Annotated in this window: 45 protein-coding genes and 2 tRNA genes (1 of these 47 running past the window's edge); 29 read left to right on the forward strand and 18 right to left on the reverse strand. The window is 32.5% G+C overall.

All coding sequences use genetic code 11. The annotated features are described in order from the left end of the window. Positions 1-1,010: 1,010 nt before the first annotated feature. A tRNA-Phe gene (locus IM744_RS14100) sits at positions 1,011-1,086 on the reverse strand. Between the two features lie 190 nt (positions 1,087-1,276). On the opposite strand from IM744_RS14100, the gene IM744_RS14105 reads away from it, so the two are divergent. The 6 genes from IM744_RS14105 (at position 1,277) to IM744_RS14130 (ending at position 9,258) form a co-directional block, all read left to right on the forward strand. After that, on the forward strand, positions 1,277-2,005 hold the full coding sequence (locus IM744_RS14105) for a type III pantothenate kinase (protein ID WP_194509140.1): 729 nt from the start codon (positions 1,277-1,279) through the stop codon (positions 2,003-2,005). Next, positions 2,005-3,309, forward strand: coding sequence for an outer membrane protein transport protein (locus tag IM744_RS14110; RefSeq protein WP_194508805.1), 1,305 nt, complete (start codon positions 2,005-2,007; stop codon positions 3,307-3,309). Before IM744_RS14105 ends, IM744_RS14110 begins: the two co-directional genes overlap by 1 nt. A 16-nt stretch (positions 3,310-3,325) precedes the next feature. Then, positions 3,326-4,708 carry a tetratricopeptide repeat protein gene (locus IM744_RS14115; protein WP_194508806.1) on the forward strand — a complete coding sequence of 461 codons (1,383 nt, stop codon included), beginning with the start codon at positions 3,326-3,328 and terminating at the stop codon, positions 4,706-4,708. Beyond that, complete coding sequence (gene lptC, locus IM744_RS14120) at positions 4,709-5,278, forward strand: LPS export ABC transporter periplasmic protein LptC (RefSeq protein WP_194508807.1); 570 nt, start codon at positions 4,709-4,711, stop codon at positions 5,276-5,278. A gap of 289 nt (positions 5,279-5,567) precedes the next feature. Continuing rightward, positions 5,568-6,860 (forward strand): hemolysin family protein, encoded by a 1,293-nt coding sequence (locus IM744_RS14125; RefSeq protein ID WP_194508808.1) that lies wholly within the window; start codon positions 5,568-5,570, stop codon positions 6,858-6,860. Positions 6,861-7,098: 238 nt separating this feature from the next. Further along, positions 7,099-9,258: a peptidylprolyl isomerase gene (locus IM744_RS14130; RefSeq protein WP_194508809.1), complete on the forward strand. Its 2,160-nt coding sequence runs from the start codon at positions 7,099-7,101 to the stop codon at positions 9,256-9,258. Between the two features lie 89 nt (positions 9,259-9,347). Here IM744_RS14130 and IM744_RS14135 read toward each other — a convergent pair whose 3' ends face one another. Continuing rightward, on the reverse strand, positions 9,348-10,295 hold the full coding sequence (locus tag IM744_RS14135) for a GYDIA family GHMP kinase (RefSeq protein WP_194508810.1): 948 nt from the start codon (positions 10,293-10,295) through the stop codon (positions 9,348-9,350). After that, positions 10,296-11,612 (reverse strand): hydroxymethylglutaryl-CoA reductase, degradative, encoded by a 1,317-nt coding sequence (locus tag IM744_RS14140; RefSeq protein WP_194508811.1) that lies wholly within the window; start codon positions 11,610-11,612, stop codon positions 10,296-10,298. Positions 11,613-11,789: 177 nt separating this feature from the next. Here IM744_RS14140 and IM744_RS14145 point away from each other — a divergent pair, with 177 nt between their 5' ends. The 4 genes from IM744_RS14145 to IM744_RS14160 all read left to right on the forward strand — a co-directional run bounded on the left by IM744_RS14145 (position 11,790) and on the right by IM744_RS14160 (position 18,113). Next, on the forward strand, positions 11,790-14,015 hold the full coding sequence (locus tag IM744_RS14145) for a S9 family peptidase (protein ID WP_194508812.1): 2,226 nt from the start codon (positions 11,790-11,792) through the stop codon (positions 14,013-14,015). A 25-nt stretch (positions 14,016-14,040) separates the two neighbouring features. Further along, on the forward strand, positions 14,041-15,615 hold the full coding sequence (locus tag IM744_RS14150) for a peptide MFS transporter (RefSeq protein WP_194508813.1): 1,575 nt from the start codon (positions 14,041-14,043) through the stop codon (positions 15,613-15,615). Between the two features lie 70 nt (positions 15,616-15,685). Continuing rightward, positions 15,686-17,470 carry a peptide MFS transporter gene (locus tag IM744_RS14155; protein WP_194508814.1) on the forward strand — a complete coding sequence of 595 codons (1,785 nt, stop codon included), beginning with the start codon at positions 15,686-15,688 and terminating at the stop codon, positions 17,468-17,470. 88 nt (positions 17,471-17,558) lie between these two features. Beyond that, positions 17,559-18,113, forward strand: a complete 555-nt coding sequence (locus IM744_RS14160) for a thioredoxin family protein (protein ID WP_194508815.1) — start codon at positions 17,559-17,561, stop codon at positions 18,111-18,113. An 8-nt stretch (positions 18,114-18,121) separates the two neighbouring features. On the opposite strand, the gene IM744_RS14165 is transcribed toward IM744_RS14160, so the two are convergent. Then, positions 18,122-20,158, reverse strand: a complete 2,037-nt coding sequence (locus IM744_RS14165; RefSeq protein WP_194508816.1) for a ComEC/Rec2 family competence protein — start codon at positions 20,156-20,158, stop codon at positions 18,122-18,124. Between the two features lie 25 nt (positions 20,159-20,183). Further along, a complete protein-coding gene (locus tag IM744_RS14170; protein ID WP_194508817.1) occupies positions 20,184-20,705 on the reverse strand; it encodes a C40 family peptidase in 522 nt (173 codons plus the stop codon). A 199-nt stretch (positions 20,706-20,904) separates the two neighbouring features. Here IM744_RS14170 and IM744_RS14175 point away from each other — a divergent pair, with 199 nt between their 5' ends. After that, a complete protein-coding gene (locus IM744_RS14175) occupies positions 20,905-21,240 on the forward strand; it encodes a hypothetical protein (protein WP_194508818.1) in 336 nt (111 codons plus the stop codon). Here the strand turns inward: IM744_RS14175 and lpxB are convergent. From lpxB to surE, 3 genes are read right to left on the reverse strand one after another with little or no spacing between them, the layout of a single operon-like run. Next, positions 21,213-22,334: a lipid-A-disaccharide synthase gene (gene lpxB / locus IM744_RS14180; protein WP_194508819.1), complete on the reverse strand. Its 1,122-nt coding sequence runs from the start codon at positions 22,332-22,334 to the stop codon at positions 21,213-21,215. The genes IM744_RS14175 and lpxB overlap by 28 nt on opposite strands. A gap of 4 nt (positions 22,335-22,338) precedes the next feature. Continuing rightward, positions 22,339-22,623 carry a hypothetical protein gene (locus IM744_RS14185; protein WP_194508820.1) on the reverse strand — a complete coding sequence of 95 codons (285 nt, stop codon included), beginning with the start codon at positions 22,621-22,623 and terminating at the stop codon, positions 22,339-22,341. After that, positions 22,613-23,392, reverse strand: coding sequence for a 5'/3'-nucleotidase SurE (gene surE / locus IM744_RS14190; protein WP_194508821.1), 780 nt, complete (start codon positions 23,390-23,392; stop codon positions 22,613-22,615). Before surE ends, IM744_RS14185 begins: the two co-directional genes overlap by 11 nt. 227 nt (positions 23,393-23,619) lie before the next feature. Here surE and IM744_RS14195 point away from each other — a divergent pair, with 227 nt between their 5' ends. Beyond that, positions 23,620-25,806 carry a carboxy terminal-processing peptidase gene (locus tag IM744_RS14195; RefSeq protein ID WP_194509141.1) on the forward strand — a complete coding sequence of 729 codons (2,187 nt, stop codon included), beginning with the start codon at positions 23,620-23,622 and terminating at the stop codon, positions 25,804-25,806. Between the two features lies 1 nt (position 25,807). Further along, complete coding sequence (locus IM744_RS14200) at positions 25,808-26,902, forward strand: ABC transporter permease (RefSeq protein WP_194508822.1); 1,095 nt, start codon at positions 25,808-25,810, stop codon at positions 26,900-26,902. 184 nt (positions 26,903-27,086) lie between these two features. Here IM744_RS14200 and IM744_RS14205 read toward each other — a convergent pair whose 3' ends face one another. Genes IM744_RS14205 through IM744_RS14215 form a run of 3 tightly spaced genes read right to left on the reverse strand, consistent with a single transcriptional unit; the run spans position 27,087 to position 28,810 of the window. Then, positions 27,087-27,386: a hypothetical protein gene (locus IM744_RS14205; RefSeq protein ID WP_194508823.1), complete on the reverse strand. Its 300-nt coding sequence runs from the start codon at positions 27,384-27,386 to the stop codon at positions 27,087-27,089. A 20-nt stretch (positions 27,387-27,406) separates the two neighbouring features. After that, on the reverse strand, positions 27,407-28,015 hold the full coding sequence (gene yihA / locus IM744_RS14210; protein ID WP_194508824.1) for a ribosome biogenesis GTP-binding protein YihA/YsxC: 609 nt from the start codon (positions 28,013-28,015) through the stop codon (positions 27,407-27,409). A 30-nt stretch (positions 28,016-28,045) separates the two neighbouring features. Further along, on the reverse strand, positions 28,046-28,810 hold the full coding sequence (locus IM744_RS14215) for an alpha/beta fold hydrolase (RefSeq protein WP_194508825.1): 765 nt from the start codon (positions 28,808-28,810) through the stop codon (positions 28,046-28,048). Between the two features lie 297 nt (positions 28,811-29,107). Between IM744_RS14215 and mraZ the strand changes: the two genes are divergently transcribed. The 16 genes from mraZ to IM744_RS14295 all read left to right on the forward strand — a co-directional run bounded on the left by mraZ (position 29,108) and on the right by IM744_RS14295 (position 46,669). Next, a complete protein-coding gene (gene mraZ / locus IM744_RS14220) occupies positions 29,108-29,575 on the forward strand; it encodes a division/cell wall cluster transcriptional repressor MraZ (protein WP_194508826.1) in 468 nt (155 codons plus the stop codon). Next, the gene (gene rsmH / locus IM744_RS14225) at positions 29,562-30,458 is read left to right on the forward strand and encodes a 16S rRNA (cytosine(1402)-N(4))-methyltransferase RsmH (RefSeq protein ID WP_194508827.1); all 897 of its coding nucleotides are present in this window, start codon (positions 29,562-29,564) and stop codon (positions 30,456-30,458) included. Before mraZ ends, rsmH begins: the two co-directional genes overlap by 14 nt. After that, complete coding sequence (locus IM744_RS14230; RefSeq protein ID WP_194508828.1) at positions 30,455-30,772, forward strand: FtsL-like putative cell division protein; 318 nt, start codon at positions 30,455-30,457, stop codon at positions 30,770-30,772. Before rsmH ends, IM744_RS14230 begins: the two co-directional genes overlap by 4 nt. A 58-nt stretch (positions 30,773-30,830) precedes the next feature. After that, positions 30,831-32,780 carry a penicillin-binding protein gene (locus tag IM744_RS14235; RefSeq protein WP_194509142.1) on the forward strand — a complete coding sequence of 650 codons (1,950 nt, stop codon included), beginning with the start codon at positions 30,831-30,833 and terminating at the stop codon, positions 32,778-32,780. Beyond that, positions 32,777-34,240: a UDP-N-acetylmuramoyl-L-alanyl-D-glutamate--2,6-diaminopimelate ligase gene (locus IM744_RS14240; protein WP_194508829.1), complete on the forward strand. Its 1,464-nt coding sequence runs from the start codon at positions 32,777-32,779 to the stop codon at positions 34,238-34,240. The genes IM744_RS14235 and IM744_RS14240 overlap by 4 nt, the downstream gene beginning before the upstream one ends. A 7-nt stretch (positions 34,241-34,247) precedes the next feature. Further along, positions 34,248-35,489 carry a phospho-N-acetylmuramoyl-pentapeptide-transferase gene (mraY, locus tag IM744_RS14245; protein WP_194508830.1) on the forward strand — a complete coding sequence of 414 codons (1,242 nt, stop codon included), beginning with the start codon at positions 34,248-34,250 and terminating at the stop codon, positions 35,487-35,489. 77 nt (positions 35,490-35,566) lie between these two features. Further along, positions 35,567-36,904, forward strand: coding sequence for a UDP-N-acetylmuramoyl-L-alanine--D-glutamate ligase (gene murD, locus IM744_RS14250; protein ID WP_194508831.1), 1,338 nt, complete (start codon positions 35,567-35,569; stop codon positions 36,902-36,904). Between the two features lie 173 nt (positions 36,905-37,077). After that, the gene (locus IM744_RS14255) at positions 37,078-38,271 is read left to right on the forward strand and encodes an FtsW/RodA/SpoVE family cell cycle protein (protein WP_194508832.1); all 1,194 of its coding nucleotides are present in this window, start codon (positions 37,078-37,080) and stop codon (positions 38,269-38,271) included. Continuing rightward, positions 38,271-39,365, forward strand: coding sequence for an undecaprenyldiphospho-muramoylpentapeptide beta-N-acetylglucosaminyltransferase (gene murG / locus IM744_RS14260; protein ID WP_194508833.1), 1,095 nt, complete (start codon positions 38,271-38,273; stop codon positions 39,363-39,365). Before IM744_RS14255 ends, murG begins: the two co-directional genes overlap by 1 nt. Then, a complete protein-coding gene (murC, locus tag IM744_RS14265; RefSeq protein ID WP_194508834.1) occupies positions 39,366-40,718 on the forward strand; it encodes a UDP-N-acetylmuramate--L-alanine ligase in 1,353 nt (450 codons plus the stop codon). Continuing rightward, positions 40,708-41,427 carry a cell division protein FtsQ/DivIB gene (locus IM744_RS14270; protein WP_194508835.1) on the forward strand — a complete coding sequence of 240 codons (720 nt, stop codon included), beginning with the start codon at positions 40,708-40,710 and terminating at the stop codon, positions 41,425-41,427. Before murC ends, IM744_RS14270 begins: the two co-directional genes overlap by 11 nt. Positions 41,428-41,431: 4 nt before the next feature. Then, positions 41,432-42,766 (forward strand): cell division protein FtsA, encoded by a 1,335-nt coding sequence (gene ftsA / locus IM744_RS14275; protein WP_194508836.1) that lies wholly within the window; start codon positions 41,432-41,434, stop codon positions 42,764-42,766. A gap of 83 nt (positions 42,767-42,849) precedes the next feature. Continuing rightward, complete coding sequence (gene ftsZ / locus IM744_RS14280; RefSeq protein WP_194508837.1) at positions 42,850-44,790, forward strand: cell division protein FtsZ; 1,941 nt, start codon at positions 42,850-42,852, stop codon at positions 44,788-44,790. A gap of 149 nt (positions 44,791-44,939) precedes the next feature. Beyond that, a complete protein-coding gene (locus tag IM744_RS14285) occupies positions 44,940-45,386 on the forward strand; it encodes a GatB/YqeY domain-containing protein (RefSeq protein ID WP_194508838.1) in 447 nt (148 codons plus the stop codon). A 54-nt stretch (positions 45,387-45,440) separates the two neighbouring features. Next, positions 45,441-45,514: transfer RNA gene (locus IM744_RS14290), tRNA-Arg, on the forward strand. A gap of 267 nt (positions 45,515-45,781) precedes the next feature. Further along, entirely contained in the window at positions 45,782-46,669 is an 888-nt protein-coding gene (locus IM744_RS14295; protein ID WP_194508839.1) for a zinc-dependent peptidase, read from the forward strand. Between the two features lie 125 nt (positions 46,670-46,794). Here the strand turns inward: IM744_RS14295 and IM744_RS14300 are convergent, their stop codons facing one another. The 7 genes from IM744_RS14300 to IM744_RS14330 form a co-directional block, all read right to left on the reverse strand. Next, positions 46,795-47,379, reverse strand: a complete 585-nt coding sequence (locus tag IM744_RS14300; RefSeq protein WP_194508840.1) for a hypothetical protein — start codon at positions 47,377-47,379, stop codon at positions 46,795-46,797. Between the two features lie 56 nt (positions 47,380-47,435). Next, positions 47,436-48,461 carry a nucleotidyltransferase family protein gene (locus IM744_RS14305; RefSeq protein WP_194508841.1) on the reverse strand — a complete coding sequence of 342 codons (1,026 nt, stop codon included), beginning with the start codon at positions 48,459-48,461 and terminating at the stop codon, positions 47,436-47,438. A 41-nt stretch (positions 48,462-48,502) separates the two neighbouring features. After that, positions 48,503-49,630 (reverse strand): phosphoenolpyruvate carboxykinase (ATP), encoded by a 1,128-nt coding sequence (locus tag IM744_RS14310; protein ID WP_194508842.1) that lies wholly within the window; start codon positions 49,628-49,630, stop codon positions 48,503-48,505. A 13-nt stretch (positions 49,631-49,643) separates the two neighbouring features. Beyond that, positions 49,644-49,805, reverse strand: a complete 162-nt coding sequence (locus IM744_RS14315) for a hypothetical protein (RefSeq protein ID WP_194508843.1) — start codon at positions 49,803-49,805, stop codon at positions 49,644-49,646. Between the two features lie 76 nt (positions 49,806-49,881). Continuing rightward, a complete protein-coding gene (locus IM744_RS14320; protein ID WP_194508844.1) occupies positions 49,882-52,146 on the reverse strand; it encodes a T9SS type A sorting domain-containing protein in 2,265 nt (754 codons plus the stop codon). A gap of 221 nt (positions 52,147-52,367) precedes the next feature. Then, positions 52,368-54,635 (reverse strand): T9SS type A sorting domain-containing protein, encoded by a 2,268-nt coding sequence (locus tag IM744_RS14325; RefSeq protein ID WP_194508845.1) that lies wholly within the window; start codon positions 54,633-54,635, stop codon positions 52,368-52,370. 226 nt (positions 54,636-54,861) lie between these two features. Beyond that, positions 54,862-57,671: the 3' portion of a T9SS type A sorting domain-containing protein gene (locus tag IM744_RS14330; protein WP_194508846.1), read on the reverse strand. The gene runs 2,308 nt beyond the window's last position; 2,810 of the gene's 5,118 nt are visible here — the last part of the coding sequence; its start codon lies beyond the right edge, outside the window — the gene reads right to left on this strand; the stop codon is at positions 54,862-54,864.

The raw sequence follows: 57,671 nt of genomic DNA on the forward strand, positions 1-57,671 counted from the left end.
TTGGTCGGAAATCCCCTTAAAAAAGGCGGGTCTTTCACCAATACAAAAAAGAACTCCTTATTTTTTCCATACACCTTTAAAAAAACGAATCCTTCCGCTATAAGCAATGGCTGACAACAATTGGATATACGCTATAGTCTATATCCCACCTATAGCGTTAAATCTAATTTAGGATTTTTTTTTGTTAAAAAATAATCGCAGATTTATACTTTATATTCAATTGTACTAATTGATTAATATTGTTGTGATTATAAATATAGTTTATTTTTTGAATGAGTTTAACAGAACTCTCGAGTAATAAATATAATCAGTCATTTTGTTCTATCACCAAACCAAAAGATCATTTAGAAAATCCATATAACCTTTGAAAACTTGATTGTATTTTAGTTAATCACATGTGTGTAATTTTGAAATGATAACTCTATTTGATTCCTGTTCTAAGAATATTATTTATATTTGATATTAATGTATAATTAGAGTACACGATTGCGTACACGATTTCAATTGCAGGAGGGCATTTAAGGTGCCAAATTCGGATTTGTTTCAAACTCATAACCCGAAGGTCACTGGTTCGAGTCCAGTTACCGTTACTAAATTAATCCGTATCAATTATTTTGCTCGCTTAAAACCATTTTATTTATGTTTAATTTAAATTTTTATCTTACAGATGATCACGGAAACGAGCACATTTAGAACACAGTTTGTCAAACAAGAAAAATTTTTCAGCTTTTTCTACAAAATGACTTTGAGCAAGATTGGTTAAAAGATGATTTGAACGAAAATGGAATTAAAGAATTGATTAATCTTGATTTTTAGGAAGAAAAATTAATTACTTACCCTGTGAGTAAAGATTTATTTAGTCCAAAAGTTAATAGTGATGTTGAAAGTATAATTAATGAAATTAAATATCCTAAACTACCTAATCTAATTTAGATTGTCCCTAATGTTGTCCCTTGCTAAAACCAAAAAAGCCCTAAATCATTTATTTCTAAATGTTTAAGGCTTTTTAGTGGTGGTGCCTCCAGGAATCGAACCAGGGACACAAGGATTTTCAGTCCTTTGCTCTACCAACTGAGCTAAGGCACCAGTTGCATAAAAATGCGAGTGCAAATATAGCCTCATTTTTATTATTCACAAATATATATTCAAAAAATTAATTATTTTTTTTATATGAGCTTTAAATCAATGATTTGAACATAAATAATGTTATAATTTGGTTAATTACCATTCTAACTTGAGACTTCGTTTCGTAGTTTTAGCACTTTTAAGACATTCTATGAATTTAATTGTTGATGTAGGAAACACATTTGTCAAGTTCGCTGTTTTTAGTAGTGGTAAGCTAAAAGAGAGAATTGTTGGAGAAGTTAATGACTTTAATGTAATGTCAAAAGATGTGTTAGATGCATATCCTAAGATTAATAAAGCTATAGTTTCTTCCGTAGGAAAATTGAAAAAATCACATATCGATTCTTTAAGGGATGAGATTCCTGTTTTAGAATTATCTCACGAACTAAAATTGCCTTTTAAAAATCTGTATTCAACTCCTACTACGCTAGGAGTAGATCGTATAGCTTTAGTAAGTGCATCTGTAGAACAATTTCCAGATAACAACGTGCTTATCATTGATGCTGGTACTTGTATTACTTATGATTTTATTAATACAAATAATGAATATCTAGGAGGAGCTATTTCTCCAGGGATTAGATTACGCTATAGAACGCTTAATAATTTAACTGCTAATTTACCGTTATTAGATACACAATTGCCTAAGGATATTTTAGGAGATTCCACACAAAACTCAATCCACTCAGGTGTGGTGTTTGGAGTTTTAAAAGAAATTGATGGTGTGATTGATGAATATGTTAAAAAATATTTAGATTTAACAGTTATTTTAACAGGAGGAGATACCAAATTCTTGTCAAACCAATTAAAAAATAGCATATTTGCCAACTCAAATTTTCTTTTAGAAGGTTTGAATTTTATTTTAGAATATAATTCACAATAATGATAAAAAAACTTGTAATAGTTTTAGTCGCTCTTTTTGCAATACAATCGTATGGTCAAGAAGGTACAGCGTCTCCATATTCTTTCTACGGAATAGGAAGCTTGAAATTTAAAGGAACAGTTGAAAATAGAAGTATGGGTGGATTAAGCATCTATACAGATAGTATTCATGTCAATTTGAGAAATCCTGCAGCATATGCTGGTCCAAATCTTTCAATTTGGAATAGTGAAAATAGACCAATTAAGTTCTCTGTTGGTGCAAGTAACAATGCTTCAACATTGAAAGCTAATTCTGGTGAAGCAAAGGTGAGTGCTACAACTTTTGATTATTTGACACTTTCAGTACCATTGGGTAAATTTGGCTTTGGCTTTGGTTTGGTGCCTTATTCTTCGGTTGGATATAAATTAGAAGACACAAATGAGGATGTGATTACCAATAGATACAGTGGAGAAGGCGGTGTTAATAGATCGTTTTTAGGTTTAGGTTATAGAATAACAGATAAATTAAGTGTTGGTGTAGATATGAACTATAACTTCGGAAACATTCAAAACAGCGCAATCGAGTTTGTTTATGATGATGAAGGTAATTTGGTGCAATATCAATCTAGAGAAAGTAATCGTTCAGATTTAAGTGGTGTTAACTTTAATATTGGTTTAACATATAAAACCATGATAAGCGAGAAGTTAGAACTTCAAGCAGGGCTAACCTATTCTCCAAAAAGTGATTTGTCTTCTAAAAATGAAAGATCTTTTTCTACAATTGTTATAAGTGCTCAAACTGGTCAAGAATTTGTAATTAATGAAATTGATGGTAATTTGGAAGCAGATGGTCTAGATAAAACAGATTTAACGTTGCCATCTAGATTCTCATTTGGTGCTGGTATAGGTAAACCAAGAGCATGGTTTATTGGTGGAGAATATACGCGTCAAAATACTAGTGAGTTTTCTAATCCAATTGTTTCAATAGAAAATGCTAATTTTGTAAATGCTTCAAATGTATCGTTTGGTGGTTTTTATATACCAGATTATAATTCTTTTGGAAGTTATTGGAAACGAGTAACCTATAGAGCAGGTTTTCATTTTGAGAATACTGGCTTAGAAATTAATAATGAGACAATAAATGAGTTTGGCATGTCTTTTGGAGTAGGGTTACCGGTCGGGAATATGTTTTCAAATGCTAACCTTGGTGTTGAGTTCGGGAAAAAAGGAACAACAAACCAAAACCTCATTCAAGAAAACTTTTTTAGACTACAAATTAGTTTATCATTAAATGATAGATGGTTTGAAAAGAGAAAATATAACTAACTTAAATTACAAGAAGATGAAAACGAGGATTACAATAATTATAGCAGCACTTTTAATGGTGACTAACTTCGGTTTTGCTCAGCAAGATGAAGAGTGTATGCTTAACTTAACATTGATGAATGACTATGTTAAGAGTAAAAAATATGACGAGGCATATGAGCCTTGGATGAAAGTTAGAAACAAGTGTCCTAAGTTTAATATCGCTATATACAAATATGGAGAGAAAATTTTAGATCATAAAATTGATAAATCTACAGGAGCAGAGAAAATAGCTTTTATTGAAGATTATATGGTTTTACTAGATGCAGCAGGAGAGAACTTTGCTAGCAAGTATCCAAAAGGAGAAATTGAAGAAGAAAAAGCACTTTTAAAATACGAGAACCAAAAAGAACTTGGCCTTACAGATATGCAAATATTTGAAGCCTTTGATAATGTGTTTAAAAACCATAAAGCAGATTTTACAAGTACTAAAGGTTTATACGTTTATTTTACTAAAACAGTAGATTTATTTAAAGCTGAAAAGTTTGAACTTCAAAAGGTGTTTGATAAATATGATGATGTTAATGATCAATTAGAAGATTTGAACGATCAATACTCTAAATCATTAAATAAGTTAATTGAAAAAGAAACAGCTGGTCAAACTTTAGGTAAAACTGAGGCTAAGTATAAAAAATACTACGGACAAAAATTAGAAGCTAACGATAAAATTGCTGGAAGTTTAGATGCTTATATTGGAGAATTAGCAAACTGTGAAAACTTAATCCCACTTTATCAAAAGGATTTTGAAGAAAACAGAACTAATGGAGCTTGGTTAAAGAGAGCAGTTAGTAAAATGTATAATAAAGATTGTACAGATGATCCTTTATATATTGAGCTAGTAAAAGCATACGATCAAGCTGATCCATCTGCAGAAACAAAATACTTTGTATCAACAGTATTGAGAAAACAAGGTAAAAATACCGAAGCAGATAAATATGTTAGAGAGTCATACGATTTACAAGATGATCCAATCAAGAAAGCTAGAATGGCCAAAACGATTGCAAATGATTTTAAAAAGAGAGGAAGCTACGGTTCTGCAAGAACATATTACAGAGAAGCATTGAGTTTAAACCCTTCAGACGGTACACCTCATTTATACATTGCTTCAATGTATGCTAAAAGTGCAAACAGCTGTGGAGATAACCCATTTAATAAAAGAGCAGTGTTCTGGTATGCAGCTCAAGAAGCTAGAAGAGCTGGTCAAGTAGATCCTAGACTTAAAAGTAATGCAGCGCAAACAGCAGCATCTTATGAGGCAAATGCTCCTACTAAAGCAGAGATATTTTCTCAAAACATGGCAGGAAAAACAATCAACATAGGATGTTGGATTGGAGGTAGTGTAAAAGTACCTAGCCTATAAATGAAAATAAATTTTTCACATATAATTAAAAGCGTAGTCACAACAATCGTTGTGATTACGCTTTTTTCATGTGAAAGTAATTTAAAAGAAGTGCAACAAATTGGCATACTTCAAAATCAGCCAATAGGTGAAGCAAAAAATATTGATTTAAAATATACTGAAGCAGAAGATTCTATTGGTAAAGTCATTGCAAATCTAAAAAGCCCTAAAATGCTTGATTATTCTAATCGAGATTTTTCGTTTTCTGAATTCCCAGATGGTTTACGCTTATTATTATACGATGAAAACAATCAAAAAAATATAGTCCTTGCAGATTATGGAATCGTTTATAACGCAACAGGCTTAATCGATCTTCAAGGCAATGTGATTCTAATAACACCTCAAAAAGACAGTCTGTTTGCAGAGCAGCTGTATTATGATCAAAAGAACCAATGGTTATTTTCAAATTTACCAGTGCGCCTAAAATCTGTAACCTCAAATAATGGTCATGGTGATATTTTTGATTCAGACACTAAATTTAAAAACTACACAATACTAGAGGGTAGAGGAGATATGATCCTAAAAGATTAATACCAGTTATTGTTTTCTTACAGTAAATTCAAATGTTAAATAGTATGGGTTTACAAAACATCTTTATCTTTGTACTTTAATATTTAAACACAAACATGAAAATCCTTCATTTTTTTCAATACCTATACCTGTTTTTTGCAGTTTTATTTATTTATGATGGCTTTGTGAGTTGGGGAGAAGAGGGTAATAGATCAATAATATCTTTCGTTTTTGCAGCTTTGGCAATTTTTATGTTTTTCTTCAGAAATAAATTCAGAAATAAATTTGGTAACCGCAACGGTTCATAGATATGGATTTTAGCATTGTAATCATTATTGTAATGTTATTGCTTTCGGCTTTTTTCTCCGGAATGGAAATCGCTTACGTCTCATCCAATAAGATTCACATAGAAATTGAAAAAAAGCAAGGTGATTTTCTTGCTAGTATTTTAACAAGACTTACCGCAAGACCTTCTAAATTTATTGCAACAATGCTTATTGGTAACAATATAGCACTTGTTATTTATGGATTTGTTATGGGAGATGTTTTGATGGAGTGGTTTGGCAGTTTGTCATCTCAATATAATTATCAGTTGGTTAAGTATTTATTAGTCGATTTAAGCTTATTAACGCAAACGATAATTTCTACAATTATTATTTTATTTACTGCGGAATTTCTCCCCAAAGTATTCTTTCAAATCTATGCCAATTCATTTCTGAAAATCTTTGCTTTCCCAGCCTACATGTTTTATTTATTGTTCTGGTTTTTGTCTTCTTTTATTATATCTATTTCAGATATCATACTCAAACGCTTTTTTAAGACCGAAGGTGATGATGTTCAATTAGCAATGACTAAAGTAGAGCTAGGAAATTACATTAGTGAACAAATGGAATCTGTAGAAGAACATGATGAAGTAGATAGTGAAATACAGATTTTTCAGAAAGCGCTAGAGTTTTCCGAAGTAAAAGCAAGAGAAGTCATGATACCTCGTACAGAGATTATGGCTGTTGAGGTTAAAGATTCTATTGCCAATGTAAGTACTTTATTTATAGAGTCTGGTATGTCCAAGATTTTAGTATATAAAGACAGTATAGATGAAATTGTAGGTTATGTTCACTCCTTTGAATTGTTTAAAAAACCTAAAACGATCAAGTCTATCGTAAAATCCGTAGTATTTGTGCCAGCAACCATGTTGGTGAAAGATGTACTTAATATTTTGACAAAGAAAAGAAAGAGTATGGCTGTTGTTATTGACGAGTATGGAGGTACAGCAGGAATTATGACCATAGAAGATATTGTAGAGGAACTTGTTGGTGAAATTGAGGATGAGCATGATAGTGTTGCTTTAATAGAAGAGAAAATAGATGCTAATAATTATAAATTCTCTGCGCGTTTAGAAGTGGATTACATTAATGAAACCTATAAACTCAATCTTCCAGATGGAGAAAATTATGAAACTCTTGGCGGACTCATTGTTGATGAAACAGAAGAAATCCCACAAGTAAACGCTCAAATCAGTATTGGGAATTTTAAATTTACCATTTTAGAAGTGTCTTCAACCAAAATTGATTTGGTAACACTTCAACTTATACAAGAAGATTAAACGATTATTTTTGATGTTTTCTTCGGAAATGTAACAAGACTTCAAATTTAAGATCCTACATTGAACCTAATGGCTTTACGAGTTTATCAAATGAGCCATTTATCCCATAAATACAATCCTTTGACCTACAATTAAGGTGAGCTAATCAAATTCAGTAATAAAAACAGACATCTACTTTTATTATTTGATAGAAAATGGTATTTTCGCCCACTTATTATTCGATAAATTATACAATAAAATGGCAGTTTTAAATAAAATTAGACAACGTTCACTCTTTTTGATACTAATCATAGCATTAGCGTTATTTTCATTTGTGCTTGCAGATCTTTTTAGAAATAGTGATGCATTATTAGGTACAGCTCAAGATGTTGTTGCAACTGTAAATGGAAAAACCATTGATAGAACAGACTTTATGTCTAAGGTAGAAAACATGCAAAGACAACTAGGTCCTAATGCAACTTCTACGCAAGCAATGAACAGAGTTTATGATCAAGAAGTGCGTCGTGCAGTTATGAATACGCAGTTTGATGATTTAGGCTTAACTGTTGAGCATGATCAAATGAAAGATTTGGTGAAGCAAAATTTCGCATCTTATCCTGAGTTTCAAAATGAAGTAGGTCTTTTTGATGAGAATAAATTAACAGAGTTTGTTGCTAATCTTAAAGCGATTTATCCTGAGCGTTCTGTTCTTGGAAACTTTCAGTTAAATTATGATGATTGGGTAAATAGTGAAAAGTCTATTGCTATTGGTGCTCAAGAAAGAACATACTATAATATGGTTAAGGCTGGTGTTAATGCAACATTAAACGAAGCTGAGGTTGATTACTTGTTAGAGAATTCAACTAGAGACTTAAGATATGTGCAAATACCTTACACTACAATTAATGATAGTCTAGTTGAGGTTACTAAAAGTGATATCAACGCTTATATCAACAATAACAAAGAGAAATTTGAGGTAGAAGCATCTCGTGATATTGTATATGTAGAGTTTAAAGAAGAGCCAAGTTTAGACGATGAAAATAATTTAAAATCAGATCTTAACGATTTCATTACAGGGAAAGCTGTTTTTGAAAACGGTAAGAATGATACAATTAGAGCATTTAGAACTGTTAAAGCTGCAGATTTAGAAACCTATATTAACTACACAGCAGCTTCAGATTTGAATTACAATAATACATTTGTAAAAAAATCTGCATTACCTGCAGCAGTAGCAGATACATTGTACAATTTAAATGTAAATGATGTTTACGGTCCTTATAAAGATGGTGGTATGATGAAGTTGACTAAAATGGTCGCTAAAAAACAAGTACCAGATTCTGCAAAGGTTCGTCATATTTTAATTCCGCATCTTGGAGCTTCAAGTGCTGCTCCTGATGTGACAAAAACAGTTGAACAAGCTAAAGTAACTGCAGATAGCGTATTAGCTATTGTAAAAGCAAATCGTTCTAAATTTCCAGAATTGGTGACTGCATTGTCATCAGATCAAGGAAGTGTTGAAAAAGGTGGAGTTTATGATTTTCACCCAAGTACTCAAATGGTAAAACCATTTAGTGATTTTGAATTTGAAAATAAAGTAGGAGATATAGGTGTTGTGAAAACTCAGTTTGGTTTCCATATTATAGAAATATTAGATCAAAAAGGATCATCTAACGTTGTTAAAGTTGCTACAATTGCAAGAAAAATTGAACCATCAACTGAGACTATAGATGATGTCTTTACTGAAGCATCAAAATTTGAACTTGCTATCCAAGATAACGATTTTCAAAAAATTGCCGAAGAACGTAAATATACTGTTAAGCCTGTTAACGGGATTAAAATATTAGATGAGCAAATCCCAGGATTAGCAAGTCAAAGACCAATGGTACGTTGGGCTTTTGAAAACGGAACTAAAGTTGGTGATTTCAAACGTTTCACAATTCCTGGTGGTGGTTATGTTGTTGCACAAGTAACTAAGGTTGGTAAGAAAGGTTTAATGGATCCAGAAACAGCATCTGCATCTGTATTAAGTGATATTAGAAAAGAAAAGAAAGCGAAAATGATTCGTGCTAAAGTTTCAGGTACTACAGTAGACGAGGTTTCTAAAAACCAAAGCAGACCTGCAACAAATGCATCAGCTGTAAATATGAAAAACCCAACATTAACAGGAGCAGGTTTAGAACCTAAAGTTGTTGGTGTGGCATTTGGATTAAAAGATGGTGAAACATCTGGTTTAATTGATGGAGAAAAGGGTGTTTATATGGTAAGTGTTTCTAATATTCAAGAAGCAACAAAATTAGACAACTATCAATCTATCGCTAATCGTTTAAGCGTAACAAGATCAAGTGCAGCTCAAACTAAAGTATATAACGCTTTAAAAGAAACTGCAGATATTGAAGATAATAGAGCAATGTTCTACTAGTCTTTAACTATAAAATAATAAAAAAGCTTCGCAATTTGCGAAGCTTTTTTTGTTATATAAAAGAGGTAATATTGATTTTTTAGATCCTATCAGGATTTTAAAACCATTTCAGAATATGATAAAATAGTAGTAAAGCCTTTAGATTCAAAATAAGACGTGGGATTGTCTTTTGAAGCAACCATGACAAAATCTCCTCCCCAAGCACCAAGGCTTTTTATACTGCCATTAAAATCATTGAAAAGACGCGTTTTAATGGGCATTTCTTTAATTATTTCAGAAATGAGCTGTTCATGGTCATCCATTAACTTTTGAAATTCATCAAGAGAGTTGCAAGTAATCATTCTCGCAGTTATAATATTTATTCTTGCAATTGAAGAGGATAAATCTGAAGTGTTTTTTCTATACTGTTTAATCCCATCTCTACTGTTCTGCTTTTGATTAAGATGAACAAAGTAAATGTGATTTTTAAAACTAGGATTGAAATCAACAGATGTAATGAGTTGTTCTTTATCATTTCGATGAGAGCGTGAAATCTCATTTTTGTTTAATTGAAACGTCAAACTTCCTGTCGCTTTAGCGCAAGCAATATCATAGCCACTTCCTCCAAACGTTTGTTCTAATAAGCTGTAAGCATGAACCTTTGCCCAACTAGCAACATTAGAAATTAATGTGGATGAGGTGCCAAGTCCCCAATTTTTTGGAAACCCTAACTCAGTAGTAATATTGTAGCCACTTTCATTAGTCAGAAATTCTGGATTGAGTTGTTTTGCTACATTTAATATCTCTAACAATCGTTCAGAAATGTCGTTCTGAGGAGTTAGAGATGAAACAATCATTTTATTATCAAGATTAAACTCTGCTTCAAGCCAAATTTTACCATTTTCATCTAAACTTATCCATTTGAGTATTCCGTCTTCTCCTTTTTCGATATTAAGAGATTGTCCATAAATACTAGGAACTGCCAATGCAAGAGCTCCATCAAGAACGAGGTATTCTCCAGTTAATAATAATTTTCCGTGACTATAAAAGCTTTTCATTTATTGTCTCAGTTTTTCTATAGCTTCAACCACAGTACTATGCGTCACAGTATGTGTTTTAAAATAATTAACAAGGGTTGTTTTTTCTTCGGAAGTGGCTTCAAACTGATTCAAAATATTCATCAAGTGCATTTTCATATGTCCTTCTTGAATTCCAGTTGTCGTTAATGAACGAAGTGCAGCAAAGTTTTGAGCTAAGCCAGCTACAGCAACAATTTGCATGAGTTCTTTTGCAGAGGGTTCTCCAAGAAGTTCAAGAGCTAACTTTACTAAAGGATGTAGTTTTGTTAATCCGCCAACGGTTCCCAAAGCTAAAGGTATTTCCATCCAAAAGGTAAAAATGTCATCTTCAATTTTAGCATGAGTTAGGCTTGAGTATTGTCCGTTTCTAGACGCATAAGCATGAACACCAGCTTCTACAGCTCTAAAATCATTTCCTGTAGCAAGAACCACTGCATCAATACCATTCATGATGCCTTTGTTGTGAGTTACTGCTCTATAAGGTTCAATTTCTGCGATGTTGACTGCTTGCACAAACTTTCTAGCAAATTCTTGAGCCGAAACATTAGGGTTTTCGGTGAGTTCTTCTACTTTACAACTTACCTCTGCACGTACTAAACAATTTGGCACATAGTTAGAAAGAATAGACATAATGATTTGAATATTCTTCTCTTCCGAAGAAAATAATTCAAAGTTTTGAGCCTCTTCTTTAAGTGTTTCTGCAAATTGCTCTAAACAAGAATTAATGAAATTTGCTCCCATTGCATCCAATGTTTCAAAGGTGGCATGTAGTTGATAATAATTATCTATGTCTTGGGTTTTATTGTTAAGTTGTATATCTAAAATGCCACCACCACGTTTTTCCATGTTTTTGGTAAGTGGTTTAGCGTTTTCAATAAGTTTTGGTTTTATAACTTTGAAAAACTGTTCTAATTTTGTGCTTTCGCCTTGAAACATGAAATGTACTTGGCCAATTTTTTCCGTAGAAATCACTTTGGTTTTAAATCCACCACGATCAAACCAAAATTTTGCAGCTTTACTGGCTGCAGCAACTACAGAGCTTTCTTCTATAGCCATTGGTATGGCATAAACTTTCTTATTAATTAGAAAATTAGGCGCTACACCTAAAGGTAAATAGTAGTTAGTTATGGTGTTTTCTATAAACTCATCGTGGAGCTGTTGTAGTTTTTTATCGTCATTCCAATACTGTTTTAAAAGTGATTTTGCAGACAAGGCATCTTTAAAATAAGTGTCAGTAATCCACTCAATTTTTTCTGATTTTGATAATTTGGAAAAGCCAGTAATGGTTTTATTCATCTGCTAAATTTTATTATTTGATGACAAGAAATTGCTGTTAAACGGAAAGCGCAAAGATACTATTCTTGGTATTATTATTATTGCCTAGTCACAATATTGCGCATTTAACAGTTAATAGTTACTGTTTTTGCATTATTTTTAGTAAACTTGACATAGTTTTATCAAAAAAATACCTCTATGAATATATTCAAATCCTTTACGATTCTTGTTTTTTTTATAACAGCTTTAACATCAGCACAAAATAAGGAAATCACACTAGAAGAAATTTGGGACGGAACGTTTAGAACTGAACGAATGGATGCATTGCATTCTATGAAAAATGGGCAACAATATTCAGTTTTGAATTATGAAAAAGGAGGGACTCAAATAGATATTTACAACTACAAAACTCTAAATAAGGTTAATACACTTGTTAAATCAAGTAATCTTCGTGATATTGAATCGTTTTCAAACTATACTTTTAGTGATAATGAAACTAAAATTTTATTAGCGACCAATGTGGAGTCTATTTTTAGACGTTCAACATTGGGTAAATTTTATGTTTATGATACTGAAATGAATCTTACGACATTAGTTTCCGAAGAAAAAATACAAGAACCTACATTTTCACCAGATGGAAATAAAATTGCTTATGGTTTAAACAATAACCTTTTTGTTAAGGATTTAAACTCAGGTGAAACAGAGCAAATCACTTTTGATGGAGAAAAAAATAAAATCATCAATGGTATCACAGACTGGGTTTACGAAGAAGAATTTAGTTTTGTAAGAGCCTTTGAGTGGAATGCCACTGGAAACAAAATAGCATTCATCAGGTTTGATGAAACGAATGTTCCAGAATTTTCAATGGATGTTTATGGTCAGCAATTGTATCAAACTCAAACAGTTTTTAAATACCCTAAAGCAGGAGAAACAAACTCTGATGTGTCATTACATATCTACGATTTGGCAAAAAACAAAACACAAGAAGTAAAACTTGATAAAGCGTATAGCGATTTTTATATACCTAGAATTAAGTGGAGTAATGACGCAAATGTGTTGAGTGCTCAATACATGAATAGGCATCAAAATGAGCTTGATTTATGGATGATTAATGCGGAAACATCAAGTGCTAACCTAGTTTTAGCTGAAACAGATAATGCGTATGTAGATGTTACTTTTAATTTAACCTTCTTAAAAGATAATAGCTTTATTTGGACAAGCGAAAAAGATGGTTGGAACCACATTTACCACTATGATAAAAATGGAAAGCTTATAAACCAGGTTACCTCTGGAGATTGGGAAGTGACCGATTATTATGGTTACAACCCTAAAACAAAACGAATTTTCTACCAATCAACTGAAGATGGGTCAATCAACAGAAGCATATATTCTATTGATCTCAATGGGAAAAAGAAACAACGTTTGACAAAAAATACGGGAACAAATTCCGCGTCTTTTAGTGCAGACTTCACTTACTTCATTAATTCATTCTCTAGTGCTATCAATCCTCCAGAATATACTTTAAACAATTCTAAGACTGGAAACTTGGTAAAAAGTATCAAGGACAATGATAAACTTGCACAGAAATTATCACATTATAAAACATCTCAAAAAGAATTTAGTACCATTAATGTTAATGGAAACGATTTAAATATGTGGACGATAAAGCCTGCAGATTTTGATGAAAACAAAACCTACCCATTGTTTATGTATCAATATTCTGGTCCAGGATCACAACAAGTAGCTAATCGTTGGAATTCTGCCAATGATTATTGGTATCAACATTTAGCACAGCAAGGTTATATTGTAGTTTGTGTAGATGGAAGAGGAACAGGTTTTAAAGGTGCAGATTTTAAGAAAGTCACACAAAATGAATTAGGAAAATACGAAGTAGAAGATCAAATAGAAGCAGCAAAGCAATTAGGAAAATTATCATATATTGATGAAAATAATATTGGTATTTGGGGCTGGAGTTATGGTGGCTTTATGAGTAGTAATGCTTTGTTTAAAGGTAATGATACTTTTTCTATGGCAATAGCTGTTGCACCAGTGACAAGTTGGAGATTCTATGATTCTATTTATACAGAACGTTATATGACAACACCTCAAGAAAACGCATCAGGATATGATGAGAACTCACCAATTAATCATGTAGATAAATTGAAAGGTGATTTCTTATTAATTCATGGTACAGGTGATGATAATGTACATGTTCAAAATACAATGCGCATGGTAGAAGCATTAATTCAAGCAGATAAACAGTTTGAATGGATGATCTATCCAGATAAAAATCATGGTATTTATGGAGGAAACACAAGATTGCATCTCTACAAGAAAATGACAAACTTCATTCATGATAACTTAGGTGATAATAGAAATCTAGAAAAAGAATCAAAGGAAGAAGAAGTCAAAATCAAAGGATAAAATAACTAATTAACAAAATAATTTTATGTCAACAACAACACTTAAACCACATCAAAAAGAACTTTGGGGACATCCAATAGGTCTTTATGTATTATTTTTTACTGAAATGTGGGAACGCTTTTCTTACTACGGAATGCGTGCTTTATTGGTTATTTACATGATCGCAGAAGCTTCTCATAAAGATGGACCAGGTTTAGGTTGGACAAATCTTGAAGCATATCAATTATACGGTTGGTATGTTATGCTAGTTTATGTCATTTCAATACCAGGAGGTATACTTGCAGATAAGGTTTTAGGACAGAGAAAGACAGTGATGCTAGGAGCTATTATATTAGTTCTAGGGCATGGGACACTTGCTATAGAAGCAGATTGGGCTTTCTTTACAGGTTTAGCCTTGATTATTCTTGGAGTTGGGTGTTTAAAACCTAATATTTCAACAATGGTAGGAGGTCTTTATAAAAAAGGAGATATTAGACGTGACAAAGGGTTTAGTATATTTTATATAGGTATTAATTTAGGTTCACTTTTAGCAACATCTATTATTGGAGTTGTAGTTGCAAAATGGGGTTGGCATGCAGGATTTGGATTGGCAGGTATTGCTATGCTTTTTGGCTTAGTAGTTTACATTTACGGTCAAAAATATATCAGTCATGTAGGTAACAAACCTACAGTAGAAGAAAAAAGTAATGATGTTTCTATTGTTAAATTATTCTCTAATATATTTAAGTCTCCAATACAATTAGTGATATTTATTGTGCTAATAGCACTTTCGCTTTATGCAGGATTTACGTTTGAAGGCGTTGATCATTGGGGATATGGAGCATTGTTTATTTTCCTTTCTTTTGTGGTTGGTCTTTTAATGATGATTTATAAAAGTCTAGAAAGTAACATCATGAAAGATCGCTTTTTAGTGTTACTACTTTCCTTTTTACTTGTTATTGTTTTTTGGGGTGCATTTGAACAAGCAGGAGGATTAATGAGTGTCTATACAGAAACAAAGACTGATAGAATGTTGTTTGGTTATTTGATTCCTACACCAATGTTTCAAGGTTTAAATGCTGGATTTATCATATTGTTAGCTGTTTGGGTAGCAAATATTTGGGCTAAGAGAAAACTTAAAAATAAAGAAGCATCATCGTTATTTAAAATGGCAACAGGTACAATAATAATGGGACTTGGTTTTGTGTTTATGATTTTTGCTGTTAGAGAATATGATGCTAACGGAAGTTCTGGAATGCAATGGTTAGTTTTAGCATACTTATTTCATACTATTGGTGAACTATGTTCTTCTCCAGTATCATTGTCATTCGTAACCAAACTAGCACCTGTTAAATACGCATCCTTAATGATGGGATTATATTTTGCAGCTACTGGTCTTGGAGGAAAAGTAGCAGGTATTCTTGGTGAAAAATCTGAAAGTTTTGGAGAATACACCATTTTCACAGGGATTGTAATATTTACTGTAGCTTTTGGTTTATTAGTGATTTTACTTTTAAAACCATTGAAACGTCTAACTCATGGAGCAGAAGATAATGAGCGTGTGATGAACGATGCTGAAGCAGAAGGTTTTGAATTAGCAGACTCAGACATTAACAACTAACTTTTAATATATAAACCCTGGCAAAACTATTATTGCTAGGGTTTCTCTTTTCTAACTAAACATTCATCCTATGAATACAGACATCGAAAATCTATTTAAAGACAAAGTCATTGGTCATCCAGCAGGATTATTCGTGATATTTTTTACAGAAATGTGGGAACGCTTTTCTTTCTACGGAATGAAAATACTATTGGTACTGTTTTTAACAGCTCCATACCTAAGCGATAATCCTGGATGGGAATGGTCAAGGGAAAATGCTTTGGCATTAATTGGAACATATTCGTCTTTACTCTATCTTACTCCTATAGTTGGCGGTTGGTTAGCTGATAAGATAACAGGCTATAAATGGGCTGTTATTATTGGTTGTTTTGTAATGATGTTAGGTCATGCATTTATGGTCTTTGAGACGACATGGTCATTGTATGTTGGTCTTGCATTATTAATCATTGGTACTGGTTTCTTTAAACCTAATATGACGTCAATGATTTCTGAAATGTATAAAGGGAAGGAGTCTAAAAAAGATGGTGCTTACACGATTTATTATATGGGAGTAAATGCAGGTGCTTTCTTCGGAATGATGCTTTGCGGATATTTAGCTTCAAATTTAGGTTGGAGTTATGGTTTTGGACTCGCTGGAATATTTATGCTTGGAGGATTAATTCAGTTTTGGTTGGCTAAAGATTTATTTGGTCAAATAGGAGAAAAACCTTCTAAGATTCATGAAGTTGAATTGCCTCAAAATATTAATGAAGAAAGTCCAAAAGAACATAGTAGAGATGATGATAACGAGAAGTTAAACCCGTTTACAATGGTCGATAAGGTGCTGATCATATTATCTGCATTAGGAGGACTATTATATTTGTTTAATGATCCATTGTCAAAAATTGAAAACATTAACCTTCTACCATTTTCAATTGGAGATATGGAAGGTTCTAATGTTACTATTATTGCGTCATTATTTATGTTCTTGTTTTTAATCATAAGTAGAATATCTCGTTATTCTAAGATTGTTAGAGATCGAATCATAGCTGTAGCTATTTTTGGAATTTTTACTGTGTTCTTTTTTGCTGCATTTGAGCAATCTTTAGGATCTATGACACTATTTGCTAGAGATTATACAGATAGAATTTTGACTGGTTCTTCTGGGATGATATTCAAAGTAATTGATACAATATTAACAATAGTACCGTTAGCTATAATTACTTGGGTATTATTTATGTTATTTAAAAAGACGTATAAAAAAATAGCAGCTTCTAATATTGTATTAGGACTAACTTTCGTTTTTTTATGGATTGTAGTTTTCTATAAAGTATTTAATGAATTTAGCAAAGATACTACCGAAGTTGATCCAACGTGGTTTGGAATTCTTAATTCGTTTTTTATCATAACATTAGCGCCTTTGTTTTCTAAGTGGTGGGAGAGTAAATATAATCCTAGTGTAGCTATGAAATACGGTATTGGACTCATATTACTTGGTTTAGGTTTTGGAATACTTGTCTTTGGTACCTTAGCAATTCCTCAAGGAGCAACAACAGCTTCTGTAAGTATGGTGTTTTTAATTTTAGCTTATTTATTTCATACTATGGGAGAATTGTGTATCTCTCCAGTGGGCTTGTCTTACTTAAGTAAATTAGTTCCTGGGCGTATGATTGGATTCATGTTTGGTATTTGGTATTTAGCTATAGCAATAGGGAATAAAGCAGCTGGATCAATGGGAGGCATGATAGATAAAATCACAGCTGAATACTCTTTAAGTACTTTTTTCTTGATTTTTACATTAGTCCCAGCAGGAGTTGGAGTTTTATCAATGGTGTTGAATCCAGTACTCAAAAAACTAATGCATGGAGTACGTTAATCGAGTAAATTCGTTAAAATAACCTAAAATGCTCCACTTTTGGAGCATTTTTTGTAAGTTCGGAATAACTTTTGCAACAAATCAAATTATGAAGAAAGTATTTATATTATTTGCAATCGCCTTGATGTCTTCAAGTGCAGCAGTAGCTCAATCACTAGAAATTAATTGGGTGACTTTTGAAGAAGCTTTAGAACTTCAGAAGAAAAATCCTAAAAAAATTATGATGGATGTCTATACTAATTGGTGTGGTCCATGTAAAATGCTTGATAAAAACACATTTCATAATAAAGATGTTGTGGAGTATGTAAACAAGAACTTTTATGCTGTAAAGTTTAATGCTGAAGGTAATTCTGTTGTGAATTATCAAGGAGCAGAATTCAAAAACACAGGATATAAAGAAGAACTTAAAAACCGAAGAAATGGTGTGCATCAATTGTCTCGTCATTTAGGAATTAGAGCCTATCCAACTATTGTATATTTTGATGAAGAAGGAAATGTAATTCAGCCAATTAGTGGTTATATGAAACCACAACAATTAGAATTATATCTAAAGCTATTTCAATCAAATGCTTATAAGGATATTACTACTCAAGATCAATTTAATACTTACTACAAAGCATTTAAAGCAGAATTTCAAGAATAGTTGTATTCTCATTTAATTATAAAAGCTCCCTTTTTCCTAGTATGGTGAAAAGGGAGTTTTCTTTTTAGACAAGTGGCTTCCCAACGTTTTACATAAGATGTATAATTACTTCCATCTGCAATGATGTATTTTGGGTTGATAGAATCAATGAGTCGGTCTATATTTATTCTAGGTGAGTTACATAGTAGTACATAGTCAGGATTAAAACTCTTTACTTCATAAACACCTAAACTATCTACGACTAAAATGGTTTTGTTTTTGAAAGTATAAACAGATTTTAATGAATCTAAAGTGTTTGTAGTTATAAAATTTCCGACGTTAAAATTAGTGATGATCTTATCTCTAGACCACGAGATGCTATCAAAATTATGAGAGATATGAACTGATGAGTTTGTTTTTTGAGCTATTAAGGTTTTTCTGCTTTTATGAAAAATAACAAACTCATTATTTGAGTTTTGATAGTCTGTAAATAGCCATGCGCTTTGTAAGCATAATATTGAAATAAACACAAAAACAAGTCTTTTGTAATTGGGCTTTTTATACCAAAACGTTATTGTTAATATTAAAAGATAGCATGTAAAAACTTGAACTTCGTTGAATGAAATGTTCTTAAATAAGAAAGTTTCCTGATGAGAAACCCAAGCAACAACAGTATTCATTAAACTAATAATATAACCATATAAGTCTGCAAAAAAATGTGGAAGTGCGTTTAAAACTGCTAATAGAATCACTAAAATACCTAGACCAAGAATAACTCCTAAAAATGGAATAATCGCCAAATTAGAAATAAAAAACAGACTGGGGAATTGGTGAAAATAATACAAACTCAAAGGAATAACTCCAAATTGAGCAGCAACAGTAACCGTAAATATTTGCCAGAAGTAATCAGCAACTTTCCATTTTGGTTGCCATAATTTGTAGAGTAGTGGTTGTATGGAAACAATTGCTAAAACTGCGACATAACTTAATTGAAAACCTACATCAAATAGAAACATAGGTTTTACCAAAAGTAGCACAAACATGGAGATGGCAAGTGTGTTGAAAATATTGGTTGGGCGTTTCCAATGCATAGCGATAGCAACAATACTAAACATGGTAACAGCTCTAGTTACAGACGCAGATAGTCCTGCAATAATAGCAAATGACCACAACAAAATTACGATGAGAATGACCTTAATTATTTTTCCGTTTTTGATGCGTTCAATAGGACGTAAACCAATATTGAGTAATAATAATATGAGACCAACATGTAAACCAGAAACCGCTAGAATATGAATAGCGCCAGCATCTGTATAGCTGTCATAAATCTCTTTGGTCATGTCTTGTCGCTGACCTAGAATTAGAGCATTAATGATAGCCAATTCTTCAGGTTTGAAATTATAGTTTTCCAGTTTTTCGTTAATATGAGTTCTAATCGCAGAAGCATAACCAAAGATGGAAGATCGTTTAGATTTTATAGAAAGAACATGCGAGTTCTCAGTGAATAATTGATGATGTACGTATTGTTTTCGTAGATAATTACCATAGTCAAATTGATTAGGATTTGTAGGCTTTGTGAACACTCTAAATGATTCGGTCATCATTAAAACATCGTCAATTTCATGAAGGTTATCTGTGGAGTCTTTTTTTATATTTAATAAAGACTTTCCGTTAACATTTTTACCGTCTATTTTGAGAATATCGATGACATATTTATCATTGTAATTCCCCGGTTTTAATCGTTCTCTAATTTTAAAAGTAATAGGAAAAGCTTTTTGATTTTCTTCGGAAATGTGATGACTATAATGATTCTTGAAGTTGATTTGATCGTGAGTATTATAAATCAAAATACCCAAACTCGTCATCGTAAGCATAGTGATGAGTCCAAACCATATCGTTTTACGAAAACTATTTTTAGCAATAAAAAAAGCAATCGCTAAAAAGAAAATTAAAACTATAGAAGTGTATATTGAAATATAAAGCCGAACAGGAATATACTCAGCAATTAAAATGCCCACAATGAGACAACATGTGAGTTTAATAATAGTAAAGTTGAGTAACTTCATTTTCAGAAGTTACGATAATAATTGGTTATAACACTCTTCTTGCTTGAACATAAGCAAGATACCAGTATTTTTCGGCTAGATTTGATATCATTACACCTCTGCTGGTAGATGCATGGATGAATTCTACATGACCAGGTCTGCTAGAGGTTACAATGCCAACATGATTAACCCGACGGTTATTTTTGCTTGTGGCAAAAAACAATAGATCGCCTTCTTTGACTTTTTTGACGTCAATCCAATCGCCACGTTTTGATAAGTCTGCAGTTGTTCTAGGTAATAAAATATTTTCTTTTTTAAATGCTGTGACTATAAGACCAGAACAATCCATTCCTTTTTTTGTAGTGCCTCCATATTTATAACGTGTGCCTTCAAAAGTTTTTGCGTGCTTTATAATATTTACAACCGTTTTTGGAGTTGTAGCAGAAGGTGAGGAGTTATGTTTATTAGTCGTCTTTGTAGTTCTGGTTTTTTTTGTAACAACGCGTTTTGATGAGTTACAACTTGTAAAAAATGCACTTATAATAAGAATGAGGATAATTTTTTTCATGTAGGATTTGATGATTTTTGGCTAAAAATAGAGATTATAGATAGTTTAGTGTCTCAATAACGTTTGGGTTATTAACAATCTTATTTACATTTAGTTGTTTTTAGATTAAGATTTTTATGTTGAAACTCTTTTTTTACAGTTGCTTACAAGTAATTTGGAGTATATTTTTTGTAAATTTAATATCATAAACAAATACATTATGAATTTTTTTATTGCAAATATTTTAGGTCCATTTCCATGGGAAAGATTTCAATATATTTCTGTAAATGGTATTCTTGCAATGTTAGCTGTTATTGCATTCTTTTTGATTATCAACAAAATTTTCAATAGGCAACCTTTGAGATTCCCTAAAAATGATAATTTAGAATTAGAGCAATATACTTTTGGGTTTGAAGACACACATGTTAATGTGAAAAAGATATCTTTATCAAGAAGAATTGTGGTTTATTTAATAGCTGTATTGTTAATTATTACACCATTGAGCGAATTGATAGACGATTCAAGTTCTTATTCTATTTGGGAATTGATATTTTGATAAATCAACTTCGCAGTCTTCTCACTTGCACCTTTTCCGCCTAATTTTTTCTCCAAGTCATAATATTCAATAAAGAATTTAGTACGATTATCTTCATCTAATATTTTCGTTAGTTCTGTTTTAAGTCTTTTGGTATTTAAATCGCCTTGAATTAATTCTGTTACAACTTCACGATCCATAATAAGATTAACTAACGAGATATATTTCAAAGTAATAATGCGTTTTGCAATTTGATACGAAATAGCATTAGCTTTATAACAAACGACTTGAGGTACTTTAAAAAGTGCAGTTTCTAAAGTTGCTGTTCCAGAGGTTACTATCGCAGCATTTGATACACTCAATAAATCATACGTCTTATTTGAGATAAACGCAACATTATCTTGTTTGATAAACGGTTTATAAAACTCAAAATCTTGACTTGGTGCTCCTGCAATTACAAATTGATAATTAGGGAAATCATCAACAAGACTGAGCATAACGCCAAGCATTTTTGTGATTTCTTGTTTTCGGCTTCCTGGAAGTAGCGCAATTATTGGTTTTTCAGATAAATTGTGCTCATCTCTAAACTTAAATGGATTGACCTGAGTTCTATCTGCAATAGCATCAATTAATGGGTGACCAACAAAGTGAACATCATAATTGTATTTGGCATAAAATTCTTTTTCAAACGGAAGAATCACATACATAGCATCTACATACTGTTTGATTTTTTCTACACGACCTGCTCTAGAAGCCCAAACTTGTGGAGATATATAATAATGTGTTTTGAACTTGCGCTCTTTTGCCCATTTAGCGATACGTAGATTAAAACCGGAATTATCGATAAAAATGATGACGTCTGGCTGAAATTTTTCAATATCAGCTTTGCAAAATTTTATGAGTCCGAGAATTTTCCGAAGATTAAAAATAACTTCAGCAAAACCCATAAACTGTCGCTCTTTATAGTGTTTAACTAAAGTGCCACCAACAGCTTGCATGAGATCACCTCCCCAAAATCTAATATCTGCATTTACATCTTGTTGATATAATGCTTTCATAAGATTGGATGCATGAAGATCTCCAGAGGCTTCGCCAGCTATGATGTAATATTTCATTTGTTTAGATAAACCTAATAATTAAAGTTATTATAGCTACAATTACAGTCGCGATAAGGACGCCTTGTGCTCTAGTGTCTTGATTCTTTTTTAAAAATAAGAAAAAAGCTGCGAGGTTCAACATGGCTCCCATACTCACTAATTTAGTAAAAACTCCTCGATTAAGTGCAATTTGAAGCGAATCGTTTAAAGAGTTTCCTTTTCCGAAGAAAAGAAGAGTTAATAACAGTCCAACAGCACTTGTAATTAATCCTATAACGATACCTATAATTAGTTCTTTATTTTTCATTAAAATCCCATGTATTTAATTCTTGAATACTATGGTGTGCTGTTAAGTCAAACTGAGTTGGCACAACAGATACATAACCATTTGCTAAAGCCCATTCATCTGTATCTTCTCCATTGTCCAAATTTACAAATTTACCAGTGAGCCAATAGTAATCTTTACCATTTGGGTTTTGACGTTTGTCAAATTCTTCTTCCCAATTAGCTTTAGCTTGTCTGCAAATTTTTACGCCTTTTATATCTTTCTTATCTAGTTTAGGAAAGTTGACGTTTAAAACGGTTCCGCTATCTAATCCATGTTTTAAAACATTTTCTGCAATTGTTTTGACATAGGATTTGCAGTGCTCAAAATTAGCACTCCAATTATAATCACAAAGTGAAAACCCAATAGCAGGAATTCCTTCAAAACCTGCTTCTATTGCTGCACTCATGGTGCCTGAGTAAATCACGTTGATTGAAGAATTAGATCCATGATTTATACCAGATACACATAGATCTGGTCGTCTGTCTAAAATTTGTTTCACGCCAAGTTTAACGCAATCGGCAGGAGTTCCAGAACAACTGTATTCTTCCTGATTACCTTTATCAATTGTTACTTTTTCAATATGAAGTGTTGAATTTATCGTAATGGCATGTCCCATACCACTTTGCGGACTATCTGGTGCAACGACAACAACATCACCAATTAAATTCATAACTTCTATTAGAGCTCTAACTCCTGGAGCAGTAATTCCATCATCATTGGTTACTAAAATAAGTGGCTTTTTAGACATAAAAAAGGATTGTTTTACTAATTTATTACGTATTGCTAAAATACATAAAGACGCTTGAAATTCCTATAAATAAAGGTTTAACAAAAAATTATTAGCTTCTCATTTAATTGGCATGGTTTTTTCTTTTACTTTAGTAGAAATTATGTAAATAATCTACAAGTTCAATTAACCTGTAAAAAGTATAGAGGTTAATTTGATTTACATTAAATAAATTTATGATTAATATGATGAAAAGGAATTATAAACTGTCGCTATTAGTATTGCTATTAGCATTTGCCTCATGCAGTTTTACGACGAAGAAATTTCAAGACCCAAATAAAGATAAATTATTAATTCAATTGATAACTTACGTTTTAGAAGAAGGTCATTTTAGTCCGCAAGAAATCAACGACGGATTTTCAGAAGCTGTATTTACAGACTATCTAGAACAATTAGATCCTTTTAAACGTTATTTCTATGCTTCGGATATTAAAGAATTTAAAGCTTACGAAAATCAGTTAGATGATCAAATCAAAGCTTATGATCTCTCGTTTTTTAATTTAACGCACGAGCGTTTGTTGAAGCGCATTTCAGAATCTAAAGAACTTTATAAAGACGTATTGTCTAAGCCTTTTGATTTTTCAGTCGCTGAAGATTTTTCTACAGACTATGAGAAACTAGAGTATGTTGATTCAAAAAAAGCAATGAAAGAACGTTGGAGACAACAACTTAAGTTTTCTACTATTGCTAATTATGATGACTTATTGAGTGATCAAGAATTTGCTAGAACAAACGATATTACTACTAATGATTTGAGCGATGTTGAGTTTGAAAAACTTAAAAAAGCAAATACTGAAATCTTAAAAAAGTCTACAAAAGATTTAGAAACAGAAGCTAGAGAAGCAACGCAAAGATCTTTAGATGAACTTTATGATTTTATAGATGATAGACAGCGTAAAGATTGGTTTGCAGTTTATATTAATGCTATTGTGGAGGAGTTTGATCCACACACATATTATTTTGCACCAGAAGATAAAGATCGTTTTGATGTTGCCATGTCAGGTAATTTTGAAGGTATTGGAGCAAGACTTCAGAAAAAAATGGATGCAACTATCGTGAACGAAATCATAAGTGGTGGGCCAGCTTGGAGACAAAATGAACTTGAGGTAGGTGATCAAATTATGAAAGTGAAACAAGAAGATGAAGATGAAAGTGTCAATATTGTTGGGATGCGTTTAGATGATGCAATCAAGTTTATTAAGGGCCCAAAAGGAACCAATGTCACTTTGACACTTAAAAAAGTAGATGGAACTATAGAGGATATAACTATCAAAAGAGATATTGTTGAGCTAGAAGAGACTTACGCCAAATCATCTACAGTAATTAAAGATGACAAAAAATATGGCGTTATTAATCTCCCTAAATTTTATGTAGACTTTGAAGATTATAACAAACGTAATGCAGCTTCAGATATCAAACTAGAATTAGAGCGATTAAAAGCAGAAGGTGTAGAAGGGATTGTTCTGGATTTAAGAAACAATGGAGGTGGATCCTTGCAAACAGTTGTAGATATGGGAGGACTTTTTATCGAAGAGGGACCAATTGTACAAGTAAAAACAGCAGGAGAACCAAAAGAGGTTTTAAATGATAAAGATAAATCTATTGTATGGGATGGACCATTAGTTATTTTGGTTAATGAGTTATCTGCTTCGGCATCAGAGATTTTGGCTGCAGCAATGCAAGATTATAAAAGGGCTATCGTGATTGGTAGCAAGCAAACTTATGGTAAAGGAACAGTGCAAAACGTACTAGACTTAAACCGTATGGTAAGACAAAACAGTGAAGGAGATATGGGAGCTTTGAAGTTTACAACTCAAAAATTCTATAGAATTAATGGAGGATCAACACAGTTAGAAGGTGTTAAGAGTGATGTTGTTGTTCCAGACCGTTACAGCTATATTGATATTGGTGAAAAAGATCAGGAAAATCCATTAGCATGGGATAAAATCCAAGCAGCAGATTATAAAGTTTGGGGTAGTTATTATGATTATGACACAACCATCGCAAAAAGTAAAGAGCGTATGGCTAATAACGAGCAGCTAAAACTTATAGATGATAATGCACAATGGGTAAAGAGAATTAGAGATAGAGAGATGTACTCACTTAAATATGAGGATTACAAAAAGACATTAGAATTAAATCAAGAAGAGTCTAAGCGTTTTGAAAAATTGTCTGATTATAAGTCAAACTTAACATTTCAATCTTTGCCTTATGAGACGACATTGATGAGTCAAGATTCAGTTTTAAAGGAAAAACGAGTGCGTTGGCACACGAGTTTAAGCAAAGATGTTTACATCGAAGAAGCGCTTAATGTTTTAAATGACCTTAAGATGACCTACAAAATTAAAAAAGTGGCGACGTCTGTAAAAAATTAAAATGAGTAAAACTAGCGACTCATTATCACAATTAGCGCTCCGAAAGTTCAAGAAGAACTTTTGGGGCGTTTTGAGTTTTTGGTTAATTGTAATTATTGGCCTCATGTCATTATTTGCTTATGTGATAGCTCCAGATAATTCTCAAAATGCGAATCAAATGCATTTGTCAATCCATTCTCAACGTCCAGGTTTTGAAGTGCAAATGCTTAATATCCCTTCGGAAATTGAAAACAATCAATCCTTCGCTTCTAAATTATTATTTGGAACACGAAGTAGCGACACAGAGATTCCTGTTTCAGAATATACTGTAAAAAATAATACATTGTTTTATACTGAATATGCTTCAGATGGATTAATAGGAGCAGACAAATCAATTAATTTAAGTGTTTTTCCTAACAACGATTACAAATCATATATCAACCATAAAACTTTTCTCTTCGGAACAGATAAATATGGAAGAGATCTTCTAAGCAGAGTATTGATTGGATCTAGGATATCATTTTCTATAGGATTTATTGCAGTTTTTATTTCGCTCGTAATTGGTATTTTCTTCGGAAGTATTGCAGGATATTATGGAGGGAAGGTAGATGCATTCATCATGTGGATTATCAATGTGACATGGTCCATACCAACGCTTTTGTTGGTTATAGCAATTACTTTAGCTTTAGGAAAAGGCTTTTGGCAAGTTTTTATTGCTGTAGGACTAACAATGTGGGTTGAAGTTGCAAGAGTCGTTCGCGGACAGATTATCAGCGCTAAAGAAATGCAATATGTAACAGCAGCAAGAGCATTAGGTTTTAATGATTACAGAATCATCACAAAACACATTTTGCCAAATATTATGGCGCCAATTATTGTAATTTCAGCAGCCAATTTCGCAGCAGCGATTCTTATTGAAAGCGGATTAAGTTTTCTTGGCATTGGAGCTCAACCACCAATGGCAAGTTGGGGAGCAATGATAAAAGACCACTACAATTATATTATTCTAGGAAAACCTTATTTAGCTTTAATCCCAGGATTGTGCATCATGGTTTTAGTGATGGCTTTTATGTTAATAGGTAATGCATTGAGGGATGCTTTGGATGTGAAGTCTTAATGTTCTCTGTGATAAACGTTATTTTATTTGAGACTGTATTTTTTTCAATAATCCACTACCAAGAAAATCAGTAAAAATTTCTTTGCTTGTATCTCTATTATAAAGGTAATCATAGAAAGTGCCTTCACTCTTTTTCCCGTTTCCTAAATAATATTCAATAAATTGACTTGGCATATATTTAAAATCACCTATTTATCCAAGATAAGTAATAGTTTGAACCCGTTTTATTAAGAGGTCCACAAAATTCTCCACACCATTTTCCTTTATATAATCTGCAAATTGTTTCTCCAACATATGCAGTCAAAAGCGATTCAATAATTGTCTGTGTATATTCACTAAGATTTGAATTCTCTTCAAGAAATCTATCAACTTCTTTTTCCAAACTTTCTAAACTGAAATCAAATTTAAATCCATATCTACTTTGAATACTTGAAAAGTACTCAGCAATTTCAGTTGGATCTCTTTGATTTTTGATTTCGTTCATCTAATGTGTTGCAACATAGTTTAACGTAAACTCTCAATCTCAGTATTCGTATCACTTATAAACTGTAAAACCTCGTCTCGACCAATAGCTTTTGAGGATGAGGTAACTAAGTAATTTGGAACCTCTTCCCAAGTCTCAAGCATTTTTTTACAATAGTCCTCAACATTACGTTCAATAGCTTTAGGTTTGAGTTTATCTGCTTTAGTAAATATTATAGAAAACGGAATTTCACTAACACCCAAATACTCCATAAACTCCAAATCAATTTTTTGAGGCTCATGTCTAATATCTACAAGAATAAAAGCCGACACCAATTGACGACGCTTCTCAAAATAATTAGTGATAAATTTCTGAAATTTTCGTTTTGCTGTTTTAGAAACTTTAGCATATCCATAACCTGGTAAATCCACTAAAAACCACTCTTTATTAATTAAAAAATGATTGATAAGCTGTGTTTTTCCTGGTCTTCCAGAGGTTTTAGCTAAGTTCTTATGATTGGTGATCATGTTGATTAATGAGGACTTTCCAACATTACTTCTGCCTATAAAGGCATATTCTGGTATCTGATCTTTTGGACATTTGTCCACTTCAGAGTTACTTACTATAAATTCAGCTGTTTTAATTTTCATAATAGTTCTTTTGTTTAGTAGTTATTCGAACTATAATTTTTTGTCAACCAACCATTCATTAAGAATCTGATTGAACTCTTGAGGATGCTCCATCATGGCAGCATGACCACATTTGTCAATCCAAAATAATTCAGAATTTGGTAACAATTCATTAAATTCAGTCGCAACTTCTGGAGGTGTAACAGTATCGTTTTTTCCCCAAATAATACAAACAGGTAATGTCATTTTTGGCAAGTCTTTTGCCATATTATGACGAATTGCACTTTTTGCAATAGCAAGAGTTTTTATGAGTTTGTTTCTGTCGTTTACAGTTTCATAAACTTCATCAACTATTTCTTTGGTAGCTACCTCAGGATCATAAAATACATCTTGAGCTTTTTTCTTAATCACTTCATAGTCACCACGTTTTGTGTAACCTCCACCCATCGCACTTTCATATAAACCAGAACTTCCGGTAATGATAAGCGCTTTAACTTTTTTAGGATATAGTTTTGTGTGATAAAGACCAATATGTCCACCTAGCGAATTTCCGAGTAAAACAACTTCGTCTAAACCTTTAAACTCTATAAAATCATGTAAGTATTTAGCAAAGCTTTTAACGTTGGTTTTAAGCAATGACATAGTGTAAATTGGCAATTCTGGTATAATGACTTTATATCCTTTTTCGCTAAAATAAGTGGTAACTGCATCAAAGTTACTTAAGCCTCCCATTAACCCATGTAAAACGATTAACGGTTTGCCTTCTCCAACTTCAATATATCTATAATCTTTCTCTTTTTTTAAAAGGTGTGCCATTAACAATTCATCGTTTTACTTAAAAACAAATATAGGTATTTCAATTATAACTTTAACACATTATTTCGCTCGTCAATGTTCATAGTAATTTAAGATGTTAACAATTGAAAATAGCTTTTATCTTCAAATATTATAATGTTGATAATTAGTGTTTTATGGTTTTTTATTAGGAAAGACTAAAGATTGATTATTCTGCTAATCATAAATTTATCAACAAAAGTGGAGTAGAGTGGTAAATAGTGGTAAAATTTTCAATATCTTTGATTCTTAATCGTTATAGTAAGTAAATCAATCATTTTGAACCCTTTAATAGGAACATACGAGTGTAAAGTGGATGCTAAAGGAAGGCTCATGTTGCCTGCTGCCATAAAAAAGCAGTTGCTTCCTGTGTTGCAAAATGGTTTTGTACTTAAGCGTGCGGTTTTTCAGCCATGCTTAGAATTGTATCCTATGAGTGAATGGGAGGTTTTGATGCAAAAAATAAATAAACTCAATCGTTTCAAAAAGAAAAACAATGATTTTATTCGTCGTTTTACTGCAGGTTTAAAACAAGTTGAGGTGGATTCTGCTGGACGATTATTAATTCCTAAAGACCTTGTGGCTTTTTCGGGTATTACGAAAGAAATCGTTGTCTCATCTGCAATTAATATTATTGAAATTTGGGATAAAGATAACTACGAAAAAGCTATTGATGATGCAACTGGAGACTTTGCAGACTTAGCTGAAGAGGTAATGGGACAAGACGATGAAGATGGATTATCATAACCCGGTATTACTTAAAGAAACCGTTGAAGGTTTGAATATTAAACCTGACGGAATTTACGTCGACGTCACTTTTGGAGGTGGTGGTCACAGTAGTGAGATATTAAAACATTTAGGTCCAAACGGGAAACTATTTGCTTTTGATCAAGATAAAGATGCTCTTTTAAATACAATTGATGATGATCGTTTCACATTAATTAATGAAAATTTTAGATACACCAAACGCTTTCTCAGATTTCATGGTGCAAAGCAGGTTGATGGTATTCTAGCAGATTTTGGTGTGTCGTCACACCAATTTGATGTTGCAGAACGTGGTTTTTCAACACGATTCGAGGCAGAGTTGGATATGCGAATGAATCAAGACGATAAGTTGTCTGCTTTTCATGTCATCAATGATTATGACGAAGAGCAAATCAAGCAAGTGTTGTTTCAATATGGAGAATTAAGACAAGCGCCTGCAATGGCAAGTGTAATTATAGCATCACGCAAGGAAGAGGAAATCAAAACAAGTGAACAATTAAAATTAGCGCTTAAAAAATTTCTAAATCACCAAAAAGAAAATAAAGTGTTGGCTCAAATATATCAGGCTATACGTATTGAGGTGAATCAGGAAATTGAAGCATTAAAAGAATTTTTACAACAAACACCAGATGTGTTGGTAAAAGGAGGTCGATTAAGTATGATCTCTTACCATTCTTTAGAAGATAGGTTGGTAAAGCGATTTATTAGAAATGGTTTGTTTGAAGGTGAGCCAGAACGAGATGTGTTTGGGAATTTTGAAGTACCGTTAAAAAAAGTAGGTGGATTGATTATTCCAACTAGAGAAGAAATAAAACAAAATAACAGAGCGAGAAGTGCAAAGCTTCGTATTGCTGAGAAGTTATGAAAAAGAACATTTACAGCATATTAAGAGGTAAATTCTTAGTGAGTGATGACTCCTTTAAAAATTGGAGAATTATCATTTTCATTTCAATCTTAGCAATTATAATGATTGCAAGTTCACATAGTGCAGATCAAAAAGTCTATGAAATTGCAAGATTGAAAAATGAAGCAAAAGATTTGAGATCTCAATTTGTTGATGGACGAGGGACTTTGATGAGGCTTAAAAAAGCATCTCAAATTGAAATCGAAATGAAGAAAAAAGGATTACTGATTTCAGAAAATCCACCAGTAAAAATAAAAGTTAAAACACAGAATTGATAAAGTGGCAACAACCGAAACTAACATATTAAACAGATTATATTTCGTGGCTGGCAGTATGTTTGTCTTCGCGCTTGCTGTCATGTTTAAGTTGTGCACAATTCAATTTATTCAAGGTGATGCGTATAGAGCATTGGCAGAAGAACGTACAATTCAAGATATGGACATTCCTGCAAATAGAGGTAATGTTTATTCTGCAGATGGAAGTTTACTGGCAACCTCAATACCTAAATACGATATTAGAATTGATGCCATTCAGCCAAAGCAAGAATTGTTTAATACACTTGTGAAGCCTCTTGCAGATTCATTATCTAAATTCTCTGGTAAATCATCAAGCTATCATTTAAAGAGAATTAAAAAAGCAAGGCTGGATAAAAATAGATACTTTCTTTTGGCAAGAGATATTAGCTATTCGCAATACATCAGAATTCGAAATTTCCCAATGCTAAATCTTGGTGCTATTCGTGGTGGACTTATTGTGACTCAAGAAGAAAAGCGTGATCATCCAATGGGAGGAATTGCAGAGCGTACTATTGGTTATGAAAAAATTGATGACGACGGAAATGTAACCAGACCAGGAATTGATGGCTACTTCGGAAAAAAATATCTACGAGGCGAGAATGGTAAAAGACTCATGCAAAAAATAGGAAACGGTAAGTGGAAACCTATCGTTGATTATGATCAAATTGAACCAAAAGATGGATATGATATTTACACAACTATAGATGTTAATATTCAAGATATCGCGCATTATTCATTATTAGGGCAATTAGAAAAGTATGAAGCAGATCATGGTTGTGCAGTAGTCATGGATGTAGAAACTGGTGAGATTAAAGCCATTTCAAATCTAGGGAGAAATAAAAACGGAAAATATTACGAACGTCTTAACTATGCGGTAGGAGAAAGTCATGAGCCTGGATCTACATTTAAAGTTATGGCGCTTATGGCAGCTTTAGAAGATAAGGTTATTGATACATCTACGGTTATTGATACAAAAATGGGGAGCAAGCGTTTTTATGGTAGATCTGTTACTGATTCTCGTGGTTATGGTAAAATCTCTGCTGCAAGAGCATTAGAAGTGTCTTCTAATATTGGTTTAGCAACTATTATTGATGATAACTATTCTGATCAACCTAGGAAATTTATCAACCGTCTTAAAAGTTGGAAACTTAATGATACGTTAGGATTGTCAATTATAGGAGAAGGTATTCCTGATATTCCTGAGCCAGGAAAATCCAATTGGAGTCGTAATGCGTTACCGTCAATGGCTTATGGGTATAATTTAGAAATGACACCATTGCAGACACTTACATTCTATAATGCAATTGCGAATAATGGTGAAATGATAAGACCAAGATTTATTAAAGCTGTAAAAGAGTTTGATAGAGAAATTGAAGTATTTGATAAGGAAGTTATTATTCAAAAAATATGTTCAGATCAAACTCTTAGTGAAATAAGAGAAATATTAAAGAACGTTGTAGTTAGAGGTACAGGAAGTCGTATGTATTCTGAAAACTTTTCAATGGCAGGAAAAACAGGAACAGCAAGAACAGACTATTCAAATTCTGAAGAATGGAGAAAAGATAGAAAGTATGTGTCGTCATTTGCAGGTTATTTCCCAGCAGATAATCCTAAATACTCGTGCATCGTAGTGATACATAAACCAAGTACAAAGGTTGGTTTTTATGGAGCAGATGTTTCTGGTCCTGTGTTTAAAAGAATAGCTCAAAAAATATATACAGAGACACCTTTAGTTGATGAAATAGAAACATTGGAAGTCGTAGATGTGATAACCAATGAAGACTATGAGTCTTTTTATAAAACCGCACAAATCCATAAAACAATTATGCCAAATGTTATTGGGCTTCCAGCAATGGATGCTTTGGCATTATTAGAAAATATGGGACTTAAAGTAAAAATGCAAGGCGTTGGGACTGTCAAGTCACAATCTATTAATAAAGGAATCAAAGTAAAACGAAATCAAATTATTGTTTTAGGAACATCGTGATACAACTAAAAGATATATTATATAAGGTTACTATAAATGCAGTCGTAGGTAGTACGAGTGTAGATATTAATACCATGCATTTTGATTCTCGACAAGTGGTCAAAGGAGATGTCTTTATTGCTATTAGAGGAACAAAGGTTGATGGTCATCAGTTTATAAATGCAGTAATTAAGCAAGGAGCAATTGCGATAGTTTGCGAAACACTTCCTGATAATTTGGTTGATGGGATTACTTATATAGAAGTAGAAAGTACTAATAGAGCTTTAGCTTATATGGCTTCAAATTTCTACGGAAATCCTTCGGAAAACTTGCGCTTAGTTGGAGTTACTGGTACTAACGGAAAGACAACTATTGCAACACTTCTATATCAGTTGTTCAAAAATGCTGGCTACAAAGTTGGTTTATTGTCTACGGTTAAAATCATGGTTGATAATACTGAATATAAGGCAACGCATACAACACCAGATTCGTTGACTATTAATAAGTATTTGAAATTGATGAATGACGCAGGTGTTGAATTTTGCTTCATGGAAGTGAGCTCTCATGGTATTCATCAAAAAAGAACTGAAGGTTTGCATTTTGAAGGAGGGATTTTTACCAATCTATCCCATGATCATTTAGATTATCATGACACATTTGCTGAGTATAGAGATGTGAAAAAATCATTCTTTGATAATTTACCAAAAAGCGCATTTGCATTGGTGAATATTGATGATAAAAATGGTTTGGTGATGCTGCAAAATACAAAAGCCAAGACATATACATATGCTTTAAAAACTTATGCAGATTATAAAGCACAAGTTTTAGAAAATGAATTTAGCGGTTTACTCTTAAAACTGAATGATATTGAATTGTGGACCAAACTTATAGGTGATTTTAACGCTTATAATATTACTGCAATTTATGGAGTCGCAGAATTATTAGGACTTGAGAAAGTTGAAATACTACGATTGATTAGCGAATTAGAGAGTGTTAGCGGTCGCTTTGAGTATCTCATTTCCGAAGAAAAAATTACAGCAATTGTAGATTATGCACATACTCCAGATGCGCTAAAAAATGTATTAGAGACTATAAATAGTATTCGTGCAAATAATGAACAACTTATTACAGTTGTTGGCTGTGGTGGTGATAGAGATACATCAAAACGTCCAAAAATGGGACATATCGCTTCTGCTTTAAGTACTAAAGTGATTTTTACAAGTGATAATCCTAGAAGTGAAGTTCCTGAAACAATTATAGAAGATATTGAAAAAGGAGTTGAACCTCAAAATTTTAAAAAAACAATGTCAATTGTGGATAGAAAGCAAGCTATAAAAACAGCTTGTCAATTAGCGAATCCAAAAGATATTATTCTAATAGCAGGAAAAGGGCATGAGACCTATCAAGAGATTAAAGGAAAACGCTTTGATTTTGATGACTTCAAAACAGTGAAAGAATTTTTAAAACAATTACAGAAATAAGCAATCAATGTTATACTACTTATTTGAATATTTAGAACAGCAGTTTCAGTTTCCTGGAGCATCTCTTTTTGGTTTTTTAACCTTTAGAGCTGCTGTGGCTATTATTCTATCCTTGTTAATTTCTACAATTTTTGGTAAACGCATCATTCGTTTTCTTCAAAAGCAACAAGTAGGTGAAACTATTCGTGATCTTGGGCTAGAAGGTCAAGTTGAAAAAGCAGGAACACCAACAATGGGTGGGATTATTATCATTTTAGCAACATTGATTCCTGTATTATTATTAGCAAAACTTGAAAACATTTATATCATCCTTTTAATTATAACCACTATCTGGATGGGAACTATTGGATTTATTGATGATTATATTAAAAAATTTAAGAATAATAAAGAAGGATTAAAAGGTCGTTTTAAGGTTTTAGGTCAAGTTGGTTTAGGAATTATCGTAGGTGCAACCATGTACTTTCATCAGGATGTGACTATGAAAGAAAAGTTACCTCAAGAGCAACAAAATGTGCTTTTGGCTGAGAATCCAAATATTTCACCTTCAAAATTATTTGAGGAAGAAGCGAAATCAACTAAAACTACGATTCCATTCATGAAAAGTAATGAGTTTGATTATGCAGATTTAATTACTTGGATTAGTCCAGAATTATCAAAATATGCTTGGATCATTTTTATTTTAGCTTCTATATTTATCATTACAGCAGTTTCAAATGGTGCAAATCTCACCGATGGTATTGATGGCTTAGCAGCAGGAACATCTGCTATAATTGTACTTACATTAGGAATATTTGCATGGGTTTCTGGTAACATCATTTTCTCAGATTACTTAGATATCATGTATATCCCAAGAGTAGAAGAAATTACAATATACATAGCTGCATTTGTAGGAGCACTGATTGGATTTTTATGGTACAATGCGTATCCAGCTCAAGTTTTTATGGGCGATACGGGAAGCTTAACTATTGGAGGAATTATAGCGGTAATTGCTATAGCGGTTCGTAAAGAATGGCTTATTCCTGTATTGTGTGGTGTGTTTTTAGCTGAAAACTTATCGGTTATGATGCAAGTGAGTTATTTCAAATACACAAGAAAAAAATATGGTGAAGGTCGACGTATTTTTAAAATGTCTCCTTTACATCATCATTATCAGAAATCTGGATATCACGAAAGCAAAATAGTCACACGTTTTTGGATTGTAGGAATCCTGTTAGCGATTATTTCAATTGTGACATTGAAAATTAGGTAATGCTTGTCATTCCGCACTTGATGCGGAATCCAAATAAATAAAAATTAGATTCTGCGTCGTAGCGCAGAATGACAAAAATGAAAAAACAGAGGTTAGTCATATTAGGAGGAGGAGAAAGTGGAGTTGGAACTGCGCTTTTAGGAAAAGATAAAGGCTATGATGTTTTTGTTTCAGATAAAGGAATAATAAAAGAGAAGTACAAACAAGTTCTTATACATAATGAGATTGAATTTGAGGATGGCGAGCATTCCGAAGAAAAAATTCTGAATGCAGATCTAGTCATGAAGAGTCCGGGAATTCCTGAAAAAGTAGCCTTAATACAGCAAATTAGAGCAAAAGGAATCCCTGTAGTATCTGAAATTGAATTTGCAGCAAAATTCACCAATGCAACCCTTGTGGGAATTACAGGGAGTAATGGTAAAACAACAACTGCAACCCTCACGCATCACTTGTTAAAACAAGATTTGAATGTTGGGTTAGCAGGAAATATTGGAGATAGTTTCGCTAAACAAATTTTAGAACATGATTATGAAAACTATGTGTTAGAGATTAGTAGTTTTCAATTGGATGATATTATTGATTTTAAACCACATATAGCGGTTTTGACCAATATCACACCAGATCATTTAGATCGATATGAGTATCAGTTTGATAATTATATCGCCTCAAAATTTAGGATTGCAAAAAATCAAACTAAAGAGGATTATTTCATTTACGATGGTGATGATGAGGTTATTTTAGATTGGTTAAAAAAGCATCCTGTTCAATCCACATTATTGCCATTTTCATTGACTAAAACCATTGAGAATGGAGCGTATTTAGATAAAGAGAATATAATAATAACAATAGATAACAACCAGATAATTATGCCAACAAAAAACTTAGCATTAGAAGGGAAACACAATATTAAAAATGCAATGGCTGCATCAACTGTAGCACATTTATTAAAAATTAGAAAACAAACGATACGTGAAAGTTTAGAGAATTTTCAAGGTGTTGAGCATCGTTTGGAAAATGTACTTAAGATTAATAAGGTGCAATATATTAATGATTCAAAAGCAACTAACGTAAATGCAACATATTTTGCTTTAGAAAGCATGGATGCGCCAACGGTTTGGATTGTTGGAGGTGTTGATAAAGGAAATAATTATAATGAGTTGTTTCAGTTTGTAAACGAAAAGGTGAAAGCTATCATTTGTTTAGGGACAGACAATAAAAAGTTGATGGACAATTTTGGTGGTATGGTAGATATTATTATTGAAACTCAATTTATGAGTGAAGCTGTAAAAATCGCCTACAAAGTTGCCGAAGCTGGAGATAGTGTATTGTTGTCACCAGCATGTGCGAGTTTTGATTTGTTTGAAAATTATGAAGATAGAGGTCGTCAATTTAAAGATGCTGTAAGAAATTTATAACAAATTCCTGCGAATTCGAAGATTCATGAATGCATTATTTTAAAATGTAAACTTATGAGTAAAGCAGGAATCTCATTAAAACAAAGAGGAAACGTTCATGATTTTGTGGTAACACATTTAATAACAAGGAAAAAAACAGTTTCTGCATCGTAATGCAGGAATGATAAAAAGAAATGCAAGCACTATTTAAAAACATAAAAGGAGATCGATTAATCTGGGCAATTACTGCATTGTTGGCAATTTTCTCATTCCTTCCTGTGTACAGTGCTGCTAGTAATTTAGCTTATGTTGGAGGTGTTGGTAATACCTTTGGTTTTTTTGTAAAACATTTAATGCACCTCTTTTTAGGGTTTGCAATTATGTATGGTGTTCACAAAATTCCGTATCGTTATTTTAGAGGATTATCTATGGTGATGATTCCTATAGTTATTGTCTTATTGGTTGTGACAATGCTACAAGGGACTACGATAGGTGGTGCAAATGCGAGTCGGTGGATTCAAATTCCTTTTGTTGGGATGTCATTTCAAACATCTACTTTGGCTGCGGTTGTGTTGATGGTTTATGTAGCACGATATTTATCAAAAATTCAAGATAAGAAAGTGACTTTTGTAGAGACGTTGTTGCCATTATGGGCTCCAGTGTTTCTTGTGTTGATTCTAATTTTACCAGCTAATTTCTCAACAACTGCTATTATATTTTTAATGGTCATGATGTTGACATTTATAGGCGGTTATCCTATTAAATACCTTGCGGTTATTATTGGTGGTGGGATTTTAGCCTTAGCTTTATTTGTCTTGGTAGCAAAAGCATTTCCTGATGCTATGGATAACCGTGTAGATACCTGGACGAGTAGAATTGAAAACTTTGCCAATGGAGAAGATACCGAAGCAGATTATCAAATTGAAAATGCTAAAATAGCAATAGCATCTGGCGAAGTATGGGGTAAAGGGCCAGGGAAAAGCACTCAAAAAAATGTATTACCTCAGTCATCATCAGATTTTATTTTTGCCATCATTATTGAAGAGTATGGACTTATTGGAGGAGTGGTATTGTTAATTATGTATTCATGGTTGTTATTTAGAATCGTGATAGTATCGCAAAAATCAGATACCGTTTTCGGTAAATTATTAGTGCTAGGAGTAGGTTTGCCAATTATATTTCAAGCTTTAATAAATATGGCAGTTGCAGTAGAGTTGTTTCCAGTTACTGGTCAAACCTTGCCATTAATTAGTAGTGGAGGAACATCTATTTGGATGACCTGTTTAGCTATTGGTATTGTGTTGAGTGTGAGTGCAAAGCGTGAGCAGATGAAAGATGAAGAAATAAATGAGGATAATCCTTTAGAAATTTTAAGCGAAACCATTTAATGAGTAACTATAAAATCATATTATCAGGTGGAGGAACAGGAGGACATATTTATCCTGCAATCGCTATTGCAGATGAGTTAAAGTCTCGTTTTCCTGATGCAGAGTTTTTATTTGTTGGAGCATCTGATCGTATGGAAATGGAAAAAGTACCTCAAGCAGGTTATGAAATTGAAGGACTTTGGATTTCGGGAATTCAGCGAAAGTTGACATTGAGGAATTTAGCATTCCCATTTAAGTTGATTTCGAGTTTACTAAAATCTCGTAAAATCATTAATACATTTCAACCAGATGTCGCTATTGGAACTGGTGGATTTGCAAGCGGACCATTATTGAAATCTGCAACCTCAAAAGGAATTCCAAGTTTGATACAAGAACAAAATTCTTACCCAGGAATTACTAATAAATTGTTGTCATCACAGGTTGATAAAATTTGTGTGGCTTATGAAGGTTTAGAGAAATTCTTTCCGAAGGAAAAAATCGTTTTAACAGGTAATCCAATTCGTAAAGATTTATTAAACATAGAAGGTAGGCATATTGAAGGGAAAGACGCCTTTTCATTAATTCATAGTAAGCATACGCTTTTAGTTTTAGGTGGAAGTTTAGGAGCAAGACGCGTTAACCAATTAATTGAAGAGAAATTAGAGTATTTCCAATCACAAAATATTCAAGTGATTTGGCAATGTGGTAAATTATATTTTCAGCAATATAAACATCATAACGCGTTAGAAAACGTACAAGTTCATGCGTTTTTAAATAACATGGATATGGCTTATGCTGCTGCCGATGTTATTATATCTAGAGCTGGAGCGAGTTCGGTTTCTGAGCTTTGTGTGGTTGGGAAACCAGTGGTTTTTATTCCGTCACCAAATGTTGCAGAAGATCACCAAACCAAAAATGCTAAAGCTATAGTAGATAAAAATGCAGCTATTTTAATTAAAGAAAGTGAGTTAGATACACAATTTGAAAAAGAGTTTGATGCGTTGATGCTTTCTTCGGAAAAGAGAGATGAATTAAGCAAGAATATAAAACAATTAGCATTAGTCAATGCAACAAAAGATATCGCAGACGAAGTTGAAAAACTATTAAAGCAGTAAATGAATTTAGATCAAGCACATAGTATTTATTTTATTGGTATTGGAGGCATTGGTATGTCTGCATTAGCTCGTTATTTTGTGGCTAAAGGACTAACTGTTGGAGGTTATGATAAAACCAAAACAGATATTACAGATGAGTTAGAGGATTTAGGTGTTTTAATTCATTTTGAAGATGATATCAAACAGATTGATTCAACGTTTTTAGATGCAAATACGACACAAATAGTTTATACGCCTGCAATTCCAAAATCGCATAGTGAGTTGAATTACTTCAATTCTAATGGTTTTCATGTGATGAAGCGTTCTCAAGTATTAGGAGAAATTACCAGACAGACGTTTTGTTTGGCAGTTGCTGGTACCCACGGAAAAACTACAACTACAAGTATCTTAGGCCATTTGTTGAATGAATGTGATGTTGAAGTCACAGCTTTTCTTGGCGGAATAAGTGAGAATTATAATTCTAATTTAATCCTAAACGGAACAAAAGTTTCCGTTGTAGAAGCAGATGAGTTTGATCGTTCATTTTTAACATTATCTCCAGATTTTGCTTGTATCACTTCAATGGATGCAGATCATTTGGATATCTATGGAGATGCTTCTGAACTTGTGAAATCATTTGAAGATTTTTCAGAAAAAATAAAACCAAACGGAAAACTGTTCGTTAAGAATGGATTACCCATTAAAGGAATTACTTATGGGATTGAAGACGATTCAGATTATTCCGTAGAAAACATAAAAATAGTAAATGGTAGCTATGAGTTTGATGTGAAAACACCAACTAAGTTACTAGAAAATTTCAAATTTAACCTACCTGGTAGACATAATCTGTCTAATGCATTAATAGCCTTGGCGATGTCTGTAGAATATGGTCTCCCTCAACCACAGCTCGCCAAAGCTTTAGCATCTTACAAAGGTGTAAAACGCAGATTTACCTATCAGATTAAAACTGATGATTTAGTTTATATCGATGATTACGCGCATCATCCAGAAGAAATTAATGCAGTACATCAAGCTGTAAGAGAAATGTATCCTGATGAAAAAGTACTGGCTATATTTCAACCTCATTTGTTCAGTAGAACACGTGATTTTATAGATGATTTTGCTAAAAGTTTATCAAAATTTGATGAGGTTATATTACTAGATATATATCCAGCAAGAGAATTGCCAATTGAAGGCGTGACATCTCAATGGTTATTAGATAAAATTGAAAATAAAAACAAAAAATTAGTTCAAAAAATAGATTTAGTTGCTGCTATAAAGAATAGTGATGCTACAGTTATTATGACGATTGGAGCTGGAGATATTGGAGAACAGGTTAAGCATATTAAAAAAGCATTAAGTCATGCGAGTTAATTATGGTTACATAAAAGTTGGATTACTGCTAGTATTAGTGGTGTTTTTGTATGCGTTTTCGTCTATGAGAAATGCAACGAGAATTGTTGAAACACCTGATGTAAAGTTTATAGATGAAGACAACCTTTTTGTAACTCATGAGACTGTTAGTAAATTGTTAATACAAAATCAAGAGAGTGTTGCAAATAAGCCTAAAGATATTATAGATTTGAATCGGTTAGAATCTGCCCTAAACTCTAATCCAATGATTAAGCAAGCGCAAGTGTTTATGAGTGTTGATGGCTTAATCACTGCTGAAATTGAACAAAAAAAACCTATTGCAAGAGTAAGCACAAATGCTTCGTACTACATTGATGAGACTGGTTCGTATATGCCTTTATCAACAAATCGTACTGCACGTGTGCCACTTATTGCGGGTTTTGTTGAGAAAAATGATTTAGTAAATGTGTATAATGTTGCTAAAAAAATTCAAGACGATGAGTTTTTGAAGAAACATGTCGTAGTGATTTATCAAAATGAGGATAAAACAATCGATTTGAAGTTTAGAAGCCATGATTTTAATATCCATTTAGGAACATTGAATTTATTGGATAAGAAAATTAATAATCTAAAAGCTTTCTACAAGAAGGCAATGAAAGATAAGACACTGGATAATTATAAACTAGTGAATTTAAAGTTTGATAAGCAAGTGATTTGCACCAAAAAGTAAGATGATGGAGAATAATAAAATTTCAGTAGGACTTGATATCGGAACCACAAAAATTGTGGCTATGATTGGTCGTAAGAATGAATATGGTAAAGCCGAAATTTTAGGGATAGGTAAATCCAAGAGTTTGGGTGTGCATAGAGGTGTGGTTAATAATATTACTCAAACTATACAATCTATTCAACAGGCTGTTCAAGAAGCAGAAGCAGAAGCTGGACTTAAAATTGAAGAAGTAACTGTTGGTATTGCTGGTCAGCATATTAGAAGTCTGCAACATAGTGATTATATCACAAGAGCAAATTCTGAAGTGGTTATAGACGAAGAAGATATTGATCGTTTAATCAATCAAGTACACAAATTAGTAATGCTTCCTGGCGAAGAGATCATTCATGTTTTACCTCAAGAATATAAAATTGATGGTCAAGCTGAAATTAAAGAACCAATTGGGATGTATGGCGGACGATTAGAAGCCAATTTTCATGTGGTTGTTGGTCAAGTATCATCTATTAGAAACATTGGTCGTTGTGTAAAAAGTTCTGGTTTAGAATTAGAAGGGATTACACTTGAGCCATTAGCATCTGCAAATGCAGTATTAAGTCAAGAAGAAAAGGAAGCTGGTGTAGCTTTGATTGATATAGGAGGAGGTACAACAGATTTAGCAGTGTTTAAAGATGGGATTATTCGTCATACAGCTGTGATTCCTTTTGGAGGAAATGTGGTTACAGAAGATATAAAAGAAGGTTGCTCAATCATAGAAAAGCAAGCTGAATTATTGAAAATAAAATTTGGATCAGCATGGCCTGGAGAAAATAAAGACAATGAAATTGTTTCAATTCCTGGATTACGTGGTCGTGAGCCAAAAGAGATTACATTAAAAAATCTCTCTAAAATTATTCATGCTCGTGTTGTAGAAATTATTGAGCAAGTTTATGTTGAAATAAAAAATTACGGTCACGAAGAACAAAAGAAAAAATTGATTGCAGGTATTGTTTTAACAGGTGGAGGAAGCCAGTTGAAGCATTTAAAACAATTGGTTGAATACATCACAGGAATGGATACCAGAATAGGATATCCTAATGAGCATTTAGCTGGAGATAGTGATGATGATATTGCAAGTCCGTTGTATGCAACAGCAGTTGGATTAGTGATGGATGGCTTAAAACGTCAAGAACGTAAACGCATAGAAAAAGAAGTTGAAGAGATGTCATCTATAGCAGTTGAGGTTTCTGAAGAAAATATAGAGGAAGAAGAAGAGATTATTGAAGCTCCAAAAAAAGAGCGCAAATCTTTTTTAGACAAATTAACAGAGCGTGTAAAAGATTTTTTAGATAACGCAGAGTAAAAATATTACCTATAACTTCGATTTGGTAGTAATGTCGGAGGTGTTTGGGGGAATAAAAGTATAAATAGAATAAAAGTAGGTTTATGAGCAACAACAATGAATTAGGCAACATTGCATTTGATTTACCAAAAAACCAATCAAACGTCATTAAAGTGATTGGAGTAGGTGGAGGAGGAAGCAACGCTATTAATCACATGTTTTTACAAGGGATTAAAGGTGTTGATTTTGTGATATGTAATACAGATGCGCAAGCACTACAAAATAGTGGTGTTCCGAACAAAATACAACTAGGAGTTAATTTAACCGAAGGTTTAGGAGCAGGAGCAAATCCTGAAGTAGGCGAGCAAGCTGCATTAGAGAGTTTAGAAGATTTGCGTCGCATGTTAGATACCAATACGAAAATGGTATTTATCACAGCAGGAATGGGTGGAGGAACTGGAACAGGAGCTGCGCCAGTGATTGCAAAACTTGCTAAAGAATTAGATATTTTAACTGTAGGTATTGTGACGATGCCATTTCAGTTTGAAGGAAAAACAAGGAATGAGCAAGCTGCCAAAGGTATTGATACATTGCGTTCTCATGTTGATTCTTTAGTAGTGATTAATAATAATAAACTTCGTGAGGTTTATGGAAACTTAGGCTTTAAAGCAGGTTTCTCTAAAGCAGATGAAGTCTTAGCTACTGCATCTCGTGGAATTGCAGAGGTTATTACGCATCACTATACACAAAACATTGATTTACGTGATGCTAAAACTGTATTGAGTAATAGCGGAACAGCTATTATGGGATCATCAACGTCTGCTGGAAAATCAAGAGCACAAGAAGCGATTATGAAAGCGCTGGATTCGCCATTATTAAATGATAATAAAATCACTGGAGCTAAAAACGTGTTGTTGCTTATCGTTTCTGGTTCTCAAGAGATTACTATTGATGAAATTGGAGAAATTAATGATCATATTCAAAATGAAGCGGGTCATGGAGCTAACATTATAATGGGTGTTGGTGAAGATGAATCTTTGCAAGAATCAATCTCTGTAACAATTATTGCGACGGGTTTTGATTTGGATCAACAACATGAAATTTCTAATACAGAACAAAAGAAAGTTGTTCATGCTTTAGAAGATGATAGAAATGATGACGCTCATGTTAAAGAAAGTGATCCAGCAATTATAAGACCAGACATCATACTCGAAAAAGAAGAAGTAAAGACTCCACAAGTTGTAATTCACACATTGATGGACGAGGAGGATGATAATGGTCCTGTTGTAAATAATTTAGAAACTAATTTAATTACAACTACAGACATTATTAAAAACATCAACGTTGTTTACGATGAGGTTTTAGATCATAAAGTAAGAGAAGAAGATTTTATCATAACTCCTGTACAAGAAGTTAAACAAGAGATTATAGAGGAAGTAGAAGAAGAGCAAATCACGCTCACATTTGATTTGCCTTTATCTTTTAGTGCTGCGGAAGAAGAAGTAGTTGAAGAGGAAATAGAGGAAGAAGATAAAACCTTTTTTACACTTGAAGATGAAGTAAAAAAGATAGAAGTAAAAGAACATGTAGAAGTGATTCCTGTTACAGAGGCTAATGAAGAAGGTGAGAAGCGTTATGCTTTAGATGATTTTATGACTTATGAGTCTGCAATGAATGAAACAAAAACTAAAGCTCAGCCAGAGGTTGAAGAAGAGATTGTTTTTGAAAAAAAGACTTTAGAATCAGAAGTTATCGAAGAACAAATAGGTGAAGAGATTGATCCTATGAATAGTCCAATTTCAGATTTATTAAAAGAAAGAGCAGATGAGAGACGACGTAAGATGAAAGATTTCAATTACAAGTTTAATACTGCTAAAATTGATGAAATCGAAAAAGAACCAGCTTATAAAAGGCAAGGTGTGAATCTAGAGGATGCTCAGCATTCATCAGAAACCAACGCTTCAAGAACATCTGTTTCCAATGATGAAAACGACGATATTCAATTAAGAAGTAACAATTCATTTTTACACGACAACGTAGATTAATAGCAAATTTAGTTTAGTGTTTCACACTTTGTTAAACCCGAAAAATTTTAATTAACTTTTCGGGTTTTTTATGTTTTCTTCGGAAATATTAGCACAAGATTATATGTTCAATTTTGTTATCTTCGCTACTCAATTAAATATAATACATCATGAGTTTACAAACTGAAATAATGATAGCAATGAAAACAGCAATGAAAGCGAAAGACCAAACAGCTTTAGCTGCATTGCGTGCTGTAAAATCTGAAATATTACTTGCTCAAACCTCTGGAGAAGGTGGAGAATTAACTGAAGAGGAAGAAATTAAGATCTTATCAAAGTTAGTTAAACAGCGTAAGGATAGTGCAGCCATATATTTAGAGCAAGATCGTAAGGATTTAGCATTACCAGAAATTGACCAAGCAGAAGTAATTAGTCAGTTTTTACCAGAAGCACTTAGTGAAGAAGAAATTGAAAAAGTAGTTATAATGACTATTGACCAAGTAGGAGCTGTAGGCATGAAAGATATGGGTAAGGTCATGGGAATTGTGAACAAGGAATTAGCAGGACAAGCAGATGGTAAGACTATTTCTAATATTGTAAAAGCAAAATTGTCATAAAATATTAAGAAAGAGATTCCTACTTGATAGCTATTGCAATTTGTAGGAATTAATGGCCTCGTAGTTCAACTGGATAGAATATCAGATTTCGGCTCTGAGGGTTGGAGGTTCGAATCCTCTCGAGGTCACGAATAAAACAAAAACCTGAGCGTTAAATCAAGCTCGCTTGAATTTATAAGCTTAGGTTTTTGTTTTTCAAAGCGGAGCTTTGGGGCTGTGCGAAGCAAATCCTCTCAATGAATTTAAAGTTTGTGTTAAATCAAGCTCAAAAGAGTTTTTGTTTTGAGGTTTTTTTATAAAAAGCAGAAACTTATCTAAACAAAATAATTATTTAGACGTAATAGTTGTGGGTGCAAATTTCCGAAGAAAATAACAACAAATATCATTAGAGTTCAATGTCTATATATTCACAAATTATACTGTTTCTACAATACGATAAGCTTGCCGAAGGGGAAAAAGAAATAGCGAACTACTTCTTGTTGTTCGCAGCAATCTTAATGATTGTTTTTTTTGTGGTTAAGATCTTTTATTTTTTTGAAATGGTTTACGTAGAATACGTAAAGAAAAAACTGTTTTTTAATCATGTTTATTTAAGAAAGAGCAAATTAACAAGCTCTCAAAAGTTAACGCTTAGAAAGAACTTTAAGTTCTATCAAAAACTATCATCTAAACATCAATCTTATTTTGAGCACAGAGTTTATCAAATTATAAATGAAACTGAATTTATAGGTAAGGATATTGCGGTTACAGAGGAGATGAGAGTTATAGTAACAGCTACGTTAGTTAAGTTGACTTTTGGTTTGAGAGACTATAATATTGAGTCTGTGGAGCGTATTATCTTTTATCCAGAGGAGTTCTATTCACAAACCAACAAAGCGTACCATAAAGGTGAGTTTAATTTTGGTTTAAAAGCATTGGTGTTTTCATGGAAAGATGTCTTGCATGGTTATGAAATAAAAGATGATAATCTCAATCTGGCTATCCATGAATTTACCCATGCCATTCATTTTTATTATATGAGGGTAAGGCGCCAAAGTACAAGTGCTGCTATGTTTTTAGATACTTATATAGAACTTACTAGTATGCTTGATAGTGATCCAAAATTGAAATCTAAATTAGTACAATCTAATTTTTTGAGGGATTATGCTTTTACAAACCAGTTTGAATTTTTATCTGTGATTGTTGAGACTTTTATAGAATCTCCTCAGCAGTTTAAAATAGAATTTCCAAGTATTTATGGTAAAGTAAAAACGATGTTAGGATTTAATTTTGTTGGTTATTGATTTGTTGTTGAGAACAATTAGGAGTAATTCATATTAAATTATGACATTTAATATATTAAAGTATAGAAATAAAAAAATCCCCAGATTAGTTTATAATCTGGGGATTTTTTATTAATTAATATTGATTACAATCTAAATACAGCTTGTAAGAAATGTTGCCAGTGGTTATTGTCATATTGATTTTCACTATGATTAAAGGCAAATTTACCAGTACTTTGTATTCTAAATCCTATTGTTCTTGATCCATTAATCCAAAATAAAGCTCCTGCAGATAAATTGACAGATGTGTTTAACTCATCGATAGAAAATATACCAATACCACCAGACGCATATAAATCTACCCAATTTGCATCAAATAAATTATCAGAAAAATAATATTTCAAACTTGTATTTGTTGAGAAATATAAGATGTCCTCAGTCAATATGCCATTGTCAATACGTGTTTGAGCATCATAACCATTGAAACTGAAATCTTGTTCAATAGATAAGTATTTTGACCATCTATGCTCAATAGCTAGTGCAAAAGGTTGCTTAAGAGAGAACTCATCTAATCGTTCAACTGGGTTTTGTGTCCCCAAATTACCTAAGGCATTAATACCTACACTCAAAATCCATCTGTCTTGACTGTTTCTATAATCGGATTTCGTCATTGACTGCCCAAAAGATAAACCACATGAAAACAATAAAATGATTACAATAACATTTTTCATATCTAAAAATTTGGTCAAAAATAGCTAATTACTTCTAATAATAAAATTAATTGACCCTAAGTTTTACGTAAGAATAGCGATTTAATTAAATAGTTTCTATAGCTTTTGTTTAGTACCACAAGTTTTAGTCTCTCTAAAACATAAAAACAAATGTATTTCACACTACTTATGAGCCAAGCAAGATTTTTGTATTTAATTTTTTTTATATAGCTTTTCTTTTTGATTTTATTGATCAAAGAAGGATTTGTAGATTTAAATTGTTTAAACCAAACACTATTTAAGCACAAGTAATGAGAAAAATATTTAGAGTTTAAAAACATATCTGGTTGTAATCCCAAAACTAGACTATCGTATGAGTTTTTAAAGTTAACTGTATTGTAATAGTGATTTTTATCGTTTAATTGAGATGTTAAAACATTAATTAAATTAAGATGATTTTTACTAGCTATTGAATAACCTTCAACTTTTTCTTTATTTTCAAAAACTTCATTAATTGGTATCAAGTTTCTTTGTGATGGATTTAAAACATGTCCATGTAATTCTATAGCTGCAAGTTTGTTCTCATTCACTTGCCTAGGTAAGTGTCTAAAATTCAATACATCATAGTTGAATTTAATTAGCTTGTCATAACCTTCTTTTTTTATAAGATTAAAAGCAATCGTTATATCTTTGTCTGGAATTAAGATGTCAAAATCACCAATCATACGTTCACCAAAATCTTTATAATAGCCACCTAAAAGTAATGCCATTCCCTTTACAAATAAATATTCAATATTGTGACTTTCTAATAGTTTAGTTAGCTTTTGTGCTTCTATTATTAGTTTTTTATTTCGATTTCTATTAATTGAAGTAAGCTCTTTTAAGTACTCATTAAGGTCGCAAGGTAAATAATTGAGAAGATCTTTATCTTTTAATCTACAATAAACAGCAGTTAGTACTAGATGTTTACTTGCAACTTTGACGAGGTTTTCCCAATTAATCTTAGATGTTTGTAATTGCTTTTTTAAGACATCACAATCGTTATCAAAATTTAAAATATCTGCAATAAGTTGATATGTGGCTATGTTTGGATTTTTAAGCAATTAAAAGATGTTTTTATGTAAGCAAATATCATCAATATATTTTAATCGCCAAACAAACTATTAAAACTGTTAGTGGCAAAATCATTATCACTATAACGCAATTCGTAACATTTAACTTGCTTTAACCAATTTAAGAAACTAAGCGCATGTGCTTCATTTGGAGAAATCCATGAATCTGGAATTAAAGTTTCTAAAATTTTTTCTACGGAAATTGGAATTAATTCAGATTTTTTGGTCTTATCAAACTTTACATATACAATCTTATTACAGGGAAAATGAGAATTCTTGCTATCAGAATTTTGGGGTAAATACTTTAAGTTAACTTTTTTAGGGCCATTAGTGTAAGTTTTTAAAGAATTAAAATCAGATATTTTTGATTCTAAAAGATTAAAAGCACCTTTTTTAATTGAAATAGCACTTGGATATCTATATAAGTTCATATCCTCGTACAATGGCGTAAAATCATCTGCTAATAAATCAAAACCATGAGCCATGAGTAAAGCCGATAGCGTGCTTTTACCATTACCAGAATCACCAATTATCATTATGGCTTCAGAGTTATTCGTAACTGTAGAAGCATGAAAAGTGGCAATCCATTTGTCTAATTGAGTGTTATGAATTGTATTGGTAAGTTCTAAGGCAAATTTGCCTTGAAGTAAATGAAAGCATTGTGTGTTATAAGAACCCACAAAGCTTTTGTTTTTAAATAAATGTAAAGTATCTAATGTTTTGAATATATCAAATTCTGCATCAAAACTTGTAGTATGATGCGTTAAATGATGTGTGATTTGTGGATGAATTAAACTCTCAATACGTTCAGATTGAAAGTTGATTCTAATCAGTTTTCCGTCAAAATTATAAGTCCGCTCAATGTTAACTTTAGGGATTCCTTGTAAGGGATGCGATTTATGATTTTCATCAGGTTGTGCATTGGCATCTTCTAGGAAGTTCGAAATTTCTAAATATAGTTCTTCACATCTCTCATTTCCTATTTCCGTAGTTTCAAATAAAGTCTTTTTAAAATCTACTTTATTGTCAGTATTTAGAAATAAGTTAATTAGCGCGTATATACTTTCAGAAACAATAATATACTTGTTAGATCGTTGAAACCATAGTATAATAGTCTCATTAATCTTATGAATATACTTCGGAGATAAATCCGTTTTCAAAATAAGTTATAGATTAGTCAAATGGATTCCCACCTGGATCTGGAGGTGAAGTAGCATGTGCTTTCTTAGGGTTAAGAATAAGAAATGTACCTACAGCTGTAAGCGCAGCATACTTACCCATTTTTTTAATGGCTTCCTTACGTGTTATTTGGTCTTGAGGACTATTTCTTTTCATTTTGCATTATAATAAGGGTCAAAAATAATAAAATTATATTATTAAACTTACAAATTTACTTTAATTTGATGTAAAACTATTTTAAAACGATCTTTTTAGAGATTTCATGAGTAATATTTTGAAGTTTAACAACGTATATACCTCTATTTACGTTAGAAACATCAATTCGGTTTTGTGATTGAGTAGAATTAAGATTTGAAGTCATAATTAATCGACCTTGAATATCAAACACTTCAATTATTGCTTTTTGACTAAGTTGACCATTAATTATAATCTCTTTGGTATCTTTTGAAGCGAAAACTTCTAAATCGTCAAAACTATTTTCTTGAATGTTTAACGAGTTGTCTGTAAATCTTAAAAAGAAACGTCCTGTTCCACTTAAATTAGTAGTTGGTGTTAGGATATAATCGCCAGAATTTAATAATGTTGAAGTACTTGCAGTAGTATCATCTAGATATACTTCTACTGTACTTGGTAGTGTGTTTTCACTTACACTAAATGTTAGTTGTTCTCCTTGATTAGCGCTTACACCTAAAGGTATGGTAACATCATTATAGTCTGTTTCACCCACTGCTTGAATGCCAAATGGGACATTATTATTCTCTTCCACTAAATTAGAATATACTGAAAATGCTGGTATTGTGCCACCAAATAAGCTGGCATCAAAACCTGGATCTAATCCTAACGTAGAAAATTCTGTAAAATAAATATCTGTATTAAAGTTTTTATTTGTTGTAGACATATTCAATTTGACATTTGTAATAACTGACGTTGAACGTAGTGGTATAAAATCATCTGTATTACCAGAGGATCTCATATTTGAATTGAAATTCACAACCTCACTAGTTGATGCCGAGGCCACAAAAAAACCTTGACCTGGAGTAATTACTGCATTTGGATGAATCAAAGAATATAAAGAATTCCATACTTCCCAACCATCAATTGCAGTACCATCATAACCGTAAATTCCAACTGCATTAGAATCAAATTTGCTATTATTAATACTTAAAAATTCATCTAAAGTAATATAAGAAGGATAAGGATTTCCAATTAAATTCCATTGATTTCCACCTGAAGGCGTTGTGATTGTTTCCATTACATTCCCTGTTTCAACAGTACCTGTAAATGTATATGCTCCTCCATCTGTAGAACCTGTACGATAACCAACTCCAGCATCTAGTAGAATACCATCGTCAACTGTTTCTTCAAATAAAACATAATTATTAACACTACTATTGTCAAATGGCCCAAAAAGATAGAAAGGTCCATTGCCACTTATAGTTCCTGAAAGAATATTAGTATTAGCATCCATTCTTAAAGTTCCAAAGGTCATACCAGATACAGGCGGACTGATTAAGTCATTGGCAGTTGTCGATGTACCAGAACCAGCAGCAAAGTTCACATGACGTTTATAAGTTACATTTCCAATAGATGTTGTAGCTATTAGGCTTGAGTAAGAATTAGAAATTGACTGAAGTTCAAAATATCCATCATTTTTGAAACTGCCATTCACAGTTAGTGATTTACCAGCTGCCACACTACCGCTTCCTCCAGAGACTAAATCAATGTCTCCATTAACGCTATAATCATTATCATTAATATCTATGAATGCATATTTGGTGTTTGCAACTGGGTTAGTATTAACAAGTTCATGCATTATCGGTTGATTTTGATGATTCACTGGGTTGCATCCAGCAGATGTTAAACCAAAACCTCCAAAGTAACCTGAGAATGTGCTTCCAGAAAATATAATAGGATAATTAACATCGTTAGCACCAAAAAAACCACCATTATAAGACATATACATAGAGAAATAAACACCTTTTGCATTATCTATATTAGCAATTGGGATTCTCATTTCGAGAGCAGTATTAGTTGTATATTGATTAAAACTAGATGTAGAAGCACTTGTTTGATCATCCCATGATGATCCTGTATATTTATGATGATAAGATTCACCTGAACCATTATTTCTAAGGGCAACGCGATGGTCTGCATTATAAGGCATAGTGGGTGTTTGGCTGTCCCAATTTAATCCTGTAGTACTTCCGTTTCCAGATGTTAAGCTAGGTTGAGGATCAGTATCTAAATACACCGTAAAATGATCATAGTCACCAAATGTTGAAGAATTTACTCTAAACGCTGCAAAATACATATAGGTCTCATCAAAAGTTACATAATAATCAACATCGTCTCCTCCCCATATTTTTTCAGCAACATTGAAATCACTAGAGTTGCCTGTGAAAGTAACGGTATGATTAGATTGACCAAAGGAGAAATATGTAATAAATGTTAATAATATAGTACTTGCAAAACTTGAGCTAAAGTAATTTTTCATCATGCCGAATTCAATTTAATGTTGAGCTTTAATAATAAGAGTGTGTAAAATAGATGTTAGTGTGAATACACTAAAAAACGAAAATGTTTTCGTGTTAATAGGTATCTATTGTTTAGACACTAGTTAAGTCAAAAGGTCACATTTTTTATGATTGAAATGATTAACAAACAAAAAAAGACATATACCTCTAGTGTATATGTCTTTTTGAAATGAAATTTATTTATTTATTCAATAACTAATTTTTGTGTTTTTTCTGTGTTATTACTCTGTAATTTAATAATATATATACCTGTATTTACGTTAGAAACATCAATTCGGTTTTGTGATTGAGTCGAATTAAGATTTGAAGTCATGATTAATCGACCTTGAATATCAAACACTTCAATTATTGCTTTTTGACTAAGTTGACCATTAATTATAATCTCTTTGGTATCTTTTGAAGCGAAAACTTCTAAATCGTCAAAATTATTTTCTTGAATGTTTAGTGAGTTATCTATAAATCTTAAAAAGAAACGTCCTGTTCCACTCAAATTAGTAGTTGGTGTCAATATATAATCACCAGAATTTAATAACGTAGACGTATTTTCAATAGTATCATCTAGATATACTTCTACTGTACTTGGTATGGTCGTTTCACTTATATTAAACGTTAGTTGTTCTCCTTGATTAGCGCTTACACCTAAAGGTATGGTGACATCATTATAGTCTGTTTCACCAACTGCTTGAATGCCAAATGGGACATTGTTATTCTCTTCCACTAAGTTAGAATATACTGAAAATTCTGGTATGGTGCCACCAAATAAGCTGGCATCAAAACCAGGATCTAATCCTAACGTAGAAAATTCAGTAAAATAAATATCTGTATTAAAGTTTTTATTTGTTGTAGACATATTCAATTTCACATTTGTAATAACTGACGTTGAACGTAATGGTATAAAATCATCTGTATTACCAGAAGATCTCATATCTGAATTGAAATTCACAACCTCACTAGTTGATGCAGAGGCCACAAAAAATCCCTGACCAGGAGTAATTACTGCATTTGGATGAATTGCAGAATATAGCGAATTCCATACTTCCCAACCATCAGAAGCAGCACCATCATATCCATAAACTCCAGCTGCATTTATGTCAAATTTACTATTATTGATACTTAAAAATTCATCTAAAGTAATATAAGAAGGGTAAGGGTTTCCAATTAAATTCCACTGACTTCCTCCTGAAGGTGTTGTGATTGTTTCCATCACGTTACCTGTTTCAGCAGTACCTGTGAATGTATATGTTTCTCCATCTGTAGAGCCTGTGCGGTAACCAACTCCAGAATCTAGGATGATACCATCGTCAACTGTGTCTTCAAATAAAACATAATTGTTAGTGCTACTATTGTCAAAAGGTCCAAAAAGATAAAATGTTGGTCCAGTACCACCAATTTGACCAGAAAGAATATTGGTGTTAGCGTCCAATCTTAAATCACCAAATGTCATACCAGATACAGGAGGACTAATTAAATCATTGGCAGTTGTTGAAGTGCCTGAACCAGCAGCATCATTTACATGTCTTTTATAGGTTATATTCCCAATGGATGTTGTAGCTATTAGGCTTGAGTAAGAATTAGAAATTGACTGAAGTTCAAAATATCCATCATTGTTAAAGCTACCATTCACAGTAAGTGATTTACCAGCTGCCACAGTACCGCTTCCTCCAGAGACTAAATCAATGTCTCCAGTAACGCTGTAATCATTATCATTAATATCTATGAATGCGTATTTGGTGTTTGCGATTGGATTGGTATTAATAAGCTCATCTTGTATTGGTTGATTCTTATGGTCAATTGGGTTACATCCAGCAGATGTTAAACCAATACCGCCAAAGTAACCTGAAAATGTACTTCCAGAGAACGTAATAGGATAATTAACATCGTTAGCGCCAAAAAAACCACCATTATAAGACATGTACATAGAGAAATAAACACCTTTAGCATTATCTATATTAGCAATTGGAATTCTTATTTCTAAAGCTGTACTTGTAGCAAATTGATTGAAACTAGATGAAGAAGCACCTGTTTGATCATCCCAAGAAGCACCTGTATATTTATGATGAAAAGATTCACCTAAAGCATTATTTCTAATTGCAAATCTGTGGTCTGCATTATAAGGCATTGTTGGTGTTTGGCTATCCCAATTTAGTCCTGTGGTACTTCCGTTTCCAGATGTTAAGCCAGGTTGAGGGTCAGTATCTAAATACACCGTAAAATGGTCATAATCGCCAAATGTTGAACCATTTACTCTAAATGCAGCAAAATACATATAAGTGTCATCAAAAGTGACGTAATAATCCACATCATCTCCGCCATACGATTTTTCAGCAGCATTAAAATCACTAGTATTGCCAGTGAAAGTAACCGTATGATTAGATTGACCAAAGGAGAAATATGTTATAAATGTTAATAATATAGTATTAACTAAACTTAAGCTAAAGTATTTTTTTATCATGCCAAAATCAATTTAATGTTAAATTCTTAAAAGAATAAAATGTAAATATATGTTAGTTTAAACACTCTAAGGAAACGAAAACGTTTTCGTGTTAATAAGTATTTTTGATTATATCTTAGTGATGTTGAAAGTTCATGCTTCAGCAGTCATAAATGTAAAGCGCAAAAAAAAAGAGACATACTCCTTAGAATATGCCTCTTTTGATAAAGTTTAAGATGTGTTTTAATTACTCAATAATCAACTTTTGAGTTTTCTCTAGGTTGTTACTCTGTAACTTCACAATATAAATACCAGTACTAACCGTTGAAATATTAATTCTATTTTCAAGGGTTGTATAATTTAATTGTGTTGTAGAAACTAGTCTACCTTGAACATCATAGATGTTACACATTGTGTTCTCAGCGAGTTGACCATTAACTACAATTTCTTTCGTCGCTTTTGAAGTGTAGATGTTTAAGTTGTTAAAACTGTTTTCTACAGTAGATAATGCCTCTTCTGTAAACCTTAAGAAGAAACGTCCAGTACCAGATAGATTAGTATTTGGTGTTAATATATAATCTCCAGTTGTTAATAATGTAGAGGTATTAGCCAAATTATCTTCTAAATAGACATTAACTGAGCTTGCTAATGTAGACTCTGCAATACTAAAAGTTAATTGCTCTCCTTGATTAGCATTTACACCAAGCGGTATAATTACTTCTGTACTGAGATTTGTATTGTTTAGTGTTTGAATTCCCAGAGCGAGACCTGTATTCTCTTCAACTAAATGAGAGTATAAAGCAAAGTCATCAACTGAACCCAAAAGACCAGAGTCATAACCAGGATTAAGACCTAAAGTGGCAGTATCATTAAAGTAGAAATCTGTATTAAACATTTTTGTACTATTGGTGATTTGCAATTTTAATTGTGAAATATTTATTACAGTACTGCTTCTTTCGTCTTCAATAAAATCATCTGTATCTCCACTAGAACGCATTCCAGTCGTAAAGTTCACTGTTTCTGATGCAGATTTAGAAGTGACTAGGAATCCTTGACCAGGTGCTATTAATGCATCTGGATTAAAGTCGGAAAACGCTTGATTCCAGATAGTCCATCCAGTAGAAGCATCACCACCATAACCATACACACCACTCCTTTCAATGGTAAATACTGAACCATTTTGAGATAAAAACTCAGATAAAGTAATATACGAAGGGTAAGGGTTACCAATAAGATTCCATTCAGTATTACCTGTTCCGCTACTTACAATTGGTATGGCTTTATCAGTTTTGTTGACAGTTCCTGTAAATATAAAATTACCATCATCAGTAGAAGCTGCTCTGTAACCAATAGCAGGATCAAGAGTTGCAGTTTCAGACGAACTATAAGTTATATATTCGTTAGTCGGTTTTTCAAAAGGACCAAAAAGATACAATGAATTGTCATTATTAGAAACAATATTAGAGTTAGCATCAACAAAAGATGTGAATGTTTGCCCAGTAAGAGGAGCAGATATCAAATCGTTACCAGTAGTGCTAGCTGTTGTGTTTATATGTCTGCTATAGTTTACAGTACCTGTTATAGTTCCATCTAGAATTAAACTAGAGTAGCTGTTTGAAACAGACTCTAATGTGAAGTTGTCTGCAACAGTTAAAGTAGCAACCGCGTCTATAGTTAAACTAGCTCCAGGATTTATAGTTACTGTATTAATGCTAGTGTTAGACGAAATTATAGCGTCACCTGAAGTGATTATGATATTATCACTTGCAGTAGCTACACCATTTGGATCGCTTGGAGACCAATCTGTTCCGTCAAACATGTATTTTTCAAAGAATTTTATATTTAAGTCTCTAAATCTAGTTTCATTAGAGCCTCCTGTAATTTCAAATTTAATACGACCATTTGTTGCTGAAAATGCTGTTACATCAATAATTTGCGTAAAAGTGTCATATGAACCAGGTACTGAAAAAGCGTCAAGTCCTGTATAATCTATTCCGTTGTTAGATACAAACACAGTAAGTTCTTGACCAGAGCTTCCTCCAAATGTGGTTAAATCAAATTCCACTTCAAGAAAATTATATAAAGAAAAATTAATTGGGGCAGTAATAATATCTGAATTAATTGGCATTTTAATGTAACCTTCACTAGATGTTTCGAAAGAAGTTCCGTTAAACTCAAAATCAAACGCTAAGGCTTCATCCCAATCCACTTGATTTCTTAAGCCATTAAAATAAGGAAGGTTAAAAAGTTCTAATACTGTTCCTTGAAGAGTTACTGTGATATCATCTGCATCTCCGCCAGATATCGTGAGTGTATCATTATAGTCGTTACTAATTAAATTTTCTTTTAGTCTTACAAAAATAGAAGTTTCAGTTCCATCAAAATTAGTCAAAGTAATGGTATTACTATAAGTAGTTTGATCTAAAGATAACTCAAAATTGTTGCCTCCTAATGTGAGAATTACATCAGAGTTATCAAGGTTTGCTCCACTAACAGCTAATTCTTGATCTAACGAAGGTCCTTGAGTTTCGATGTAATTTAAATTAATGAGTTCTCCAGGAACAGCAGAAAGAATCGCATCTTCTGATTCAACAAATTTGTAAAGCAAAAGATCTTCTTGAGATCCTGTATAGCAAGCAAATCTTGGAGCTCCAGAATTATATTGTAAATCTCTAGCTGTTACAGCTGCATTGGATGCTATAAAATTTCCACTTGAATAACTGAAATTCCAACGTTGATTATTAGATGATACATTATCTACAACTTGAACATTATTTGAACTACCAGTATAAGATACAAATTTTGCTGTAACATCGTTATAGATTGTTTTCCCTGAACCATCAGTTTGAATGCTCCAAACAATGGAAACATCAGGATTTGTAATTAAATCATCTACAGGTGTTACACTTGCCCTGCTTAAGTAAGTCCCATTGTGAGTGTTGTTCATTGCCCATTCATCTCCCGCTTCGACAATTACATAGTAGCCATCTGTTAGTTGAGCTAATGATGTAATTTTTTCAAATACGCCTACACCATTATAGGTCGCAGGTGGCTCTT

The sequence above is a fragment of the Psychroserpens luteus genome (assembly GCF_015319355.1).
GTDB lineage: Bacteria > Bacteroidota > Bacteroidia > Flavobacteriales > Flavobacteriaceae > Psychroserpens > Psychroserpens luteus.

Coding starts and splice junctions, on each gene's coding strand:
- IM744_RS14105 (WP_194509140.1), top strand. CDS start 1,277: ATGAATTTAATTGTTGATGTAGGAAACACATTTGTCAAGTTCGCTGTT.
- IM744_RS14110 (WP_194508805.1), top strand. CDS start 2,005: ATGATAAAAAAACTTGTAATAGTTTTAGTCGCTCTTTTTGCAATACAA.
- IM744_RS14115 (WP_194508806.1), top strand. CDS start 3,326: ATGAAAACGAGGATTACAATAATTATAGCAGCACTTTTAATGGTGACT.
- lptC (WP_194508807.1), top strand. CDS start 4,709: ATGAAAATAAATTTTTCACATATAATTAAAAGCGTAGTCACAACAATC.
- IM744_RS14125 (WP_194508808.1), top strand. CDS start 5,568: ATGGATTTTAGCATTGTAATCATTATTGTAATGTTATTGCTTTCGGCT.
- IM744_RS14130 (WP_194508809.1), top strand. CDS start 7,099: ATGGCAGTTTTAAATAAAATTAGACAACGTTCACTCTTTTTGATACTA.
- IM744_RS14135 (WP_194508810.1), bottom strand. CDS start 10,295: ATGAAAAGCTTTTATAGTCACGGAAAATTATTATTAACTGGAGAATAC.
- IM744_RS14140 (WP_194508811.1), bottom strand. CDS start 11,612: ATGAATAAAACCATTACTGGCTTTTCCAAATTATCAAAATCAGAAAAA.
- IM744_RS14145 (WP_194508812.1), top strand. CDS start 11,790: ATGAATATATTCAAATCCTTTACGATTCTTGTTTTTTTTATAACAGCT.
- IM744_RS14150 (WP_194508813.1), top strand. CDS start 14,041: ATGTCAACAACAACACTTAAACCACATCAAAAAGAACTTTGGGGACAT.
- IM744_RS14155 (WP_194508814.1), top strand. CDS start 15,686: ATGAATACAGACATCGAAAATCTATTTAAAGACAAAGTCATTGGTCAT.
- IM744_RS14160 (WP_194508815.1), top strand. CDS start 17,559: ATGAAGAAAGTATTTATATTATTTGCAATCGCCTTGATGTCTTCAAGT.
- IM744_RS14165 (WP_194508816.1), bottom strand. CDS start 20,158: ATGAAGTTACTCAACTTTACTATTATTAAACTCACATGTTGTCTCATT.
- IM744_RS14170 (WP_194508817.1), bottom strand. CDS start 20,705: ATGAAAAAAATTATCCTCATTCTTATTATAAGTGCATTTTTTACAAGT.
- IM744_RS14175 (WP_194508818.1), top strand. CDS start 20,905: ATGAATTTTTTTATTGCAAATATTTTAGGTCCATTTCCATGGGAAAGA.
- lpxB (WP_194508819.1), bottom strand. CDS start 22,334: ATGAAATATTACATCATAGCTGGCGAAGCCTCTGGAGATCTTCATGCA.
- IM744_RS14185 (WP_194508820.1), bottom strand. CDS start 22,623: ATGAAAAATAAAGAACTAATTATAGGTATCGTTATAGGATTAATTACA.
- surE (WP_194508821.1), bottom strand. CDS start 23,392: ATGTCTAAAAAGCCACTTATTTTAGTAACCAATGATGATGGAATTACT.
- IM744_RS14195 (WP_194509141.1), top strand. CDS start 23,620: ATGAAAAGGAATTATAAACTGTCGCTATTAGTATTGCTATTAGCATTT.
- IM744_RS14200 (WP_194508822.1), top strand. CDS start 25,808: ATGAGTAAAACTAGCGACTCATTATCACAATTAGCGCTCCGAAAGTTC.
- IM744_RS14205 (WP_194508823.1), bottom strand. CDS start 27,386: ATGAACGAAATCAAAAATCAAAGAGATCCAACTGAAATTGCTGAGTAC.
- yihA (WP_194508824.1), bottom strand. CDS start 28,015: ATGAAAATTAAAACAGCTGAATTTATAGTAAGTAACTCTGAAGTGGAC.
- IM744_RS14215 (WP_194508825.1), bottom strand. CDS start 28,810: ATGGCACACCTTTTAAAAAAAGAGAAAGATTATAGATATATTGAAGTT.
- rsmH (WP_194508827.1), top strand. CDS start 29,562: ATGGATTATCATAACCCGGTATTACTTAAAGAAACCGTTGAAGGTTTG.
- IM744_RS14230 (WP_194508828.1), top strand. CDS start 30,455: ATGAAAAAGAACATTTACAGCATATTAAGAGGTAAATTCTTAGTGAGT.
- IM744_RS14235 (WP_194509142.1), top strand. CDS start 30,831: ATGTTTGTCTTCGCGCTTGCTGTCATGTTTAAGTTGTGCACAATTCAA.
- mraY (WP_194508830.1), top strand. CDS start 34,248: ATGTTATACTACTTATTTGAATATTTAGAACAGCAGTTTCAGTTTCCT.
- murD (WP_194508831.1), top strand. CDS start 35,567: ATGAAAAAACAGAGGTTAGTCATATTAGGAGGAGGAGAAAGTGGAGTT.
- IM744_RS14255 (WP_194508832.1), top strand. CDS start 37,078: ATGCAAGCACTATTTAAAAACATAAAAGGAGATCGATTAATCTGGGCA.
- murG (WP_194508833.1), top strand. CDS start 38,271: ATGAGTAACTATAAAATCATATTATCAGGTGGAGGAACAGGAGGACAT.
- murC (WP_194508834.1), top strand. CDS start 39,366: ATGAATTTAGATCAAGCACATAGTATTTATTTTATTGGTATTGGAGGC.
- IM744_RS14270 (WP_194508835.1), top strand. CDS start 40,708: ATGCGAGTTAATTATGGTTACATAAAAGTTGGATTACTGCTAGTATTA.
- ftsA (WP_194508836.1), top strand. CDS start 41,432: ATGGAGAATAATAAAATTTCAGTAGGACTTGATATCGGAACCACAAAA.
- ftsZ (WP_194508837.1), top strand. CDS start 42,850: ATGAGCAACAACAATGAATTAGGCAACATTGCATTTGATTTACCAAAA.
- IM744_RS14285 (WP_194508838.1), top strand. CDS start 44,940: ATGAGTTTACAAACTGAAATAATGATAGCAATGAAAACAGCAATGAAA.
- IM744_RS14295 (WP_194508839.1), top strand. CDS start 45,782: ATGTCTATATATTCACAAATTATACTGTTTCTACAATACGATAAGCTT.
- IM744_RS14300 (WP_194508840.1), bottom strand. CDS start 47,379: ATGAAAAATGTTATTGTAATCATTTTATTGTTTTCATGTGGTTTATCT.
- IM744_RS14315 (WP_194508843.1), bottom strand. CDS start 49,805: ATGAAAAGAAATAGTCCTCAAGACCAAATAACACGTAAGGAAGCCATT.
- IM744_RS14320 (WP_194508844.1), bottom strand. CDS start 52,146: ATGATGAAAAATTACTTTAGCTCAAGTTTTGCAAGTACTATATTATTA.
- IM744_RS14325 (WP_194508845.1), bottom strand. CDS start 54,635: ATGATAAAAAAATACTTTAGCTTAAGTTTAGTTAATACTATATTATTA.